This window comes from Paenibacillus sp. J22P169 (assembly GCF_059691995.1).
The window spans coordinates 692,055-749,725 of sequence record NZ_JCAUAO010000002.1; the positions used below are offsets into that span (position 1 = coordinate 692,055).

Annotated in this window: 36 protein-coding genes (2 of these 36 cut by a window edge); 30 read left to right on the plus strand and 6 right to left on the minus strand. The window is 44.7% G+C overall.

Features of this window, described 5'->3' with window-relative positions:
• From AC58QG_RS17205 to AC58QG_RS17230, 6 genes are all read left to right on the plus strand, one after another.
• On the plus strand, positions 1-292 hold the final stretch of the coding sequence (locus AC58QG_RS17205; RefSeq protein ID WP_497363336.1) for an extracellular solute-binding protein. It extends 1,382 nt beyond the left edge of the window; only the last 292 of its 1,674 coding nucleotides appear in the window; the start codon falls outside the window, past its left edge; the stop codon is at positions 290-292.
• 102 nt (positions 293-394) lie between these two features.
• Positions 395-3,958 (plus strand): polysaccharide lyase 8 family protein, encoded by a 3,564-nt coding sequence (locus AC58QG_RS17210; RefSeq protein WP_497363337.1) that lies wholly within the window; start codon positions 395-397, stop codon positions 3,956-3,958.
• Between the two features lie 495 nt (positions 3,959-4,453).
• Entirely contained in the window at positions 4,454-4,597 is a 144-nt protein-coding gene (locus AC58QG_RS17215) for a hypothetical protein (protein ID WP_497363338.1), read from the plus strand.
• Between the two features lie 17 nt (positions 4,598-4,614).
• Positions 4,615-7,041 carry an alpha-L-rhamnosidase-related protein gene (locus tag AC58QG_RS17220; RefSeq protein ID WP_497363339.1) on the plus strand — a complete coding sequence of 809 codons (2,427 nt, stop codon included), beginning with the start codon at positions 4,615-4,617 and terminating at the stop codon, positions 7,039-7,041.
• A 472-nt stretch (positions 7,042-7,513) separates the two neighbouring features.
• Entirely contained in the window at positions 7,514-9,727 is a 2,214-nt protein-coding gene (locus AC58QG_RS17225; RefSeq protein WP_497363340.1) for an AraC family transcriptional regulator, read from the plus strand.
• A gap of 121 nt (positions 9,728-9,848) precedes the next feature.
• The gene (locus tag AC58QG_RS17230) at positions 9,849-12,905 is read left to right on the plus strand and encodes a glycosyl hydrolase (RefSeq protein WP_497363341.1); all 3,057 of its coding nucleotides are present in this window, start codon (positions 9,849-9,851) and stop codon (positions 12,903-12,905) included.
• Positions 12,906-12,949: 44 nt separating this feature from the next.
• Here the strand turns inward: AC58QG_RS17230 and AC58QG_RS17235 are convergent, their stop codons facing one another.
• On the minus strand, positions 12,950-13,771 hold the full coding sequence (locus tag AC58QG_RS17235; RefSeq protein ID WP_497363342.1) for a helix-turn-helix domain-containing protein: 822 nt from the start codon (positions 13,769-13,771) through the stop codon (positions 12,950-12,952).
• Between the two features lie 121 nt (positions 13,772-13,892).
• Between AC58QG_RS17235 and AC58QG_RS17240 the strand changes: the two genes are divergently transcribed.
• Positions 13,893-15,920: a beta-galactosidase gene (locus AC58QG_RS17240; protein WP_497363343.1), complete on the plus strand. Its 2,028-nt coding sequence runs from the start codon at positions 13,893-13,895 to the stop codon at positions 15,918-15,920.
• Positions 15,921-15,991: 71 nt separating this feature from the next.
• Here the strand turns inward: AC58QG_RS17240 and AC58QG_RS17245 are convergent, their stop codons facing one another.
• From AC58QG_RS17245 to AC58QG_RS17255, 3 genes are all read right to left on the minus strand, one after another.
• On the minus strand, positions 15,992-17,545 hold the full coding sequence (locus AC58QG_RS17245) for an ABC transporter substrate-binding protein (protein WP_497363344.1): 1,554 nt from the start codon (positions 17,543-17,545) through the stop codon (positions 15,992-15,994).
• A gap of 66 nt (positions 17,546-17,611) precedes the next feature.
• On the minus strand, positions 17,612-18,493 hold the full coding sequence (locus tag AC58QG_RS17250; protein WP_497363345.1) for a carbohydrate ABC transporter permease: 882 nt from the start codon (positions 18,491-18,493) through the stop codon (positions 17,612-17,614).
• Positions 18,494-18,504: 11 nt separating this feature from the next.
• Positions 18,505-19,425 (minus strand): ABC transporter permease, encoded by a 921-nt coding sequence (locus tag AC58QG_RS17255; protein ID WP_497363346.1) that lies wholly within the window; start codon positions 19,423-19,425, stop codon positions 18,505-18,507.
• A gap of 218 nt (positions 19,426-19,643) precedes the next feature.
• Between AC58QG_RS17255 and AC58QG_RS17260 the strand changes: the two genes are divergently transcribed.
• The 9 genes from AC58QG_RS17260 (at position 19,644) to AC58QG_RS17300 (ending at position 35,512) form a co-directional block, all read left to right on the plus strand.
• Complete coding sequence (locus AC58QG_RS17260; RefSeq protein ID WP_497363347.1) at positions 19,644-21,899, plus strand: AraC family transcriptional regulator; 2,256 nt, start codon at positions 19,644-19,646, stop codon at positions 21,897-21,899.
• An 18-nt stretch (positions 21,900-21,917) separates the two neighbouring features.
• A complete protein-coding gene (locus tag AC58QG_RS17265) occupies positions 21,918-22,817 on the plus strand; it encodes an aldo/keto reductase (RefSeq protein ID WP_497363348.1) in 900 nt (299 codons plus the stop codon).
• 25 nt (positions 22,818-22,842) lie between these two features.
• Positions 22,843-24,774 carry a DUF8034 domain-containing protein gene (locus AC58QG_RS17270; protein ID WP_497363349.1) on the plus strand — a complete coding sequence of 644 codons (1,932 nt, stop codon included), beginning with the start codon at positions 22,843-22,845 and terminating at the stop codon, positions 24,772-24,774.
• 478 nt (positions 24,775-25,252) lie between these two features.
• Positions 25,253-27,451, plus strand: a complete 2,199-nt coding sequence (locus AC58QG_RS17275) for a helix-turn-helix domain-containing protein (RefSeq protein ID WP_497363350.1) — start codon at positions 25,253-25,255, stop codon at positions 27,449-27,451.
• A gap of 283 nt (positions 27,452-27,734) precedes the next feature.
• The gene (locus tag AC58QG_RS17280) at positions 27,735-28,613 is read left to right on the plus strand and encodes an ABC transporter permease (protein ID WP_497363351.1); all 879 of its coding nucleotides are present in this window, start codon (positions 27,735-27,737) and stop codon (positions 28,611-28,613) included.
• 20 nt (positions 28,614-28,633) lie between these two features.
• Positions 28,634-29,518, plus strand: coding sequence for a carbohydrate ABC transporter permease (locus tag AC58QG_RS17285; protein ID WP_497363352.1), 885 nt, complete (start codon positions 28,634-28,636; stop codon positions 29,516-29,518).
• A gap of 82 nt (positions 29,519-29,600) precedes the next feature.
• On the plus strand, positions 29,601-31,151 hold the full coding sequence (locus tag AC58QG_RS17290) for an ABC transporter substrate-binding protein (protein WP_497363353.1): 1,551 nt from the start codon (positions 29,601-29,603) through the stop codon (positions 31,149-31,151).
• Positions 31,152-31,240: 89 nt separating this feature from the next.
• A complete protein-coding gene (locus AC58QG_RS17295) occupies positions 31,241-33,979 on the plus strand; it encodes an alpha-mannosidase (protein ID WP_497363354.1) in 2,739 nt (912 codons plus the stop codon).
• Between the two features lie 105 nt (positions 33,980-34,084).
• Positions 34,085-35,512 carry a glycoside hydrolase family 130 protein gene (locus tag AC58QG_RS17300; RefSeq protein WP_497363355.1) on the plus strand — a complete coding sequence of 476 codons (1,428 nt, stop codon included), beginning with the start codon at positions 34,085-34,087 and terminating at the stop codon, positions 35,510-35,512.
• 475 nt (positions 35,513-35,987) lie between these two features.
• Here AC58QG_RS17300 and AC58QG_RS17305 read toward each other — a convergent pair whose 3' ends face one another.
• Positions 35,988-36,770: a phytanoyl-CoA dioxygenase family protein gene (locus AC58QG_RS17305; RefSeq protein ID WP_497363356.1), complete on the minus strand. Its 783-nt coding sequence runs from the start codon at positions 36,768-36,770 to the stop codon at positions 35,988-35,990.
• A 107-nt stretch (positions 36,771-36,877) separates the two neighbouring features.
• Between AC58QG_RS17305 and AC58QG_RS17310 the strand changes: the two genes are divergently transcribed.
• The 12 genes from AC58QG_RS17310 to AC58QG_RS17365 all read left to right on the plus strand — a co-directional run bounded on the left by AC58QG_RS17310 (position 36,878) and on the right by AC58QG_RS17365 (position 55,023).
• The gene (locus AC58QG_RS17310; RefSeq protein ID WP_497363357.1) at positions 36,878-37,783 is read left to right on the plus strand and encodes a helix-turn-helix domain-containing protein; all 906 of its coding nucleotides are present in this window, start codon (positions 36,878-36,880) and stop codon (positions 37,781-37,783) included.
• A 71-nt stretch (positions 37,784-37,854) separates the two neighbouring features.
• Entirely contained in the window at positions 37,855-38,469 is a 615-nt protein-coding gene (locus AC58QG_RS17315) for a PH domain-containing protein (RefSeq protein ID WP_497363358.1), read from the plus strand.
• Positions 38,470-38,663: 194 nt separating this feature from the next.
• Positions 38,664-40,934: a helix-turn-helix domain-containing protein gene (locus tag AC58QG_RS17320; protein WP_497363359.1), complete on the plus strand. Its 2,271-nt coding sequence runs from the start codon at positions 38,664-38,666 to the stop codon at positions 40,932-40,934.
• 159 nt (positions 40,935-41,093) lie between these two features.
• The gene (locus AC58QG_RS17325) at positions 41,094-42,035 is read left to right on the plus strand and encodes an ABC transporter permease (protein WP_497363360.1); all 942 of its coding nucleotides are present in this window, start codon (positions 41,094-41,096) and stop codon (positions 42,033-42,035) included.
• A gap of 9 nt (positions 42,036-42,044) precedes the next feature.
• On the plus strand, positions 42,045-42,914 hold the full coding sequence (locus AC58QG_RS17330; RefSeq protein WP_497363361.1) for a carbohydrate ABC transporter permease: 870 nt from the start codon (positions 42,045-42,047) through the stop codon (positions 42,912-42,914).
• A 101-nt stretch (positions 42,915-43,015) separates the two neighbouring features.
• The gene (locus AC58QG_RS17335; RefSeq protein ID WP_497363362.1) at positions 43,016-44,629 is read left to right on the plus strand and encodes an extracellular solute-binding protein; all 1,614 of its coding nucleotides are present in this window, start codon (positions 43,016-43,018) and stop codon (positions 44,627-44,629) included.
• 35 nt (positions 44,630-44,664) lie between these two features.
• Entirely contained in the window at positions 44,665-46,053 is a 1,389-nt protein-coding gene (locus AC58QG_RS17340; RefSeq protein ID WP_497363476.1) for an ADP-ribosylglycohydrolase family protein, read from the plus strand.
• A gap of 32 nt (positions 46,054-46,085) precedes the next feature.
• A complete protein-coding gene (locus AC58QG_RS17345) occupies positions 46,086-48,278 on the plus strand; it encodes a hypothetical protein (RefSeq protein WP_497363363.1) in 2,193 nt (730 codons plus the stop codon).
• A gap of 105 nt (positions 48,279-48,383) precedes the next feature.
• A complete protein-coding gene (locus AC58QG_RS17350) occupies positions 48,384-49,802 on the plus strand; it encodes a sulfatase family protein (protein ID WP_497363364.1) in 1,419 nt (472 codons plus the stop codon).
• Positions 49,803-49,823: 21 nt separating this feature from the next.
• Positions 49,824-51,572, plus strand: a complete 1,749-nt coding sequence (locus tag AC58QG_RS17355) for a sensor histidine kinase (RefSeq protein WP_497363365.1) — start codon at positions 49,824-49,826, stop codon at positions 51,570-51,572.
• A gap of 3 nt (positions 51,573-51,575) precedes the next feature.
• Positions 51,576-53,234, plus strand: a complete 1,659-nt coding sequence (locus AC58QG_RS17360; RefSeq protein ID WP_497363366.1) for a response regulator transcription factor — start codon at positions 51,576-51,578, stop codon at positions 53,232-53,234.
• Between the two features lie 127 nt (positions 53,235-53,361).
• Complete coding sequence (locus AC58QG_RS17365) at positions 53,362-55,023, plus strand: extracellular solute-binding protein (protein WP_497363367.1); 1,662 nt, start codon at positions 53,362-53,364, stop codon at positions 55,021-55,023.
• A 202-nt stretch (positions 55,024-55,225) separates the two neighbouring features.
• Here the strand turns inward: AC58QG_RS17365 and AC58QG_RS17370 are convergent, their stop codons facing one another.
• Positions 55,226-55,375, minus strand: coding sequence for a hypothetical protein (locus tag AC58QG_RS17370; protein WP_497363368.1), 150 nt, complete (start codon positions 55,373-55,375; stop codon positions 55,226-55,228).
• Between the two features lie 19 nt (positions 55,376-55,394).
• Here AC58QG_RS17370 and AC58QG_RS17375 point away from each other — a divergent pair, with 19 nt between their 5' ends.
• Complete coding sequence (locus AC58QG_RS17375) at positions 55,395-56,891, plus strand: extracellular solute-binding protein (RefSeq protein WP_497363369.1); 1,497 nt, start codon at positions 55,395-55,397, stop codon at positions 56,889-56,891.
• A gap of 84 nt (positions 56,892-56,975) precedes the next feature.
• Positions 56,976-57,671, plus strand: partial view of an ABC transporter permease gene (locus AC58QG_RS17380; RefSeq protein WP_497363370.1) — the 5' portion only. The gene runs 201 nt beyond the window's last position; only the first 696 of its 897 coding nucleotides appear in the window; it begins with the start codon at positions 56,976-56,978; its stop codon lies off the right edge, out of view.

A 57,671-nucleotide genomic window follows, 5' to 3' on the forward strand; every position in this document is an offset into this window, starting at 1 on the left:
GGCTTATATCACACCGGATCGTCCAACAACGTCTGAAATCGTACTTCCAGTTACATTGACGGATGATCTGACAGTCGTTAAAAACACGTTGAAGAATACACTAACGAATATTTATACAAAAGCAGTTGTTGGTGGAACAGGATATACGGTTGATCAAGCGATGAAAGATGCACAAGATGCTTGGGATAAAGGCGGCGGTAAGAAAGTCGATGACTTCTTAACAAAAGCCTATACGGATAACAAAAAAGACGTTATTTACACGAAAGATTACTACAAATTGTTGACGAAATAAGTAATATGGAATTCAAATAAGTAGTTCATCATGCGCTTCCTTCCTGCAGCAATTTTGTTCGGGAAGGAAGCATTTTTTTCCACAACAGAAAGGGGATTATTAATGATTAAATTTCGTTTATTGAAAGCGCTTTTATTGGTTCTGGCTTTAATTGTCAACCTAATTGCTCTGCCAATGAACCCTGCCTATGCGGCAGACGAGTATGACACATTGCGATCGAAAATTTATGATTTTACCACTGGAGGCCCTACGTACGATCCGGCTGATCCAGACATCAGCGGAAAGATCAGCAATATTACGACCCTTGCACAGACAAACTGGGATACGATGAATAAGAGTGCAGGAAGAACCTACCTGTGGAGCGACTTGGCAACGACTACGGAATCGGAGCATGTTTCAGGAAGCTACCAACGTATAGAAGCGATGACGCTAGCTTATGTGACAAGAGGCTCAACGCTTCAAAATAACGCGACTTTGCTGGCAGATATTAAAAGTGCCATGGATTGGATGTACACGAACCGATATAACACTAGCGTACCGTTTAGAGGCTATGACAATTGGTTTGACTGGCAAATCTCCTCACCACTCAGCATCAATAACATTACAACTTGGATTTATTCCAGTTTAACCTCGACGCAAATTAACAATTGGCATGCTGTCATCGATTATCAGGCGCTTACATGGGGAGCAGGCTTGACCGGAGCTAATCGCGTATGGGCTTGCAACATCAAAATTACGAGCGGGATTATCGTGAAGAATAGTGCCAAAATCATCGTGGGCAGAGACCAGCTTAGTTCAGTATTCGATTATGTGACTTCCGGTGAAGGTATGTATAGCGATGGTTCGTTTCTTCAACATACCGCACTCATTCCCTACAATGGCGGATATGGCGTAAGTTTAATTGATAATTTGACGAAAGTAATGTATATCGTAGCAGGTTCTACATGGGATATTACAGATCCAGATGTCGATAACATTTATCAATGGGTTTACAATGCCTTTGAACCGTTATTTTATAATACCTCTATGGTCGATATGGTTAGAGGACGTAACATTGCAAGAAAAGCCAGTGATGATTTGGGCTTAACGTCGATGGGTGCGCTTGGAGCTTCTGTGGCAAGGATGGCTTTGTCCGCTCCATCCGCCGACGATCGTGCAGCGTATAAATCGATGGTTAAAAAGTGGATGACGGATGCTACGTCTCCTACCAAGTATGCAGATTTGGTAATGATTAGCTCCATCGTGCAAGCAAAGCAAATCATGAGCGATCCATCTGTTAGCATGAGAGATGCGCTTGTGATGAACAAACAATATCCGAACATGGCTAGAGCGATCCACCATAGACCGGGATTCGCTTTTGGAATAAGTATGTCTTCCAGTCGAATCGGGAATTTTGAAATAGTTAACAACGAGAATTTGAAGGGCTGGCATACTGGGGACGGGATGAGCTATCTCTATGATTCTGATTTGACGCAGTATAAGGATAATTACTGGCCAACCGTAAACAGCTATCGCTTACCTGGCACGACAGTCAATCAGAACACGACAGCAGCAGCGAATGCTAAAAATCCGAACTCTTGGGTTGGAGGGACGGAAATATCGGGACAATACGGGATCACTGGTATGCAGTACACCGCCAATGGCTACAATCTCACAGCGAAGAAATCTTGGTTTATGTTTGATGACGAAATTGTGAGTCTGGGTGCAGGCATTACGTCTACAGACAACAAGGTTGTGGAATCCATTGTCGAAAATCGCAAGCTTAACAGCAGCGGCAGCAATGCGCTTACTGTAAATGGTACTGCAAAGTCAACCACGCTAGGTTGGACTGAAACCATGAATGGCGTGAACAAGGTTCACTTGGCCGGGAATGTGGCAGGTTCGGACGTCGGTTACTATTTCCCAACAGCAGCGACAATTAAGGGAGTGCGCGAGGCGCGAACAGACTCATGGTCAAGCGTTAATCAGTACTATACAGGCACGGAATACACGACGAACTATACACGCAACTTCTTGAATATGTGGTTCGATCACGGCACGAATCCGACAAATGCTGGGTACGCTTATGTGACGCTGCCAGGCAAGTCCAGCGGGGAGTTGGATACGTATGTCGCAAATCCGGACATCACGGTGGTTGAGAATTCTGCAGATGCACAGGCTGTGAAGGAGAATGCGCTGGGAATTCTAGGAATTAACTTTTGGAATGATGCATCAAAAACGGTGAGCGGCGTCACCAGCAACAAAAAAGCGTCCGTCATGGTACGTACAACCGAGAACGGAACGGAAGTTTCCGTATCCGACCCAACGTTTTCCAATACGGGTACCATACAACTTACGATTGCGCAAAATCTGGGACCGGTTGTGTATAAGGATTCACGGATCACAACGAGCACGAGCGGCGGTACGACTACCCTCACTATTAATGTGAACGGCACTGGTGGTAAAAGCATCAAGGCATATTTTGCAACGCCTACTGGCGTTCCGATTGCCGGCTATACAGTGAACGAAGATTTTGACGACATGACGCTTGGTGCACTGACAGGTCAAAACGGCTGGATTTTCAATAACGCAGGCATAGCTGAGAATACGGTTGTTGTTCAGAAGGACATTGGCTCTAACACGGACAAATCGCTGAAAGTAACGACAGCTTCTACCAGCGGAAGTGCAGAAGCTTATCGTCTGTTTAATGCCCCTCAAAACGGCTACATCACAGCGGAAGCGACCGTAACGGCCGATGACACGAATTGGAAGAACGCCCTCATCATTTCGGATAACAGCTTAACTTCCAATAACGTCGCCACGCAATTGGTTATGCAAAGTGGTAAAATTTGGGGCTATAACGGCAGCACCAAAACCGATGTGTTAACAGGAATCACTAGTGGCCAGCCGTATCGCTTGAAGGTCGTCATCAATGCGTCAACGAAAAAATACGACGTCTACGTCAACGATGTGCTGCTCGCCTCAGGCTGGAATTATCGATTCTCGGGCGTGACAACGCTCGACAAGGTTTCTACCTCCATCGCCGGCAACGCCAGCTCGATGAGCGTGGACGATGTGAAAGTTGCATATAAACCGCTTACTTTAACCAGCCTAATCGATGAGAACTTTAACGGCATGACGCTTGGCAATCTGAATGGGCAAGTCGGTTGGGTGTTCGATAACGGCGGCATCACGGGGAATACAGGAGTGGTACAGACGGTAAGCGGGTCTAACAAAGCCGTCAAATTAACAACAACGTCCACCTCTGGCAAAGCCGAAGCGTATCAGGGGTTTACCGCACCGGCAAACAGCACAGTCATCGCGGAAGCGACCGTGACCGCCGATGACAACAACTGGAAAAATGCGTTGATTCTCGCTGACAGCAGCCTCACCTCGAACAGTAGTGCTGTCCATCTCATTATGCAGAACGGCAGAATCTGGGGCTACAACGGTGGTACCCAAACGAACGTACAGACCTCGATCACAAACGGAGAACCCTACCGTCTAAAAGTGATTATCAACACATCGACGAAAAAGTTCGATGTCTACGTGAATGGCGAGCTGCGAGGCTCACAGTGGAACTATCGTTATTCCGGTTTGAGCAAGGTCGACAAGCTTAGCACATCAATCGGCGGCAACGCCAGCTCGATGAGCGTAGATGATGTCAAGGTGAGCTATAATCCATAAGGGTTTGGAATGAAACCAAATGAATGCAAAGAAGCCTGAGGATGCCTCAGGTTTTTTTGTTTACATGCCAGAATGTATAGGTATTACGTAGGGGGGAGCGAATAGATGGATTTTCTACAGTTAAATGTTAGAATTTTCCGATCAAACGCAGAACAGATGGATAACCTACAGTTAATTTTATACAATTTACTTGATCTGAACAAAAGCGGCAGTTTTAACTACATGTTTTCCAGTTATATTGATTATTCGAGGGGATATCTCGTAAATAGCTGTATATTTTCCAGTTCTGTCCGCGCGCGTAGTCCCCGTGTCCTTATTACAGGCTTCCATAATGAGCCCTCACCTTGCTTAAACTCCACAACCCATTTACCATCCGGAAAATCGGATAGTAAATGGGTTATGTTTTTCTCCATATGTTAATTCTGCAAAGAATTGTAGATTGCTGAGGCGTAGCAAAGTCGGTATGTTAATCGTGATCCAGGTTGACTCCCATCCATGCTGCGTGGAACAGATCCTTTTCTGATCGAAAATGTTACCATTGATCAAATTTATATGACGGGCAGCACGAAGTCGACAGCTATGTTGGAAGAGATGAATATCTGCAATATCGAACTATACGTTTTGAATGATATCCGATAATGAAGGAAGTGTCCTAATTGCGCGTACTGCTTACTGACTTACCCTATAGTGGACAAATTGAACAAAATCAATCCCAAAAACCGTGGGAACAGGCTACGGGGTGGCCATGCCGTTGGGTGACATGCAGCGAGGCTGGTAAACCTCCCTTTGTCATCGTTTATCGTTGCAAGTTCACTTTAAGTGAAGCTCTGCGTTTAAGGGTACACGTATCAGGCGACGAAAGATATGAGCTGTTTCTGGATCAAAAAAGAATAGGCCGAGGCAGTGAACGCGGAGATCGCTCCAATTGGTTTTATGAGACGTATGAGGTCGAGATTCCGGCAGGCGAACATCAGTGGATTGCGCGCTGCTGGGCGATTGGCAAGCATAAGCCGTGGGCGCAGGTCAGCGTGCAGCCAGGATTTCTGCTAAGCCCGGATGATGAAGCAATCGCACCTTTGATGGGCACCGGGGTGGCTCAGTGGGAAGCGAAGCCAATGCCGGGCTATCGGTTTATTCCAACGCACTCCGGCATAGGTACAGGCGCAAAGCTGGATATAGACGGTGCTTCTGTTGATTGGGATGCCCTGTCTGGGGGAGGCGACGGTTGGCTTCCGGTACAATCGAGTGAGAAAGTCTACCACAGGACGGATAATTATCATTTTACGTCGGTACAGCGACTTATGAGCCCTGCTACCTTGCCTGCGATGCAAGAGGTTCGTTTTACGCCGCAAGCGGTTCGCTTTGTTGAGCAAGTCGGTATCCTAGAATCAGAGGGGCAACCGATTGACGCAAGTCGCGATGCCCTAGATGAGCATGGCAGTTGGCATGATTTACTTACAGGACAACCGATGTACATGCCAGCGAATACTCGAAGACGCGTCATTATCGATTTAGGTAATTATTATTGTTTTTATCCTGAGCTTGTCGTATCGGGTGGGAAAGGTTCCGTCATTCGACTTCATTGGGAGGAATCCTTATATGATGATGCGCAAGGTGGACGCAAGACGAATCGGAACGAGATTGAGGGCAAATGGTTCAAGGGTATCGGCGAAACGTTTCGTCCGGATGGCGGATTTGGCCGAAGCTTCGATACGCTGTGGTGGCATGCGGGACGTTATGGCGAGCTGATCGTGGAAACGGAAAGCGAAGCGCTTTACTTTAATGAATTTAGACTGCTGGAAACGCGATATCCCTTGGAAATGGAAGGCTCAATTCATTCTAGTGAGGAACGCTTAAATCAAATCGTTACCCCGTCTTTCAGGACGCTGCAAATGTGTGCACATGAAACGTACATGGATTGCCCGTATTGGGAGCAGCTCATGTATGTGGGGGACACACGCATTCAGTCGCTTATTACCTATGTAAGCACGCTCGACGATCGATTACCGCGTAAAGCGCTGGACATGTTCCAAGCTTCCCGCAATAATCATCTTGGACTTGTAAACTGTGCTTATCCGGATCAAGGTGGAAAACATATTGCCTCCTTCTCCTTGTGGTGGGTAGCGATGGTTTATGATTATGCCTTATGGAGAGGCGACTCTGCATGGGTTCGTTCCACGATGAGCAGCGTCCGGGATGAGTTGGATCGGCTATTGCTCAACCGTTCATCGAATGGGGCGGTAAAGCTGCCGATTTCGTGGAACTTCATGGACTGGCAGACCGCGCCTTCTGAAGCATGGAGCTCTGGGACACCGCCGCATGGAGAGGATCGATTGAATGCAGCCTACAATCTGCAGATCATTCATACGTTGGAGCTGGTCGCCAAGCTTGAAGCCTACTTAGGTGAAACAGAGTTGGAATCACGAGCAAGACGGCTGGCAAAGGAACTGGGCAGCGCGGTCGAGCAGCTATTCTGGAATGAGGAGAGAGGGCTGTTTGCGGATGATACTGGTCATCATTATTATTCGGAGCATGCTCAGGTACTTTCCTTACTGTGCGAGTCGATTTCACCGAGGTGTAACAGTCGCCTTGTACCTGAAATGCTGAAGACTGATGACGATTTGATGCGCACAAGCGTGTATTTTGATCATTATACGTTCGATGTGTTAGCATCAGCCGGTTATGTTGAAACGCTGATGGACAGACTCGAGCCTTGGTTCGGCATGGAGGCGAGTGGTCTTAAGACGACGCCGGAAATATTCCTAGATTCGACGCGTTCGGACTGTCATGCTTGGGGGGCTCATCCGATCTACCATCTCTACACCAACTTGCTTGGCATTCGCCCGGCATCGATGGGGTTTGCTTCGGTCGTGATTCGTCCGCAGCTCGGATCATTAACGAGTCTGCAGGGTAAGCTCCCGCATCGGAAAGGATTTATTGAAGCGAAAGTGGCGTGTCAGGGCAGCCAATGGCACGTCGAAGTTGCACTGCCCAAAGGCTTGCCTGGCACTTTAATTTGGGATAACGAAAGCTACCCACTACATGAGGGGCAGAATGAGTTCAAATTTCCATTATTAAGCTGATGCGTAACTCTAAATGCCTTTGCAGCGTAGTTACTGCAAGGGCTTTTTGACATATTAGCGAGTTTGACTCGAGGGGTTCCCTAAGTCGAAAAAATCGACTTAGGGAAAGAGAAAGGAAGCCAAGGCGTAGCCTAGTCGAAAAAATCGACTTGGGGGAAGAGAAGGTAGCCTATGCGTTCCCTAAGTCGAAAAAATCGACTTAGGGAAAGAGAAAGGAAGCCCTGGCGTTCCCTAAGTCGAAAAAATCGACTTAGGGGAAGAGAAAGGAGTCCCTGGCGTTCTCTAAGTCGAAAAAATCGACTTAGAGGAAGGGAAAGGAAGCCAAGGCGTAGCGTAAGTCGAAAAAATCGACGTAGAAGTTTGAGAACCAACCTCATGTTAACTCCACGAAAGGATGTATATTGCCCGTTCACTCTTTCAAGGATAGAATGGTAAGATAAACACCCTTTTATGATGAAGGAGAGAGCCCAACTTGAGAAGAAATTGGTTCCGTCGCTTGCTACTTTCCTATGTTCCTGTTCTTATTCTTATCGTATGTTTATTCATATTTATCGGGGTCGTTCAACTCAATGACCTGTCCCGCAAAGAAGCATTGAAATCCAGTAGCGTGTATGTGCAAAATATCCAGAGCAGCATCGATATGTCGTTGAACTCTATTGAAATGATGATGCTGGAAACGATAACTCGGACTGTAAAAGTAACGTCTTTCGCTGGGATGCAAAGTGATCCTACTTTCTTTATTGACCTTTCCTATATGCTCCAAAGCTTAACAGCCACTAATCCGTGGATTGATTCTGCCTACTTATATCGGGTGGGTGATGGTACGGTCATTAGTGATAAAACAAAGCTCAATATCGAGCAATTTGCAGATAAGCCATTCATTGAAAGTCATATAAATCATCCTGAATTAGATAGATGGAGTCTGCCTCGCCCCTATCGGATGTTTAAAGATGGGATTTTGGAAGGTACAGTCATCTCCATTGCCAAAGGTATTCCTTTGCAAAGTAAAGGGATTGCCATGCTCGTTATTAATGTGAAAGTAGGCGGCATTCAAGAGTTTCTAAGCAAATACGGCACTTCTGTAGTGAATCAGATCGCGCTCTATGATAGTCAAGGACAGAAGATTTTCGAGCAAAAAGGCAAAGATCCGAAGGTTGATGATATTACAATCATATCCAACTATACAGGTTGGACCTATACGAGCTCGCTTAAGAAGCAAGAGCTGGGTAATATTTTCAACTATATGAAGAGCGGTTGGTTAATTGTTGGTTTCTTAGGTCTGCTGCTAGCTATTGGATGGATCGTGTATGTCACCCGTAAAAACTATAAGCCAATTGAGACGATCATGTCGCGTATCGAGAAATACAATCAGGTGCACAAAGAGCATCCAATACAAGGACCGACGGTCGATGAGCTTAGTTATATTGATTACACGTTAAGCAACATCATTGAAGTTAGTCAGGAGTATCAAAATCAAAGTCTCGTGAATCAGAAGTACCGACGTATCCAGCTATTCCACGAGATTATTGATGGAAGTCGACCGCTAGAGCAGGCAGATTGGAACAATGAGATGATGGATCTTGGCATGAAGCAATTGGGAAGTGCTGCTGTCAGCATCGTCGAAATTGATAAATATACCGAGTTTATTAGTCAGCATTCCCGTGAGGATCAAGGGCTTTTTAAATATATTTTGAAAAAAGTCGTGGAAGAATCGGCAGAAGCCTGTGGTCTGCGCATCTGGCAGGAATGGGTCACGAATCATCGGTTGTGTATCATTTTTCTGGAAGAGCAGCAAGAGATTCCACTGGAGTCGATGATGCTGACGCTAACGGATCAAGTCCGTCAATGGATGCAGAATAATTTGAAGCTGACCGTGACATTCGGTTTGGGCTGTACGGTACACGATGTTCAAACGATATCCCAGTCTTATGAATCGTCCTCAAGGGCGCTGGATTACAAGTCGGCGCTTGGCAGCAATCGGGTCATCGGCCACTGGGAAATTGAGCTATTGTCGCATGATGATCTTTACGTTTATCTCCAGTATGTACGGACGATTGCTCAAGCCTTTCGAGTCGGTAATGATGGGTGGCAGGAGCAGCTGCAGCTGCTGTTTGAGGGCTTGCGAAGACTAATGCTTCCTAAAGAAGAGATTAGCGGCATTCTCAGTTACATGAACTATTATTTCTATCGGGAAATGATGGAGCTGCCTCCTGAGTATCAAGAATTGTGGAATCGAGAATTCCGTACGCCGTGGGATGAGAATATGGAGACTCTCGAAACGCTGGATGAGCTGGAATCCTTTTATTTGGAAACCATTTCATCCTGTGCAAAGCAAATGGAAGCAATTCGTGTCAGCAAAGGCAATCACGGTGTAGTACAAAAGGTGCGGGATTATATCGATGCTAATTTCAGCGATCCGGATCTTTCGTTATCGAGTCTGAGCGAACAATTCAACATGAATTCGTCAAGTTTAAGCACAATATTTAAAGAGGATTTCGGTGAGAAGTTCGTCGTATACCTCTGCCAAATACGGATGGAGCGTGCGAAGGAACTGCTAAGAACGACTTCCCTGCCTATTCAAGAAATTTCGGAGCGAGTAGGGTACTTACATCAGATGTCTTTCATTCGGGCTTTCAAGAAAATGATTGGCACAACACCAGGGGATTATCGAAAGGTTCACCAATAGGATCGGCATACATGTTAATTGGGCAAAGAATTGTAGATTGATGAGAACCTCCGAAGTAGGTAAAGTGAGTGCAAAGTGACGCGGAGTTGCTTCTCACCTATAACTACTTACGGAGGTTTTTATGTCTAATATATGGGAGCAATTACTGCATCCACCTAATGAATATCGAACGATCCCTTTTTGGTCATGGAATGATAAATTGGAGACAACTGAATTAGAACGGCAAATTGAAGAGATGCACAAAGCGGGGATTGGCGGATTTTTTATGCATGCTAGAGGTGGACTTTTAACTCCTTACATGGGCGAGGAATGGATGGAGGCGATTCAGGCTTGCATTCAAAAAGGCAAAGAATTAGGCATGTCGCCATGGCTGTATGATGAAAACGGATGGCCAAGCGGATTTGCGGATGGCCAAGTGCCTGCCAAGGGATTAGCGTATCAGCAGAAAAAGCTTGTGATTGAGCATGCCCCTTTTCAAAGTCCGGCTGAGCGCACCATTGCTTTCTATGAGCAGACGGAGAGCGGGTATAAGTTGCTTGGGCAGGATGATGAAGGGAAGGCCCAGCTTCGCATCTACTATGAAGTGAATCCCTACTATATTGATACGTTAAGTACAATGGCGGTCCAAGCGTTCATTGACTCCACGTATGAAGCTTATTGGGAGCGCTTCGGGGAGCAATTCGGCGATGTGATTAAGGGATTTTTTACAGATGAACCGCAATTCGCACGCGGGCACTTGCCGTGGTCCTTTGAATTAGAAGCAGCTTTTCAATCCGCTAACGGGTATGCACTGAAAGAAGCGCTACCTGCTTTATTTTTACAAGTAGATGGCTATGCAAAAGCAAGATACGACTACTGGGCGTGTGTAACCGCCATGTTTACGAAGGCTTATGCCAAGCAAATCGGCGATTGGTGTGAGAATAAAGGCTGGTCATTCACGGGACACGTCGTTGATGAGCAAGCGCTAATGATTCAAGTAACGTCGGTCGGTGATCCAATGGCCTTCTACGAACATTTGCATATGCCAGGCTGCGATTGGCTCGGCCGATTTATTGGCGACGAGCCAATTGTTCCGAAGCAAGTCGGATCGGTGGCTCATCAGCTTGGGAAAAAGCAAACGATCACCGAAAGCTTCGGTTGTTCTGGCTGGGATATTAGCTTCGAAGATTTGAAGCGAATTGGTGAATGGCAGTTCGTCCATGGCATTACGATGATTTGCCAGCATCTGCAGAGCTATAGCTTGAAGGGCCTGCGGAAGCGGGATTATCCGCCTTCCCTGTTCGTCCAACAGCCTTGGTGGGAGGAGTATAAAAGCTTTAATGATTATTTCGCGAGATTGTCAATGCTGCTCTCAGAGGGGACAAGACAAGTCGAGGTGCTGCTCTTGCACCCGATTCGCAGTGCCTGGACCTTGCAGCGCGGGGAAGACCGCTCGGAAATTACAAGGTTCCACACCGCGTTCGCTCAGCTGTCCCGCTGGATGTGCCAAGCCTTTGTCGAGCATGATTACGGGAGTGAGAGTATCATCGAGGGGCATGGCCTCATAAAGGATGGTCAGTTCGTCATCGGCGAAGCGGCTTATCGAGTCGTTGTGCTGCCGCCGAGCGTTACGATTAACCGGACGACCCTTACGCTTTTAAAATCCTTCGTCGAACAAGGCGGGCATTTGATTGCTTGCGCACCCAACCCTCAGCTTGTTGATGGTGTGCCAGACAATGAACTTGCACATTTGCTCGCTCAAGCAAACAAGCCGGAATGGTCGTCAGAAGCCATCGTCGGTGCGATCACGAAGGTGAGTGCACCATCGATTCGGATGACGGATGAAAAGGGAGCTTCCATCGCTGCTGACACCGTCAACGTGCAGACGCTGGAACTCGATGGTTCACGCTTATACTATGTCGTGAATTCCGGACACGAACGATATGCTCGCGTTGAAATCGAGCTGCTTCAAAAAGGGCAAGTGAGCATGATTGACCTTGCGAGTGGAGAGGTTAGCTGCCTTGAACAGGAAGAAACGGCCGATGGCATCCGGATTCAGCTTCCGCTTCATCCAGGGCAATCCTATATGTTGAAGGTAGAACCGCTCATCGGAGGACAGCTTCCTAAGAGAAGCGCACAAGCCGGAATTTCGCGGGAGAGTCAGTATAAACCATTATGCACACTTAGCCCCAATTGGCACGTGGTGTCCACAACCCCAAACAGCCTAACCTTAGATACGTGCCGCTTACGCGTGGAGAATGGGGACTGGTCACAGCCACAGCCTGTCATTCTTTTACAAGAACAATTGCTGGCGCTAGGTCGACCTGTTCAAATTGAATTAGACTTTCCATTCCAGGTAGGCTGGGAAAGAGGCTTTGACCGTGAATTACATATTGTGATGGAAAGACCGGAGCTTTTCTCCATTGAAGTGAATGGTATGGCTGTCTCCTCAGTGAGCTGCGGCACGTGGCGAGATGTTGCTTTCCACAAAATCGACATTAGCGGCAAGGTTCACAACGGTGAGAACCACATTCGCTTGCGAACCCTGTTCGATAATTCACCCGAAATTTATCAAGCGATTGAAAATGCCAAGCATTTTGAATCAGAAGGCAATAAGTTAACATTTGATATGGAAATCGAGAGTATCTACCTGTTGGGTCAATTTGGTGTGGCATCCACTTCCACCTATGTCTATGGGGAACGCAATGCCGTTCAAACGGAGGGGCCATTTGTTCTCGCGGAGCTGCCTTCTGTTGTATATACAGGTGATTTGGCTCAGCAAGGCCTTCCCTTCTTCGCAGGTACACTTCGTTTACAGCAACAAGTTGTGTTGGATTGGAAAGAAGGGGCAAGCGCAACGTGGAGTTTTGGAGAAGCACCCCATGCCGCCGTCAGCAAGTTGTGGATCAATGGCCACGAGGTTCGAGCATTTCTATGGGAGCCGTATGAGGCAGACATCAGCGAATGGTTGGTCAATGGGGAAAATACGATCGAGCTGGAGCTTACGAATAGCTGCCGGAATTTGCTTGGACCACATCATCATATCCATGGTGAGATTTACAAAGTCGGTCCTTCCAGCTTTACGAATACGCCAGGATGGACGGACAAAGGGATTCCGCAGGGAGTATCGATGTATGTCGACCGCTATACATTTGTACGTTTCGGCCTAAGGATGCTGCCTAGCATTGTAACCGAATAATTATTGGGGTGAGCGAAGCTCACCCTTTTTTGCTATAGCTGCGCCTAATTCATCTCTCTAAACCGCTCCGGCGTAAACCCGATTTGCTTGCGGAAGCTGGCAATAAAATGGCTGGCATCACGGAAGCCTACTTGCGCAGCAATCTCCTTAATCGCTTGTGCTCTGTCGCTGAGCAGCATCTCTTTAGACTTTCGAAGTCGCATCATAATAAGGTACGCGTAAGGTGAAAGGCCGAAAGCATGCTGAAACAAGGTATTCATATGTCTTGGTGTGACCCCAAGCACAGCAGCCATTTGTTCAATGCCGGTATCGGGATTGGCGTAGTGCGCTTCTAGCCATTCTGTTAAAGGTTGTAATTGGAGCATCTGATTGCCGATCGAGGTGCGGTTATTGATTTGGGCGTGCTTTTTAAGTTGGATCAAGAAGTGATACATATCTGCGGAAGCATCGTAGCCAGAGTAATCGGCCCTAGTCTCCAGGCTATGGATAATATCGCCAAGCGCATATCTAAAGGGACCTTCGGCATCCCAACGGAAAACGGCGGACTCCAGCATGTCCAATGTGCTTAAGATGGTATGCACACAGTTGCCTCCGAATGTGACATATTGGGTGCACCAAGTATCGGTAACGGCGTAATAAGCATGCGGAACACCAGGGAGTAAAAGCACACCTGTGCCTTTCGGTAAACGAACTTTTCGGTTGTCCATTTCAAACTCCCCTTCGCCCTCATAGGTTTGCAGCCAATGATAGTAAGGGAACCCTTGATTCCTATTCAGTCTCTCCTGATCTTCATGATGACCAATGCTATCGATAAATAAGGGATACGGCTGCGCAGAGGTAGGGGTTAATAAAAATCGCGTGTGCATATCGATTCATCCTGTTCCATTTTCTTATATAGGGATGCAAATATATTATATTTTAACATGAATATAAATCCAATATAATGTATTTATTCTTATATGAAATCTAATTGAAGAGGTGCGAAGCGTGATACATACGAAGCTGCCAAAGATCTGGTACGGCGGGGATTATAACCCTGAGCAATGGGATAAAGAGGTTATGAATGAGGATTTGCGGATGTTCAAACTTGCCGGTATTGATGTGGCGACAATCAATGTTTTTTCGTGGGCGCTTTCACAACCGAATGAAGATACGTACGATTTTACTTGGCTGGATGAGACCATTGATCGTCTCCATGCCGGTGGGGTTTATATATGTTTAGCCACGAGTACAGGGGCTCACCCTGCTTGGATGGCAAGGAAATATCCAGATGTGTGTCGCGTGGACTTCGAAGGACGCAAACATAAATTTGGCAAGAGACATAATTCTTGTCCCAATAGTCCAACTTATCGTACTTATTCGGAGCGAATCGCAGAGAAATTAGCTGAACGTTACAAGGATCATGAGGCTGTGCTCATTTGGCACGTATCCAATGAATATGGCGGGTATTGCTACTGTGACAACTGCGCCGACGCATTTCGCACATGGCTGCAAGCACGTTATACCACATTGGATGAGTTAAACAAAGCATGGTATACAGGGTTCTGGGGTCATACATTTTACGATTGGGATGAAATTGTTCCACCTAATGCACTTTCGGAGGAAGAGCCTGGCGATCGTTCTTTCTTTCAATCGACTTCCCTAGATTATCGCAGATTTATGTCCGATAGCTTACTAGACTGCTACAAATTGGAGTATAACGCGATTAGACGTCATTGCCCGGATACCCCAATTACAACGAATTTAATGGGGCTTTACAAGCCTTTAGACTATTTCAAATGGGCGCCATTCTTGGATGTCATTTCATGGGACAATTATCCGGCGTTGGATACGCCGATCAGTCTGACTTCCATGACGCATGATCTTATGCGTGGGCTAAAAGACGGTCAGCCATTCATGCTGATGGAGCAAACACCAAGTCAACAAAACTGGCAGAAGTATAACTCGCTGAAACGACCAGGTGTCATGAAGCTCTGGAGCTATCAAGCGATTGCGCATGGCGCGGACACGGTGTTATTTTTCCAACTTCGTCGATCTGCTGGCGCTTGTGAGAAATTCCATGGCGCAGTCATTGAGCACGTTGGACATGAACATACCCGTGTATTCCGAGAGTGCGCAGAGCTAGGACATGAGCTGGAGCGACTTTCAGATAAAGTGCTGGATGCAAGAGTGAAAGCCCGTGTCGCCATCGTGTTCGATTGGGAAAATCGCTGGGCAGTTGGACTCTCAAGCGGCCCGACAATCGACCTTGATTATGTAAAAGAAGTACACAATTATTATGACGCGCTGTTCCAACAAAACATTCAAGTTGATCTCATCGGCACCCATATGGATCTCTCGGGGTATGATATTGTCATTGCACCGGTGTTATATATGGTAAAAGATGGATATGCCAAGCGCGTAGAAGATTTCGTTCATGCCGGCGGCACCTTCCTTACTACCTTCTTCAGCGGTATTGTCAATGAGTCTGATCGCGTAACTCTTGGCGGTTATCCAGGTGAATTGCGGAATGTTCTCGGGATTTGGGCCGAAGAAATCGATGCGCTGTTCCCAGATCAGAGCAACCAAATCCAGTTGACGGAGCAATGGGGAGGGCTTGAAGGCAGCTACCAATGCGGCATTCTATGTGATTTAATCCATGCGGAAGGCGCAGAAGTGAAAGCTGTGTATGGCAAGGATTTTTATCAAGGCATGCCAGCGTTGACGGTTAATCAATACGGAGCGGGCCAAGCTTGGTATGTAGCTTCGAGTCCAGAGCCAGCATTTTTACAAGGCTTGCTAGGTAATTTGTGCCAAGATAAAGGCATTACAGCGCCAATTTCACCTGTACCTGGGGTTGAGGTTTCAATTAGAACTAGCAGTAATGATGATTCATTCGTGTTTATTTTGAATCATAATGATCAAGCTACTTCTGTCTCGTTAGGCGACCTGAAAGGAACGGATTTAATTTCAGGGGGATTGATAGCTCAGGAAGTTACATTAGCTCCTAAGCAAGTTCTTATTATTGAGAAGTAAGTATAGTCAGTAAATTCAAATAGAGCATCTTGGTGGTAAGTGACCCAAGATGCTCTATTTGCGCTGAACGGTTACTTCGTAGCTTTCCAAGCATCAATTTGCTTTTGCATTTCAGCAATGATCTTATCGGATCCAGCAGTTTTAAGTTTCGCTACAAATTCGTTGTACTTCTCTTCTGTTGTTACACCTAAATCAATCGCTCTCGCATACTCGTCAAACACTGCGCTAGTTTTTCCGATTTCAGCTTTAACGGGTTCAGCATCAAAGGAGAATCCTAACAACTTGGAAGGGACGGCTGAAGCATTTACTTTTTTCGTATCTTCCCAGACTGTTTTAGGCATCCCTTTTTCAACATTTGCTAGATAATTGGAAGCGAACATCCAGGGTACATTCGGGTTATAACCCTTTTGGCCATCTCCTGGAATCATGAAGCCATCCGCATCGATTTTGAAGTGCTTATCTTTTACACCGAAGTTCAAGAGATTGTAGAGATCCTTATCTGTGTTCAAAAGCTCAAGCAGCATCATGGCTCTTTCTGGGTTCTTAGAATTTCTGTTGATAGCATGCATAGTAGCGATGATTCCGCCTGTTGTTAGATGTGCGGTTCCGGCAGGCACTTCAACATAAGGTTCTCCACCTAAAGAGCTGCTAAGGTTTTCACCACCAGGCTTGAAGGCTCCTCCGATGTTTAATACCCATTTACCCGCTTTGCCATCCGTCCAATCATCCGTTTTCTTGGAAATCCGCTCTTTGGAGTTCAAATAACCTTTTGCATTCCAATCTCTCATCGTAGCTGCGAACTTTTTCACTTGAGCGGTTTCGAACTGATTGACGACTTTAAGATTGGCATCTGAATATTCTACAGCACCAGGGACGTTGATACCTGCGATGGTTTCAAAGGTGAAAGCATCCGTGAATTGCACCATACCTGAAATAAATGATTTCTGTGGATTGTCTTTAATGACACTTTGAATGAATGGCTCTAATAGGTTTAAAGAGTCAGCATTAATTTTTCCGCTGATGGCATTGAGATCAAGCTTATATTTATCGGCGAGTGCTTTCGGGATCATGACAGATGGTGTTCTGGCAGAAATTTGTTCATTTACAAATCCGTAAATTTTTCCTTTTACTTTTGTTGCATCCCAGAATGTCTTCGGTACTGAAGCGAATGATTTCGGGGCATATTTTGCGAGTAAGTCATCAAGAGGTAGAAATGCCCCTTTGGCTACGTTTTGCGTATAATTGTTAATCCAGTTTGCTGTAAATGCTAGATCATAGGGCTCACCTGAAGCAATAACGACTTGCATTTTCTGATCATACTCACCAAAACCTATTGGTTTAAAATCGACCGTAGCATTGATCTTTGATTTCAAAACTTTATTCACTTCAGCAAAAACTTGGTCCTGTTCAGCTTGCGGAAAATTGCCTGGGAAATACCATGTTAGTTTAACCTCGGGAAGGGCAGCGGGTGTAGTTGCAGTTGCAGCAGTAGTCCCGGCTGGTGTCACCGATGGGCTTGCAGATGGTGTGGGGCTGCTTCCACATGCAGTTACCAGCATGCTGGATATGAGAAGGATCGAGCTAACGGTCATGCCTGCTTTTCCTAATCTGAATCCTTTTAACATGTCTTAAATCCTCCCTTTTCGTAAAGCTTCGTTATATCTTAAAATGGACTTGGATCCATGTTTAAGCTACCCTTTGACTGCGCCTACCGTGAGGCCCTTTACAAAGTACTTTTGGAAAAACGGAAATACAACAAGCATAGGACCAGCAGCTAAGATAGCCATAGCCATACGGGCTGATTCGGAGGGGAGAACTGTGTTCTTGACCCCCGGAGGAATTTGATTGGTTGAATTTGTAAGGAATTGAATGTTGTTCATCATTCTATATAGCATGAATTGTAAGGGAACTAAACTTTCTTTCTCGATATATAGTAAGCTTAGCCACCAGTCATTCCAATAGTGTAGCAGCATGAATAGCGCTACTGTGGCAAGACCTGGTTTGGAAAGCGGGAGTATAATCCGAATGAAAATACGCAGCTCACTAGCGCCGTCGATCATGCAGGATTCGATAAGGCTATGGGGGATCTTTTGCATGAACGAACGTAAAATTAAGATGAACCAGGGAATGGCTAAGTAAGGAAGAATTAATACCCAGACCGTATTTTTTAAATGCAGATAGTTCGACATTAAAATATAAGTAGGAACTAAACCGCCATTGAACAGCATCGTGAAAAATACATAAAAGCTTAGTGAATTTTTGAACTTGTAATCTTCTCGTGACAACACGTAGGAGATACCTGCCATCACCATTATCGAAATAAATGTACCGAAGAAGCTGACAAATAAGGAGATTTTAAAAGCATTCAACAGTTGTTTTGGTTGATAGAGAATATATTGATAAGCTGTTATATCAAAGATTTTGGGGATCAAGCGATAGCCATTCTTGATGATGTCAACTTCACTGCTTAGTGAAACTGAGATAATGGAAATCAGAGGGATAATACAGCAGAGACCAAATAGTACGAATAACAGGTTGATCAGGATTTGTGGTAAAATTTTCTTAAGTAACAACAGCTCACCTCCTAGAATAGTTTGTTTTCGTCATTTACTTTTCTAACGACATAATTACTTAATAAGACGATGACGAATCCCATTGTGGATTGGAACAGACCTACAGCGGAAGACATTCCGATATCACCGGAAACCTTGAGCATGCGGTATACATACGTATCAATAACTTGCGTAACGGGAAATAACTGACCAATCTCTCGAGGTATGAAGAAGAATAATCCGAAATCAGAGTAAAATATTTTCCCAATGGAAAGCAACGTCATGATCGTGATTAAGGGCATAAGCAAAGGAATTGTGATGTTACGAATCATTTGGTATTTGGATGCGCCATCAATGGCTGCAGCTTCAAAATACTCTTGTGATATCCCTAAAATACCAGCGTAAAAAATGATACTGACATAGCCAATGCCTTTCCAGATATTAATGAGTGTTAAAAGGAAAGGCCAAACCCATGTATGGGTGTAAAAATCAAAGCTGCCAAGTCCTGTTTTCTCCATCCAAGATGTAATAACACCGTAGGGCCCAATAAATGAATAGGTCATGTAAGCTACAATGATCCAAGAGAAGAAGTAAGGGAAGAAAAAGATAGTTTGATACGTTTTTAATAACGTTCGGCTTATGACTTCATTTAAGAGAATAGCGAACACAACAGAAAGGAAAGTACCAACGGCAATAAACACGATATTGTAAGCCAGTGTATTTCGCACAACAAGCCATGCATCATTAGATGTAAAGAAGAATTTAAAATTGTCAAACCCGACCCAAGGACTGTGGAAGATGCCATCTATATAATTGATGTTCTTAAAAGCAATAAAGATGCCACCCATGGGAAGATAGGAAAAGACGAAGATGATAAGGATTGCTGGAAGCGCTAACAAAGTGAGATGGAAATTCTTTTTAAAATGGCGAGAAGGTACAATTTTTTTGCTCATGTAGGATGAACTCCTTTGACCAGATTCGATACCCTAATCATAACATTGACATGAAAAAGTACAATTTCTTATATGATTTATGAGTACGATTTGGAGCAAATGAGTAGTTCTCAATTCATGTTTTTGTTCTAAAAATGGGCAATTTATTCCGTCATACGTTTTGGATGGATTCGTTTTAATTTGATTTGTGTTACTCTTTGGGTAGAGGAGTTGTTGAAATGCTCAAGACATTTATTCTAAAAAATCCGTTTCAGCTTTTCCTAACGATTCTTTTACCCTTCTTATTAAGCACATTGGTGCTGCTTTTTGTACAATCTTCCTTCTTAAGCCGGAACTTCGAGAATTTCGCTCTGGATATGGTCTATAATCAACAAAAAACAGACCTCCAAAATACGAGTAGAAATGTAAGCGTTATCGCTCAATCGGCCAAGTCCGTCTCAACCACAGCTTTTTTCGATGATACCATTAAAGATCTCCTATATTCGGATGTTCCTTCTGAAGGTTTTGCTAAATATCAGCTCAAATTGGAAGCGTATAAAAATATATATCCCTTTCTTAAATCCATTTATATTTATAATGGCAAAAGAATGCATGCGATTCCAAGCACTGGTTTTATTTATGATCGTTCCACCTTTATGGATAAAGGGATATTTCCTATTCTAGATGACATTGAGCATCATAAATCGCATAGCATGGTGCTGAGGCGAATTCCTAACGTCCTATATGGGATAGCCTCTGACGAGAAAGAAATTTATGTGTATTCGTATCTCTTCTTTGACTCTCAAGTCTCCAGCGGAAAAGTAAGTGAAGCCATCATTCTTAATATTTCGGAAGAAGCGGTTAGTAAAAGTATTAACTCTTCGGATCATAAAAATGAAAATCGTATTTTTATCGTTAATCGGGATGGGCAGCTGATGTCCAAAGATCATAAACATCCATTGCTTAGTGACCTTAATGGAGATGACTATATTAAAATCATTAATAGCTCGAGGGAGCCAAGTGGAACCTTGCACATGGATGTCGAGGGAGTAGATTCATTTATTACATACGCAGCCACAGATGCTTTTGATTGGAAATTAATTAGCATTACACCGTACCAAGACATTGTTCAAGATGTACAGAAAATGAGGAAAAAAACATATCTCCTTGTTCTTTGTTTCATTATTGGAAGCATCTTATTATCCTTTTATTTTTCCAGAAGGCTGTACGCTCCGATCCTTTTGGTTATTCAAAACTTTAAGGTTTTGGAGTCAGAGAAGCGAAATGAATTCTACTATAGAAAACAAAACTTTTTACGGAAAATGGTACTCTCTGGCGATATCATCTCTGGGGATACCCTGCATTCCCGATTTCATACCTATAAAGTAGATCTCGAACCTTCAGATTCCTATTTGATTCTATTAGTGAAAATTGATCGCTTTGCTGAATTATGTGCGAAGTATAATCTAGGTGATCGAAACTTACTGAAATTCGGGATGGTTAATATTATTTCGGAACTAGTTTCAAAGGCTTATAAACATGAATGTATCGAGATCGAGGAAGATCAAATTCTAGTACTGATCCAATACAGATCAGATGCTTTATACCCTTCAGAGAACGAATTGCTCGTCTCCATTGCGAAAGAGATTCAACAGAACACACAACAGTTTTTACATATTGGGACTTCAATTACCTTTGGTGAAGTATTTGAGACTTTATATCCGCTCAACTTTCAATATTTAAAAACACTTGACCTATCTTATTACAGATTGATCTTGGGTCACCAGTGTATCATCTTTCATGAGAAGATAAAGTATGTGACAGAAGACTTCAAATATCCGCAGGAGCTTGAGAAAGAACTGACAGATACGTTAATTCAAGGGCAGTTCATGGAGGCTAAACATGCCTTATCTAACATGATTGGAAGTGCTTCTAAGTATAGTTTTACAATTCTTAATTCAGTACTCATTCGTATGCTGTTGTCCATTCGTTACGCGATTGAAGTGGTAGAAGCGAATCAATCGATTAAAGTTAATTTCAATTTCAACACCTATCTGGCTAATCTTCAAAAGATGGAAACGTTAGAAGACATTCAAGCTGATTTTTATCATTTGTTTGAGAATCTGTCCATGGAGTTGGAATCCAAGAAAGATAATAAATACATCAAGTTGCTTGAAGACGTGAATCAAATTATACAAAAGGATTTTGCAAATCTAGCTTTATCCTTGGATACCATCGCGGAAAAAGTGAATTTATCACCCTCCTATCTAGGGAAATTGTATAAAAAACACCGACTCATCTCTGTTACCGATTATATGAATAACGTACGACTTGCTTATGCAAGTGATCAGATTGCTTCAACCGAAGAGACCATCAATGACATTATGGAAAAGTCAGGGTTCACAAGTCGCAGTCATTTTTTCACACTATTTAAGAAAGCTTATGGCGTGACACCTAATCAGTATAGAAGTAATGCCAAAAGTCAAATAAGTTGAGAGGAAGAGGCGAGGAAGATGGAGTATACCAATTTCGGGAGTACAGGGCTAAGGGTGTCTGCATTAGGTTTGGGCGGCGCTCCACTTGCCGGTGATTTTGGTGAAACGGATGAAGCTGAAGTGCAAGCTCTCATTCATGAAGCGCTTGATTCAGGGATCAATTTTATTGATACAGCTCCTAAATATGGAAGCGGGGAATCCGAGCGTCGTATCGGTAAAGCGCTTAAAGGACGTCGAGATCAAGTTATTGTTGCGTCCAAAGCGACGCGGTTTGACATGAGCTATGATTATGACACGACACTCCGTTCTGTGGAAGATAGCTTACAGAGGCTGCAAATGGATTACATTGATATTTTACAAATTCACGATGTGGAAACGCAGTCCTATGATCTAATTACGAATGAGACAATCCCCGCATTGGAGAAGTTAAGGCAGGACGGTAAGATCCGTTATCTGGGTGTGTCGACAAGGAACTTACCTTTACTTATGAGCTATATGCTGACGGATCGGTTTGATTTGATTCAATTTTACGCGCGGTACATGCTTATCGATCATACGGCTAAAGATGAAGTTATTCCGCTGGCGAAAAGGAAAAATATGGGCGTTATCAACGGAAGTGTCCTTGGGCTTGGCATGCTTGCGGATGCTCCGGCACATTTCCTAGAAGAGGATGTTCGTTTAAAATCCCTTGATCGGATTGCGAAGTTAGCGTTCTTGCGAAAGACGGCGCCGTTTGGACTTATCGAGCCTGCGATGAGATTTAGCTTAAGCAATCCGGATATTCATGTAACATTAACGGGGATATCTTCGCGGAGCACACTTCGTACAAATCTGTCTTTCTGTGATGGAAAAGGGTTAGAGGCCGAAGCGCAGCAACAGATATTTGACTTATTTCAAGGGCAGCCGTTGTTTGAATAAGTGAGTACGAAAGGGGAAGCGTGAAATGACAGCATCTCATCATGATAAATCAATGCCATTTGTCCGTGCATCTGGACGTGTGACTCCGCCGCAGTGGGCGATGCAGGAGCAGCTTCTTTTTGAAACTTTGAATCGTGCAGCTAAGGAATTCGTGGCAAGATATACGCATCCGGACGGTACGCTCATTTGGTTTGAGCATTGGCCAGGAATGGACGGATCCGATGACCCTTATGAAGGCTTTATGAATTTGGCACTCTTGTATGTACTTGGAGGAAGCAGTGAGCTGCATGAAATATCCCGTAAAATATGGGATGGTATTACTTGGCAGTGGACCGAGTACGGGCAAATCCACCGAGAATTTGATGCTTATTATGACTGGATGCATCATGGTGAGGGGTACTTGTATCTCTATTTCTTAGGTTTGGCAGGGCCATCAACACTCAAGGATCGCCAACGTGCGAAGAATTTTGCGGCGATGTATACAGGAGATGATCCGGAAGCTCTAAACTATGATAAACAATTGAAACTGATTCGATCTCCATTGAATGGCAGCAAAGGCCCTCGGTTCGAAGTGTCTAAAGAGGATTGGAGTACGCACCGCGGTATCTTGGATGATTACTTAGCTCCCTATGAAGATATTCCAGGCGTGGACTTCCAAAGTCTCAAATGCCAATGGAGCGATGATGAGGTCTATCAACATCTGATTACGATGATGAATGAGCGAATGAATCGCGGTGATGTGCCGCTAAATTTGAATGCGACTGGGTTAATTACCCATGCATTTCTGCATACCGGGGACGAGAGCTTGAAGAGCTGGGTGATTGACTATGTGAATGCCTGGGAAGACCGAGCTCGGTTGAATGGCGGGATTATTCCGGACAATGTTGGGCTGAATGGAGATATCGGGGAATACAATGAGGGGAAATGGTGGGGAGGCTACTATGGTTGGAGATGGCCTCATGGGTTTATGACGATTATTGAACCAATTACGAACGCTTGCATGAATAGGGTCTTGCTCACGGGTGACTTCAATGGGCTACAGTTGGCCAGGGAACAACTGGACCAAAACTGGGAGCTCCGCATAGAACAGGATGGCAAATGGGTTGTACCTTACAAGTATTTTGACAGCGGTTGGTCCGATTATCGTGAGGCAACGCCTCAGTATCCGGTCTACCTGTGGTCCATGTCCATGGCGGATGAGGATTTGGAGCGAATTGAACGCATCCCGAAAGATCATGATTGGAATGAGGTTATTGTTCCGGGTTTCTCCGGCAAAGACCCCAAAACGGGTAGAGGGACGAAGCACTATATCGGCAATACGCAGCCGTGGTATCAATATATTCGCGGTCTTTTGCCAAGTTATCCCGAGAGAGTATTAGAAGCGAATTACACGATGATTGGTAATCAACTAGCCAAAATGCGTTCACCAGAAGGTGACCCCTACAGTTGGACAGAGCATTTCAACGAAGGCATATACTCCGCCATACACATCTGGCAGGAAATGTGTCCGTTATATTTTGAAGGCCTTGTACAGCTAACGCTAGGCGGACCTATGCACATCTCTCATGGGGGGTTGCAGCATGGGCGCGTTCGATATTTTGATGCTGGAGAGAAGAGACCGGGATTGCCAACTGGCATATCTGCCCTGGTGGAGAAGCTTGCGCAGGATTCAGTGACCGTACAGTTGGTTAATACGAACCCTTTTGATGACAGGGAGCTCATTATTCAGGCTGGTGTTTTTGGCGAACATCGATTTGTGATTGCGGAGATTATGAATGAAGATGATGAAGTGACAGGAACGGTGGAGGTGAATGGGAAGTGGTTGTTTGTTTCACTGCCAGCTGGAACAGGAATTACATTACGCATCTCGATGGATCGCTACGTAAATAGCCCAACTTATGATTTGCCATGGCCGAATCCTAGTAACCCATCAGGTATCGTAGGGCGAGAAGAATAAGAAAAAACGGACAACAGATACACGTGTTGTCCGTTTTTTCGCGATTGAAATAAATGTTGTAAACGAACATTTACTGCTATAAAATAACATTAGTGGGAGCGGGGTTATCCGTAAAATGTCAGTACAACCGAGACTTAACCAGATGTTTAGCAAGCAGGGCAAGTGCTTTGATGTTGCGATTGCTTGGAGAAAATGGCATTTAACTGGGTATAAGCATTAAGGCTGTAGAACGCAGTATTACGGATCAATTTCCTAATCAGGAGTTAGAAGACGCCTTCAAGGAAGAAGCAGTGAACATTGTGACAAGCATCTAAATCATATGATCATCTAAGAAAAGCCGTCAACTTTGCTGGAGCAAGAGTTAACGGCTTATTCATTTTTACTACGATTTTTGTGTGAAAGAATGGTAAATGAGAGATGGACGGAATATTTTATGAAGATGAGAGAGAAAATTTTTAAAGATCTAAGGCGGGGTGTCATGTTCATTCAAACTAGGTTTCCTGTCAAGTCCATGTTTGCCAAGTTTTTCTTTGCATATCTTCTCCTGTTAACGCTTGCAATAGCAGGTATTTCAATTTGGTTGTTTCATATCTTTTCTAACAGTGCTATTCGCCAAATCAATGAGCTCTCAGAACGGACACTGATGCAAGGCCAGAATTCTACCGAGTATTTGATGAACCAAGCCATGCAAGTTTCCGCACAGCTCTCCTTCGAATATCCGATCATCCAGCAAATGAATACGGCAGAGAGTGATCCCATTGTAGAAAATAATTCCTTGAAAAAGCTGAACGACATCATTTTCATTAATGAAAGTATTTATTCGATTGGTATCTACAATGGGAATAATGCCTCATTCTTGACAAGCGACTACCCGAATATCGATAACGAAGCGATCGCATTGTTGAATAATTCTGACCCCAATACGAAAATCCGGCTTGTACCCCGAAAATTAAAACTGATTGCTAGCAAGAATCAAGAAGAAAATGTGTATTCCATTTTTTATTACAATCGAGATAAAACTACCCATGCCATTCTCAACGCGCTAATCGTAAATGTGAAAGAGGAAGCGGTTCGTAATGGCATTAACCCAGATGAAAGACTAGATCAGGGTAACATTCTGATCGTTGATTCAGACGGCAAGGTGATTTCGGATCCGACTGGCGGCGAATTTTTGAAGGACTACTCTACAATAGGCTCAATTCAAAAGATGCTGACCGAGTCGGGTAGTAACAGTTTCGTTGACACTAGCTCAAGTGGTGAGAAAGTGTTGGTAACACATAGTTTCTCTCAGAAATTGGGTTGGCATTTTCTCCATGTTGTACCGTATCAAGCAGCTGTCACCAGTATAAGCAAACTTAGAAATACGGTAATTTGGATAAGTTTGATCTTATTCGCTTTAAGTGGGATAGCCGCATTGTTTGTGAGTGGGAAGCTTTCATCGCCATTACGTGGACTTGTTGAAGCTTTAGAGCTAATGAAAGAGAAATCAAAGGACAATCTGAAGGTCGATTATTTAAAAGAGATCCTCTACGGCGTGAAAGAGCCTCAGGCTCCCAGCGAACTCGAATTTTCAATGAGAATTAATTTGCTTGAGGGTACGAGCATCCTGATCCTTCGAATTGATGAGGTTTTTAATGCGACAACATTAGAAGTTGAAGAGCTTACGGAAGATATTCACAAACAAATGAGACTAAGCTTACTGAGTTTGGTATACGAGTTTATGTACCCACACTATGCCTATGAATCCCTTGAAATCAATAAAGATGTTGTACTGTTGATCAATAATGACAACGCTTTCAACAATAAACAACTTCTAGCGGGTATCTTTTCAAGGCTGCAAAAACAGTTCAAACAATCTATGAACGTCTCCGTCACAGCAGCATGGGGGACATTCGTGAATGATTCTGTGAATTATCATGCCTCTTATCAAGAAGCGTTAGAAGCAGCGGATTATCGAATTGTGTACGGATTAGGGAGCATTCTATCGTATGAAACGGTCATGGCAAATTTCAAGCATGAGTTTGAGTATCCGCAGCAGCAGTTAAAAACGCTTTTGGATGCCATTAAGTTAGGCAAAGAGGAATTAATTGGTGGAGCACTGAATGAGATTTTCAATGCTTTTAATGAATGTCAATTCGAATTGATAAAGCTATCGGTCAATCATCTCTTGCTTACGGTGTTTATTACGACGGAGCTTTCGATCCATGATGTAAAAGATGACCTTCTAACAAACTTTAACAATGCAGTTAGCAAGCTGAGGAAATTGGAGACGTTAGAACAGATGAAGCTTTGGTTTGCTCAATATATTCTGCATGACATGCAACGAATTAAGGAGAAAAGAAAACACCTCAATTCTGACCTCTTAGAGCGAATTCGTGGTTTCGTTGAAGCCAGCTACGCCAATACGGAGCTGTCCGTGGAGTTAGTTGCGAATCGTTTTGACTATAATCCGATGTATTTTGGGAGGCTCTTCAAGGAATTATTCAACCAATCCTTCTCAGAATACATCACGGAATTGAGATTAAATAAGTCAAAGATCTATTTGGAACAAGATCAAATCGCCATCAAAGAAGTGGGCATTAAAGTCGGCTTTAACAACCCGTCCTATTTCGTCACGTTATTTAAAAAACATACCGGCATGTCTCCGAGCGAATATCGAAATAAACTGAAAATCTGAAAGCTATGTGTACTGGAACTTTCAAGGCCACGTCCTTTGTCATCAAGGAGTGGTCTTTTCATTGACACAAGTATGATTTTGCAACCCTGGTATGCAATTTATCGGCATAGAAGTATGCAAATATAAACCATGTATATTCTTTTAACTTCAACATTGGCTCAAAAGCTTATAGACTAACGGTGTAAACAGCCAAGCAACAAGAGGCCGGAGAAAGGTGGAGAACTAAATCAGAAAAAGAAAATTCATCGCAATTGAATTTCTACTCGATATTTCAAAAAACAAAGTGTTATATCTTTTTATGTTGCCTGGGTTGTTGTACTTCATCTTGTTTGCTTATCTACCTATGGCCGGCATCATCGTTGCATTTAAGGATTACAAAGTAAATTTGGGCATCATGGGCAGTAAATGGGTAGGGTTTGATAATTTTAAATTCCTATTCAGCAGTGATAAAGTACTTCGAGTTACATGGAATACGGTATTTTTGAACTCGTTGTTTATCTTTTTTCAACAAGCAATCGCCATAGTCACAGCGCTATTTCTCAATGAAGTCAGTTCCAAGTTGTTCAAAAAGGTGACGCAGTCCTTTATCTTTTTACCATATTTCATCTCATGGATCGTCGTCAGCGTTTTTGCCTACAACTTGTTTGCTTCGGAAGGTGGTCTGCTCAATAGTATTCTTGCATATCTCCATATTCCTGAGGTAGCTTGGGGTCAGCGCGCGGATTTATGGCCGGGAATTCTCGTTTTATTTTCAGTATGGAAGTATGCAGGATTTCTGACTGTGATCTACATTGCCGCGATAACTGGCGTGAATACGGAGTATTTTGAATCCGCAGCATTGGATGGCGCTACGAAATTACAACAGATTCGGTATATTACGCTGCCTGTTATATCACCGACCATAACGATCATGGTGCTGTTGTCAGTTGGGAGGATCTTCTATGGAGATTTCGGGATGATCTATGCACTCGTAGGTGATAATGCGAGTCTGTATGCGACAACGGATGTCATTGATACGTTCGTCTATCGATCGTTACGTACCATTGGCGATGCAGGCATGTCATCAGCGGCGGGGCTATATCAGTCTGTAGTAGGATTTATCCTAGTTCTAGGATTCAATGCATTAGTCAAAAAGTACAGAAGCGAAGGCTCATTATTCTAACTACGTTTAGGAGATTAGGCATGAAAAATAACTATGTGCAGGATAAAATTGTGACGTATTCCGCTTATACGTTTCTATCATTGCTTGCCTTGCTCTGCGTCATTCCTTTCTTCATCATGTTCTCAGGCTCCATAACGGATGAGAAATATTTGCAATTGCATGGTTACAGCATTCTTCCTCATGTATTTTCCTTAAAGGCATACGCCTACATTTTCTCGGGAAACTCATCGATAGGGAAGGCGTATTGGGTGACTATTTTTGTAACTGTAATTGGTACCGCTTTCAGTATGATTATAACGGGATTGCTTGCGTATTCACTGTCCAGAAAAGAATTGAAATTTCGGAACAGCTTATCGTTCATTGTCTTCTTTACGATTCTGTTCAACGGGGGGCTGGTGCCATGGTATATCGTTACGACGAAATATTTGCATCTTGGCGATACGATTTGGGGTCTCATTTTGCCCTACACAGTGAACGCATGGAACATGTTTCTGCTGAGGAACTTTTTCTCGACGATTGACGATGCCATGTTGGAATCAGCAAGAATAGACGGTGCTAATGAAGTCAACATTTTGTTTAAAATCGTATTCCCGCTTGCCTTGCCTGGCGTTATGACGGTCGGATTGTTCTATGCGCTGCAATATTGGAATGATTGGTGGCTTCCACTCCTGTTAATTAATGATCAGAAACTGTATCCCGTACAGTACTTGCTGCGTATGGTCTTATCCAGTATGCAGTATATCTCATCTGGAGGTGTGGGCAGTACGTATGCAGCTTCAGCTGTACCCGCAGAATCGATCAAAATGGCGATTACGATTGTGACAATCGGGCCGATCATCTTTGTTTACCCCTTTGTGCAAAAGTATTTTATCAAGGGTTTAACGGTTGGCGGCGTAAAAGGTTAGTTCGGAGATTCGATATATGCGGTTAATGACCGTTTATATATAATTTGACCCCGATACAATAATAAATGGGAGGTTACAAACCATGTCAGGACAAAAGACGAAAGGTTCCAAGATATTGGTTTCCACGATGATGATTACCACGATGGCCACACTTGCAGCCTGTTCTTCCAACTCATCTGAATCTACTCCTGCACCAGCTACACCTGCCGCCAGCACGGTAGCGAAAGCGACCGATGCGCCTGTCGCAACAGCAAAGCCAATTGATCCAGTTACCTTAAACATTGTATTTCCTGGAGATCCGCAGCCTGATCAAGCGACTGTCAATGCAGCGATCGAGAAAGCAGTCAAAGATGAGCTGAATGTTAAGCTCAATTATACGTACGTGCCATGGGGCGATTATGCAACGAAAGTCAAAGTGATGACTTCGACAGGTGAAAATGTTGATATTCTCTGGACACATCCGGAGCTGCTTGCGCAACTGATTAGCTCCAATTCCGTCGCAGCTCTTGACGATGCCATCGCTAAGGTAGGTAAGGATCTAAAAGCAAATATTCCAGATTACTACTGGCCTGTCGTTCAAGTGAAGGGTAAAACTTATGGTGTTCCAGCCGCCCAGATCGGTACGGCTGCCGGTTATGCTACTTTCACGGTCAGAAAAGATTTAAGAGAGAAATACGCGCTGCCAGAAATCAAAACTTTGGATGATATGTTAGCCTTCTACGCAGCAGTGAAGAAAAACAATCCTGAAATCATACCGCTTAGCCAAGGCAACACTTCTTTTGATTTAAATTTCAAAGAAGAATTTGTTCGCGGATTGCCGAGCGGTGTTGGCATCGATATGAACACCATGAAGGCTGAAAATATGCTGGAAACGCCTGCTTACAAAAAAGGTCTGGATTTCCACAGGGAACTGTTCAACAAGGGGTATATTTCGAAGGATGTTCTATCCATCAAGGATTTCCGGGCAGCATTTGCCGCAGGTAAAGCCGCCTCCGTTATTGGAGATCTGCCGGAGTACAATATCAATGCTAGGACGGTATCTGCTATTCCAGGTGCACAAGTCGAATTCGTTAGAATTCAGATCACGCCTAAGGTTTTCCAAGAGGTAACAACCTGGAACTACCAAAGTATTGCTGCAGGAAGCAAAAATATTGAGCGAGCGGTGGCATTCCTTAACTGGTTCCAAAAGAATCAGCAGAACTATGACCTCTTAACTTTGGGTGTTGAGGGCAAACATTATGTCATCAAAGACGGTGCTGTGAACTTCCCTGCTGGTGTTGATCCTGCTAAACCTCCTTACTTGCCGTTTGAGTGGATCTGGCAAAACCCTAAATATATGAAGTCCAAAGGCACGGATGTGAAGGGGTTCTTTGAAGCTTATAAAGACTATGATAAGGACGTAACGTTGAGATTCCCTGCGATGGGCTTCCTCTTCGATACGAGCCCGATTAAAACAGAGGTAGCTTCCCTTGATAGCGTAAATGCTGAATATGGAACGGTCTTAAAAAGCGGTACAGCTGATGTAGATAAAGTGTTACCGCAATTCAAAGAAAAAATGAAACAGGCCGGCATTGATAAAGCGATAGCTGAAGTTCAGAAACAGCTGGATGCGTTTATGGCTAGTAAAAAATAGGCTTGGCACGACAAAGAATCAGCGGACAATCCGAGATACTGATGTCGATGGATTGTCCGTCTTTATTCTTGTAAAGGAGATCGAGTGATATGCCTCAAAAAATAGAAAAGGTCTATGTGATTTCTCACACCCATTGGGATCGCGAATGGTATCAGGATTTTCAGGGCTATCGTACAAGGCTCGTGTATTTGATCGACGAGCTCATTGAGAAGATGGAGGCGGATGCGGCATATCGCCATTTTATGATGGATGGTCAGACGATTGTCTTGGACGATTATGTAGACATAAGACCAGAGAATCGAGAGAGGCTTCTCAAGCTTATTCAGGACGGTCGAATTAGCATAGGTCCTTGGTATGTCATGCCGGATGAATTTCTTGTCAGTGGAGAGTCGTTGATACGAAATCTGTTAATTGGACACCGCCGATCACGTTCTTTCGGCGCCCGGCCGATGAAATCTGGGTATATCACCGATATTTTTGGTCACAATAGTCAGTTTCCACAAATCTTGCAAGGCTTCGGGATTAATAACGCTGTATTATTCCGTGGATTTTATGGCGATGCAGACGCGTCGGAAATGTGGTGGGAAGGTGCGGATGGCAGCCGAGTCTTGGGGCTTAAACTTGATGAGGATCGGTCTTACGGGGACTTTTACTTTTTTATCCGGTGGCCGTTTGCGGATCGGGAATTTCAGTATGATCGCGAGGAGTTGATTGCGCGGGCAAAAGGGATGTTGGACTACAAATCCAAACGAGCTACAACCTCTATCATAGCTGGGTTTGACGGGGTTGATCATATCGAGATTGAACCCCAGCTCCCATGGATACTGGAAACACTGAATGATGCTAATTTGGATGCCAAGTTTGAACATTGCTCCTTAGAAGAATATGTGAGTGCTTTACGTAAGGAAATTGGTGAACTCCGAATTTATAAAGGCGAGCAAAGATCACCTGGGTATAACGGCGTCAATAATTGGGTGCTTGCTAATGTGCTTTCTTCGCGGATTCATTTGAAAATGAATAATCAGGCTTGTGAAGTGCTCCTTGAGAAATGGGCCGAGCCGTGGGGCGTATTCACATCACTGCAAGGGCGATCGTATCCCAAAAGTTTTCTAGCGAAAGCTTGGGAGTACTTGATTCAGAATCATCCGCATGATTCCATATGCGGTTGTTCGATCGATCAAGTCCATCGCGATATGATGTATCGCTTTGATCAGAGCAGACTGATCGCCGAAGGAATGGTTAGAGAGCAGCTTCTTTTTATATCCAATCATCACGGGTTATCTGATATCGACGGAGATCAAATATTGACGGTATTTAACGCTTCTCAAAGCCCAATCGATGGCGTCATTGAAGTCGAGTTCGCCATGCCCGCCATGTCAGACGCAGTTGCGACGATGTTTCACTTGGGCGGCACTTCATTCCGTCTATATAACCATGAAGGAAATGAGATCCCCTATCAGCTGCTGGAGTTGCGCAAAAATAGTACGCGCATGTGGAGGCCGTATCGGGATATTCCTTATGCGGAGCAAGTGGATCGGTGCCGTATTGCCTTCCAAGCCTACGTTCCTTCTTATGGATATGCAGTCTACGTCACTCGAAAGACGCAGTTAACCAACCCTGGTCCTGGTGACTACCATGCGCCAACTTTAACGGCTCCTGTACGTTTACTTGGATCCATGGGGATGACCTCCAATTCGTGGGGAAATGGGCGATTGCAAGTGGCAGTCCGTCCGAACGGCACCATTGATGTAACGGATGTTCAGACAGGACGGTGTTATTCTGGTTTGCTGCTCATTGAGGATGAGGCAGATATTGGTGAGGGCTGGAATCATGTGAGCCCAGTAACGAACGAAGTCTATACATCCTACGGTTCGAGCGCACAGATATCGGTTGTCTATGATGGACCGCTGCAGACACGCATTCGAATTCGCACTTCGATAAGCATCCCCCATGCCATTCATCCTCAGGAAACGAGAAGAAGTGAAGATGTAGTCGTCATTGAGGTCACGACCTTTTTGGAATTACGGAAGAATGATCCGATTCTACGATGCCGAACTGTGGTTAACAATCGTGCGCGTGATCACCGACTACGGCTGTTGTTTCCTTCGGGGCTGCAAACCGAGCATTTTCACACGAGTACACCGTTTGATTATGTGAAGAGAAACATTCAACCACCGGACTATACGGGCTATATGGAAAAGGCGCGAGACGTGGTTCCACATCAAGGTATTCTTACTATCGATGATGGCAAATGTGGTTTAGCTATCTACAGCAAAGGGTTATATGAAGCAGCAGTACGCAATGATGGACCGAGAACGGTTGCTCTGACGTTATTTCGCAGCACAGGCAAAGAAGTGCTCTCAGATGGCGGGGATGGTGGTCAGCTACTCACCGAGCTTGAATTTCATTACGCGATTAGTCCATATACCGTAAACGAGTCACATACAAGCCGCATTTGGCTTGAACATCAGCAATTCGTGGCGGGAATTCGTTCTGTCGATAGAAAACTAGGGAAAGTTGTGTATGAATCGTTGCAGCGGCGCGAATCTGATTTATCACTTAGCCATTCATTTCTACAAGTAAGTCCAGCTGAGCTTCTCGTAAGTGCTATTAAGGCTTCCGAGGATCGGAACGATAGCTATGTGATCCGTCTCTTCAACATCTCGGACGAATATGTGGAGGGATCCATCAAATTCGATCGAAAAGTAGTTGCCGCTCATTACGTTAATTTGGATGAAGAATTGCAAACTCAGGCGCCTTTCACTGAGGATGTCATAGTTATTGCAGCGAAGGCGAAGCAAATTATTAGCATCCAGATTTCATTTTAAATAAAGACGGGTAGTCTCGTTGCAGGATGCGCATGTACGGCGAGATGTCGGTAGGAAGGGAGGGCATCAACTCGATACTCCATTTAATAAAAGGAGAGTGATTCTATGAAGGTTCGGTTTCGGTTCGGAAGGTCAGTAACGATCATGCTGCTCATAATCGCACTACTATTCGGAGTAAGTTCCGCATCCTTCGCCACAAACAGTAGTTATACAGCTTCTGTCAGCACGATGTTCAATGCGAACGAAGCGTTCGCGAAACTGGATAAAACAAATAACAACATGGGTGCTAGCTTTGATATGCATTATATATCTACCGTTACGATCAGCGGAACAATATGGGCTTATTACATCAAACTTAATGGGTCTGGAAAAATGGGAGTCGGATTAGCCAAATCTACGAATGGCACGAGCTGGACAGATCATGGTCTTGTGCTGGATGTAGGCTCTTCCGGACAATGGGACGATAACATGGCCAGCTTCCCTGGCATCTGGTACGACAGTGGAACCTTCTACTTGGTATATGAAGGAACGGGTAACGGATCGGCCGGCGATATAGGACTCGCCACTTCTACGAACGGAACTAGTTTTACGCGGCAGGGGCGCATACTTACGCACAACACTTCTGGCTGGGAGTCAGCGAATGTTGGAACGCCAAGTCTTTATAAGGTAGGATCAACCTGGTATCTGTTCTATCACGGATACGACTGGACGGACTGCCGCGTCGGTGTTGCGACAGGAACCTCGTTAACCAGCTTGAGTAGGAACGCTGCCAATCCGATTATTAACACATCCAGCAGTGGTTGGGATTCTGGTACTGTTGGTAAACGGGACATCATTTATGAAAACGGATACTACTATATGGTATATGAAGGCAGTACAGATGCGCCATTTGGCTCGGCCAAATGGTCTAGCGGCTTGGCGCGTTCCTCGGATTTGATCAGCTGGAGCAAGTATTCGCAAAATCCAATTTTGCCGCAAACTCAAAATTATTACGGCAATGACGGTCCAGCTTTTATCACAGTCAGCGGGGTACCTTATATTTATTACCGTGGCGTTGTACCTGGAGGAGGCTCATCAGACAATCATACGAGACGTGCTCGTATCGCGAATGAATTGAACGGCGGGATTACGAATTCTTGGGAAGCTGAAAGTCTGGGGCATGTCATTGGCAGAGCGGATGCGGATGGTTGGTCTGCCGACACGGGCTTGGATTCGCCAAACTACATCCAATACGGACCTTACACGACAGTTACGAATGTTGGCGAAAATACGGCAGTTTGGAAATTGATGGTCGACAACAACAATGCGGATAATTTAGACATTGTCACTTTGGAAGTCGTCGATGCAAGTGACGGAGGGGCAGTCCTCGCTTCCAGAACGATAACAAGGCAGCAGTTTACTTCAACCTGGCATTACGAATTTTTCACGGTACCTTTCTATCTGGATTCTTGGCGGTCCGGTCATCAACTTGAATATCGCACATTATGGTACCAGACATCTTATGTAAGAGAAGATAAGGTTGGGGTTAACTGACTTACGTCTTTCGATTAGAATGAGACTGTGACTGTGAAGAGACCGTTGCCTGCGTTCAATTGCGGCGGTCCTTTTTGTATTTTTTTGTATTTGATCAAGTTTAATTGACTTGCAGTTATCAAAGTTGCTACAGAGCACGCATTTTCGGGAAAAAAGACTAAACATAGATAAATTAGTGCAAAAGTGCATCCTTTAGGACCGAAAATCGCCAAAATGAGGAGTGCCGACAGAAATAGTTGCACGTTTGCGAGCAGTTCAAATAGAGAGTTTGATTCGATAAAAAAAATTGCACTTTTGGATTTTTGCATGACTCACAGCTATATTCACGACACGACGAATAAGGTGATTTTGAGGAATGGGTCGCACTTCCATTTTGCCAAAGAACAGTTTCTTTTTGTTTTACGAAAATGAAAAGAGGGTGCCCTAGTCATTTTCATGGCTTGGGACACCCTCTAAAAGTTTACTCCTCTAAGCATTAAGCTTCTTTGATAATGTGGAAATTTGGCTTCACTTTCTTGAAGTTAGGATTTTCCCCACTGACCATCAACCCCATGCCCCAATCAAAGTGATCTTGATTAATTGGGAAATCACTTGCCTCCCGATATTGAAACAACACATTTCTTCTCGTTCTTGTGCTTTTATTAGAGGAAGATCCGTGGATGGTTAAATAATTAAAGAATAAGACATCGCCTGCTTCCGCTTCACAAGGTGTCCCCATATGAATCGGATATTCTTTGTGATTCAGATAATAGGTGCCGATATGGGGGAGGCTTCCCGAATTATGAGAGCCTGGAATGACACGCAGACAGCCATTCTCTTCATCCGCGCGATCCAAATGGACACTTGCCGCGAGCATCGTATGCTTCTCATGCGGGAAATACGGATAATCCTGATGCATCGGGAAAGCAGCACCGTTTTCAGGCGGCTTTACGAGCATTTTCGAATGATGAAGCTGAACGTTAGGCCCGATGATTTGTCTAAGAACAGCTACCATATTAGGGTGAATGACGGCTCTCATGAATGCGGAATCGTGGTAATGTACATCATGAAAGCCTTTAAGAACAAGCTTCTTCAGTTCTTCAGCAGGCAGATAGTCGCCTTGCCAAGTTGCATTACTATCTGCTTTCGCATGCGCTGCGCGCACAATAATCTTCTCTACAGCTTCTCTCATTTCAGCAACTTCGGATTCATTGAAGACCCCTTTGACAAGTAAGTAGCCATTTTCTTTGTAAAAATCGACATCTTTGGATAGTATCATTGTACCATGCCTCCATTTTGTGGTTGCTGTTCATACCGCTTTCTATCTATAATTATAGGAGATTAAGCTATAGTAATCTTTTTCAACAGAGGACATACTTTTGCACAATGAGGACATTATTTCTGAAAGGTGATGCCATGTATCTGCACAAGGAGACGTTCTCGATGCTAAATGAAGCCGTTAACGTTATTCAGGGATCAGAAGCCTGCTTTAAAGTTCATTATTGGGGTGTGAATCCCTGTTTGTTTGAGAATCAGCCGCATAAGCATTCCTTTTTCGAAATCTGTTACATATTGGATGGTGTTGGGGAGTATACAGAAGAGGATACGGTCTATCCACTACGTGCAGGTACTCTTTTTTGCTCTAAGCCTGGCATCACCCACCAGATTCGTACGGAAAAAGGGTTACATATTTTATATATTGCTTTCGAGCTAGATGAGACCTTAAGTGAATATAGGATGCAAGAAGCTTTCAATGAGCTTGCACTCCACGGTGATGTCATTGTATACGATGCTGAAGATCAACCGACGGCGCAATTATGGCGGTCACTTCTCATTCGAGAAGGGCATGGAAGTCTTCCTTTTGCCGCTGTTCAGTCCGTGGCCTACGCCTTGCTAGTTTCGTTTCCAGCTATATTCGGAACGCTGACCAAGTCGCCTGTCATTCGTCATAAAAGTACACATGTCTTGATGCGGCGAGCCAAGCTTTATATTCGTGACAATCTCTCCCAAGCACTCCAACTCAAGGATGTTGCCAACTATTTGAGTGTATCGGAGCGTCATCTATCGCGTCTATTCTCGGAGGGAATCCATGAGAGCTTCACTAATTTCATCCGGAGTGAACGCATTCGACAAGCAGCCCATCTCTTGCTGAGCAGTGATTTGGCTATTAAGGAAATTGCAGAGATGACTGGATTTTCTTCGGTGCATTATTTTACACGTACGTTCCTATTGGAGAAAAAGGTGCCCCCAGGTCGATTCCGCCAAAAAGAGAAGCGTTATGATGGAGAATAATCTACTACTTATGTGATTTCTACCAATAAAGTATAATAGGGGTTAATCTACAAAATGAGAGGATGATTCCAGTGTTCAAAAAGTTTGCAGCAGATGCATTAGGCTTAAGCGATATCGGTAAAGTGATTAGTCCAGCGGATTTCGATAAGGTCGATTCTGATGATTATGTGATGCATGAGGATGGCGAGAAAATCTTCTTCATCATCAAGTCTAAGAAAGATGAATATTGCTTTACCAATCTTGCCCTTATACATTTGGACGGAGATAGTGCAATTAGCTCTAAGCGAGTGCTGAAGCGTTATAGCTACCATACACATGCCATATCCGAAGTGTATATGGAAACGGCAGGAACGATCGATCTAGACGTTGAGATCAAGTTCATTATCGGTCATACGAACTTCTCTATTGATGTGGATAAGAAACAAATTGAACAGATCAAAGACTTGTACAAAGCATTGATTAAAATTTCGGAGACGGTAGCACATAACGCGGAGTTATTCGAGTACGCCAAGCAAAGCGTAGCTGTTGCGAAGGAAGCAACAGGCCGAATCTCAACACAAACGACTTCTCCAGTCACCCAATTCGATGCGATTAACGAATCCACCTACAATTGGTTGAAAGGTAAGCACACGGAGTTAAAGGTCAAGGATTTCGGTGCCATCTTCGAACGTTATATCAATAACTAAAATAAATGAAAGAAGCCTTGCTGCTGCAAGGCTTTTTTGTTTGCTGTAGACTGCAAAAAGTAGATAAAAACGAGATCAGTCAAAAAAATGGTTATTTTTTTAACTTGATAATCTAAAAAAATGCATATAAAATCCTTAGGTAAGCGTTATCAAACCGTGTGTACATAACAAATATGGATGACTGGAGGAATGACATGAGAGCAGGGAAATATTATTTTAAGCTGCTTCTGGTCATTTTTATCGTAGCGTTACTCTATGCATCCGTGACTTCAGGGGTTTATTACTACAATCAGAATGAATTTGCTGACAAACGTATTGATGCGCAGCAACGTGTGCTGATCGAGCAGGTTCGCGACAAAATTGACGGCATGCTGCTATCTTCCCTAAACAGTATCAATCGATTAAAAAGTAATGATAAGATCGTAGATTACAGCCGAGGGAATGGCACAAATCCTTACTTCAATACCTTAGCCTTAGGGGAATTGAGGACGAATAATGATGCTTATGCGAACATTGGCTTTCGCATTGATATGACGATGAAAAATTCAGGGACGGTCATTACGCCAGACTATACGATTGATACCGATAGATATCTTCAAGAGCAAGGCTTGAATAAAGAGCAAATTTCGCAGAAGCTCTTTGGTCCAGCATCCGAGAGCAGGCCGACCTCCATCTATGAATTAGAAAGCTCAGCCTCGCAATCGGTGAAATTAGCTGTAAAGGCTAAGCTGCCGAGCGCTCAAGACGTTTATTTTTTCGTAACCTTCAAGGCGGATGCGTTCATACCGGCATTAGGTCAGTTGACTAATGAAGCGATCTCTATTTTGTATAAGGATCAAATGATGTTTTTCTACACAGGCGATAAAGATTTAAAGGAGCAAAGCGTATTCTTACATAAGCAATTATTATCTTATAATGCGGGCAAACAGTTCGTCCAAGTCGAGATGCAGCCCGAAGCGGATCAGACCTTTTATTTGTTGTCCAGCAAAGTATTGAAAGATTGGAATTATAGCTACATTATTAATAAATCAGCAGCAGCGCGGGTGAGCAACGGTGTGCTTCGCAATTCGCTCATCATTGGATTACTCTGTCTGATCGCTGGAGTCATCATAGCCGCTGTGCTTGCAAGAAACGCGTATAAGCCCGTCCGGACGTTAGTTCATTATCATGAGGCAGCCGGCAATCGGAGAAAAGTACATGGAAAGGAAGATGAGTTTTCCTTCCTTAGATCAGTGACAGATACGTTTCAAAGTACAAACAAAGAGCTTACGGAGATTATTAGACATCAAAAAGGTTCCTTACAATCTAAATATTTAAGAGATTTGCTGATTGGCAAGGTTTCCTATGCCGCTATTGGCGAAGAGCTGTCGAAACAGGAACTGCAGGTCATTGAGCTGCCTTGTTCAGTCGCCGTATTTGAAATGACAGACATTAAATCGCTGGACACGATGGAGAGAGAAAGTGTTCTGGCACTTAAATCGCAATTTATAGCGAAGGCAGAGGAAGATTTTCGAGATGCTGGAAACGGCTTTGTCGTAGATTTAGACTTTCATCGTCTTGCGATTCTCGTGTGTGGAAAAACGGTAGATGACATGACCAAGTTCTGTAATCAATACATCCAAGAGATGGATCGTAATTATCCTTTAAAATGGAAAGCCGTCGTAGGTCGTACCGTAAATGAGTATGCGGATATCGAAAGATCATATAGAGATTGCTTGTATTTGCTAGAGCTAGGCTTTGAATTTACGCGAAAATCTGTTATCTCCGAGGAAGATCGATCTGCCTCCTTTGCCAACCATTTGTATTACCCGCTGGAGGCGGAACGTGAGCTCATTCAGGCGATTATGACAGGTGATGAGCAGGAATCCGAAAGCTTGATTAATCAACTGATCGCCCGGAATTGTGACTCTGAGGATGCAAGAAGCGGGAATATTAGCAGCTTAACTTTTGCTTTCATAACCACGATTAATCGGATGTGCTTGCAGCTGCAAATACAGTCTTCAGACATCTTTGGACAAGAGTGGCAGGTTCGCTTGCTTCAAAACCAGGAGCATGTGGATGGGTATCGACAATCCATGATGGATTTGGTCCGAGAGCTGCTGAATAAAGTAGAAGTTAAAAATGCAGAGTTGGATCATGTATTGACGGATAAAATGGTTGCTTATATTCGTGATCATTATGACAAAGATATTGGATTAACGGATATAAGCGAATATCTGCAGCTATCCTCGAGTTACGTCAGCGTCATATTCAAACAGTATACGGGTGAAAATTTCAAAGATTATTTAAATATGTATCGGGTCAAAAGGGCGAAGGAATTGTTAGAGCGAGATGATGTCAAGATTCAGGATTTGGCATTGCTCGTCGGATGCAACAACGCGAATACGTTTATCCGAATTTTTAAGAAATACGAAGGGATTTCACCAGGCCAATACATGAAAAAACGAGATGCAGATGCGGGCTAGCCCACATCTGCATCTCGTTTTTTTTGGATATATAGGCGATATATCCTGATATATTGCGGTTCTACAAGATCGTGATCATCACAAATATTAATGATTTACGGTGAACCCATTCAACCTTTATAACTGAGCTAAGAACCAAACGATGAGCACATATCCAGTATGCAGAAGGAAGTGAATGAATTGATTGGCAGAAATGTAAACGGTATCACGAGTAGAGTGAGAAGGGATTACGCCTTATATCTATTATTGGCCCCATTCGTATTGTGGTACTTCCTGTTCCAATATAAGCCTATGTACGGGTTGATTGTGGCCTTCCAGGAGTACAACTTATTTAAGGGAATTAAGGGAAGCCCATTCGTAGGCTTTGCAAATTTTGAGGTCTTTTTCAAAAGTCCCTATTTTCTACGAAACATTTCGAACACAGCTTTGATTAGTCTGTATAGCCTGATCTTTGCATTTCCAGCTCCTATTCTATTAGCTCTTCTCCTTAATGAGGTGAGAAAGCTTTGGTTTACCAAAATTATTCAGACGATGACGTACATGCCGCATTTCATTTCCATTGTCATTGTCGCAGGGCTCGTAACTAACTTTTTGGCTCCAACGAATGGTTTCGTCAATATTCTGATTGAGAAGCTGGGCGGAGACAAAATTTACTTTCTAACTATACCGGAGTATTTCCGAACGATCTTTATCTCGATGGGGATCTGGAAGGAAGTCGGCTTTGGTGCCATCATCTACATCGCCGCTTTATCAGGGGTTAATCCGGAGTTATACGAAGCAGCAACTATGGATGGGGCGAACAAGCTGAAACGGATGTGGCATATTTCCATTCCTGGCATTTTACCTACGATTGTCATTATGCTGTTGCTCCGAATTAGTAACTTTCTTGAAGTTGGACATGAGGCCATCATTTTGTTATATCAGCCTTCAACCTATGCAACGGCAGACGTGCTAAGCACATATACCTATCGTTCGGGACTAGTCCAAGGCAAATATGATTTGGCCACTGCTGTGGGGCTCTTTAACAACACAGTAGGTCTAGTTCTGGTTTTCCTAAGCAATAAAATTAGTAAAAAATTAACCGGCAACGGACTGTGGTAGGTGACTAACATGAGACTATCCAGAGGAGAAAAGATTTTCTCCGTCATAAACTATTTGTTTCTTTCATTACTGGCATTATCCGCGATTTATCCTTTCATTTATGTATTCTCCGCCTCCATAAGTAAGGCACAGTATGTCTTAAGAGGCGATGTCATTTTACTGCCTAAAGGGATTACCTGGGAGTCCTATAGGACGGTGTTGGCAGAGAAGGGGCTCTGGATTGCTTATGCCAACACGATCTTCTATACGGTAGCAGGTACGCTTGTTAATCTGCTCTTTACAACGATGGGGGCCTATCCTCTGTCCAAAAAACGATTAATAGGCAGAACAGCCATCGGTTTCTTCATTGCTTTTACGATGATGTTTAGCGCAGGGATGATTCCCACCTATTTGAACCTTAAGGATTTGGGCCTGCTGAATAGCCGAACAGGATTTTTGCTCGCTTTTGCGATTTCCACGATGAATGTCATCATTCTTAGAACGTTCCTGCAGGCCATACCTGAGGAAATGGAAGAGTCGGCGAAGGTAGACGGGGCCAGCGACTGGCGAATTCTCTGGAGCATTTATCTCCCGCTTTCTAAGCCGGCGTTGGCAACAATTGGCCTATTCTACGCAGTTGGGCATTGGAACTCTTATTTCTGGGCGATGGTGCTGCTAAAGGCTGAATCGAAAATGCCTTTACAGGTTTTGCTGAAGAAGCTAGTCGTGCAAATGGAAGTATCTGACGAAATCAAGAACTTGAGCGATTTAAGTGTCACGGCGCAAGAAACGGTCATCTATGCCACGATTATTGTGGCGACGCTGCCGATTCTGATTGTCTATCCATTCGTTCAGAAGTTTTTTGTAAAAGGTGTCATGATTGGCTCTTTGAAGGGCTAGTTCAATTCTTGGTCATAGGACCGGGATTGTTAACTTATGGAATTACGTCACATGACGTTTTTCTTATATATAATAAACATATAATGGGAGGTTTAAGATCAATGAAGAATAAAAAATCACGCATGAACAAAGGGATCTCGTTGGTACTAACTATGGGACTTGCAGCAGGATTAGTTGGCTGCAGCACGAGCAGCAACAGCAGTGAGTCACCTGCAGCAAGCAAGGCGCCTGCAGCGCCAGAGCCTAAGAAATTAGCCGGCAGCCTGGTGAGTGAGAAGCCTCTTGATCTTACAATACATATGCATTATGGCGATCGCTTCGCGTTTGATAACAACTGGGCGGTGTTCAAGAAGGCTGCCGAATTAACGAATGTGAACTTGAAAGGCACAGGACCAAGCAGCGGCTCCAAAAGTGGCGAAATGTTCAACCTGATGATCGCATCCAATGAAGTTCCCGATATCGTTCACGGTTTCCGTGAAACCATGAAAACATATGGCCCGCAAGGTGCATTGATGGACTTAACCGATTTGATTAATAAAAACGCTCCGAACCTTAAGAAGTTTATGGATAAAGACCCTGACTACGCAAGATATGCGAAAGCTGCTGACGGTAAAATGTATTTCATTCCTTACGTCTATGATGGAAGCGGTGTAAGCAAAGGCTGGCTCATCCGCAAGGATTGGCTGACGAAGCTAAATCTTCAGGTTCCTAAGACATATCAGGACTATTACAACGTGTTGAAAGCGTTTAAAGAAAAGGATCCGAACGGCAATGGAAAAGCAGATGAAGTTCCATACTTCAGCAGAGATACGAGCGGTATCTATGATCTGCTTGTGTTCTTTGACGCTACCTACGGTGGAGATCTAACGCTGCAATGGGCTGAGTCTGGAGGCAAGCTTACTTATGGACCTACGCAGCCGCAATTTAAGAACGCAATGGTCAATATTGCCAAATGGTATAAAGAGGGACTTATTGACATTGAAATCTTTACTAGAGGGGCAAAAGCCAGAGACGTCCTATTGGGTGAGAACAAAGGCGGATCAACGCATGACTTCTTCCCTAGTACATTGAATTTCAATCGTTCATTAGCTACGCAAGTTCCAGGCTTTGAATTAGCCGTCATTGCACCTCCTCAAAACGTAAATGGCAAGCATGTCGAGTCAACATGGCAGCAAAAATTCGGTAATCATGGCATGGGCATTGGCGCGAAAAATAAATACCCAGTAGAATCGATTAAATACTTGGACTTCTGGTTCTCGGAAGAGGGCAGCCGCTTGGCTAATTTCGGGGTTGAAGGACAAACGTACACGAAGGAAAACGGTCAAATTAAAATGATGCCTGAGATTATGAAAGGTACGCCTTTGGAAAATATGTATAAGTTCGGTGCACAGCATGAATTCGGTTATGTTCAATCGCTTGAGTTCACTAAACTTGTGTCTACACCAGATTCCATCGTAGCTGTCGAAGACTACTCCAAAAACCAGTATATGAAGAAACCATTCCCAATCTTAAATTATACGGCAGATGAGAAGAAGAAATTTGATCAGTTGTCCGTGGCGATTAATACCTATGTGAGAGAAATGGTTCAGAAGTGGATTATGGGTGCGGAAGATGTCGAGAAGAGCTATGACGGTTTCATGAAGAAGCTGAAAGATATGGGAGTAGATGAATTCACTGAGGTGCAGCAATCGGCTTACAGCCGCTATATGAAATAAGGGATTTTAGGAAATGGTCAAAGTAGGTGATTATATTGGCTGGCTGGATGCAGTTGAGAGATTTGGCAAGAGAAGAAATTCGGCAGAAGCGAGAAGAAGGCTGTGACGTAAAGGAATTTGAAGCACGATGGGCGGCTTCAAAAGAATGGACGGAAATTGAGTTAACGGAATTTTACCAAGCCCTAACTCATCTAAGCCCTCAATCGGAATTCCCTTTCAACGAGCCGAATGCTTTAGAAGAAATCAGGCAGCTGCGACCGGAAAGTCCGCTTAGAAGCAACCCGTCCTTTACGGATGAAGAATGGAGGGATAAGTTCCATGGCGCATGGCTAGGTCGGTGTTCCGGCTGTGCGCTGGGGCTGCCTTTCGAAACGGCTCCGTTCATGAAAGGGGATGTCTGGCATCCAGGTTGGAAATACGTCGAGCTCTGGTTTAAGGGAGCTGATGCATGGCCCATAACGAATTATGCGCCAATGCACTCGAAGGTAGAAGAGAATTGGGAGATCACGCTCCGTCCGTCGAATGTGCATTCGACACGAGAGCAGATTCAGTTCATGTCCACGGATGATGATATTCGTTATACCGTGCTAGGCTTGGTTCTGTTGGAACAATATGGCTTGGATTTCAACACATGGGATGTGGGCAAGCTATGGCACCAAATATTGCCTTATCAGTCGGTATGCACGGCCGAAACCCAAGCTTATGTGAATTTCGCCCAGGTGACACATCACCTGGGTGCTACACAGCCAGAGGATTGGCAGGATAAGCTGAATTGGGTGAGGCATCATCAGAACCCATATCGCGAATGGATCGGAGCTCAGATTCGTGCAGATGGATTGGCTTACGGCGCTGCCGGGAATCCGGAATTGGCCGCAGAATTGGCCTGGAGAGATGCTTCATTCTCCCATGTGAAGAACGGGGTTTATGGCGAGATGTTCGTTGCTGCAATGATAGCAGCGGCCTTCGTTGAAACGGATATGGAAAGAGTCGTTGAGATTGGCTTGAGTGAAATTCCGCAAACTTGCCGACTAGCCAATGATATTCGCAAGGCCATCCAGATTGCCAAAAGCACGTCGGATCAATTGAAGATGATTGAGCGAATTTGGCATGCGTTCAACCATTATCATGAGGTTCACACCAACAATAATGCTGCACTTGTGACAGCTGCACTCCTTCATGGGGATGGTGATTTTACCAAGGCCATCACAACTGCAGTACTTGGAGGCTGGGATACCGATTGCAATGGCGCAACCGTGGGCTCGATAATGGGCGCTTTCCTTGGCGCGCAAAAAATCCCCTCCCAGTGGACACTGCCCTTGAACGATACACTGTATTCGAATCTCCCAGGCTTCCATCCAATTGCGATATCCGAATGTGCTGAGCGGAGCTTTCGTGTGTTTAAGAAAATGAGATTAGAACCGTAAGTATCTTTTCCAATATGGAGGAGGAACGAGCCTTGAAGAAAATGATATCAGCTCTGCTTTTAGTGATAACGATGCTTGCCTGCGCAAGTATCGTCCATGCGGAAGTCAATCAAACTTTTAGCGGTTGGACGGAAATCAGTGCGAGTGCAGACAGCATGATTGTGTATGTAAGCAGCTCTGAAGGCGATGATACACAGGATGGGCTTTCCACTACCACACCGGTGAAAACGCTTGCTAAAGCAGCCTCAATCGTTCGTGATGGGTATCCGGATCATTTGCTTTTAAAAAGAGGAGATGTATGGACCGACGAAACGTTAGGCCGCTTTAAATCGGGCAGAAGTGCAAGTGAACCTCTCGTACTTTCCTATTACGGTGACGCTGGTGAAAGGCCGAAATTGAAGGTTAGCACTCATTTTATCGACCATAATGGTCAGGTGCGCTCCAATTTGGCCATCATTGGGCTTCATATTGTAGCTTATAAGATGGATCCCGCTGATCCTGCGTTCAATGGTACCTCCATGGCAAGCTTGCGATTCGTGGGCGGCGGGGACAATATCTTGGTTGAAGATTGTAAATTGTCGTTTACGGATATTATTGTCCAGAACTTTTCAACCTTTAAATACCAGAATTTTAAACTAAGAAGATCGATCGTGACAGATGTCTGGGCACCGAATACGTCAACCAGCAATGCGGTTAGACCATCAGGGATCTATGCTACGAGTGTAGACGGACTTCTTTTGGAAGAGAATTTATTCGATCACAACGGTTGGAATGAAGCTGTACCTGGTGCTGGAGCCAACCAATATAATCACAATATGTATATCCAGACTAGCAACGTTGGTAATCATGTGATTGTGCGAGGAAATGTGATTGCGCGTGCTTCCAGTCATGGCATTCATGGTCGTCCAGGCGGCTTATACGAGGATAACCTGATTGTCGAGAATTCCATCGGTTTGCAGATGGGCTATAGTGGTACGCCATTGGCAGCCGGAACGTTCGCACATGCCAAGAATAACGTCATTTTGGCAGGAAAAAGGATGGATCCAACCAACAGCACCGCACCAAGAACTGCGGCTGTTTGGGGGCTATGGCTGGATGATCTGGGGAGCGGAACGGTCACACTAGAGGGCAACATTGTTGCTAATCGAAAAGAACTAGGCTCCTACGTCGGCATTCGGAATTACGCTGGAATCAATTATGAGGGGAATATCCAGTATAACTGGGGCGGCGGCATCGGGGATATGGCTAATCCCACTTGGGACGACCCGACGCGATCTGTTGATTCCTACCATGGCACACTAGGCAAAACAGCAACTTTGGAAGCCTTTTTAACAGAAGCCAGAAATCGTGGGCTACAAGAATGGCCGCTTGAATACACAGCCTATCAGGTCAATGCTTACATTCGAGCTGGATTTAAAGATACGAAAGCGCCTACAGCAACAGTGACATACAGCACGGTTGAACCTGGGGCAGAGGAAGTGACAGCAACGATAACACCAAGCGAAGCTGTGACTATCACGAATAATGAGGGGTCAAGCAGTTACAGATTCCTTTATAACGACACCTTCACCTTTGAATTTGTGGATGCGTCAGGAAATCGCGGTATAGCAACTGCGACAGTGGCGAATATCACCTCCCAAAGTAAAGGTAAGCCTGGCAAGCCAGTTTTAAGCGATGACAATGGACATGATACAGGACTTCTAGATGGTCAATATCAAGTGAAAATGAATATGTATTACGGAAATAACGGCAGAATTTATAAGCTTTACGAGAATGACGTCTTAATTGATACCGTTATTCTGAAGGATGATTCACCGAATGCGCAATCCGTTACGACTTCCGTATATGGCAAGAAGAACGGCAGCTATCGTTACTACGCGGAGCTAACGAATGCATTCGGCACGACAAGAAGCGATACGCGAGAGATTAAAGTAACGAATGCTGACCCTGGGAAAGCGGTGCTTTCTTCTGACAATTGGGATGGGGATGGGAGCTACAAGGTTAGCATGAATATGTGGTGGGGGACGAACGGCTCGACCTATAACCTCTACGAGAATGGCGTGCTCGTTCATACACAGACGTTGACTCAGCAAACACCTGCCGCCCAATCATCCGTAGTTCAATTATCGAATCGAGGCGTTGGTACATATGCGTATCGCGCAGAGCTCGTTAATGAGGCAGGAGCATCATCAAGTGATGTATTCATTGTTAAAGTAACGAAGTAAGCACAGTTCTTTTGCTTGGGATATCAAGACAAAGAACCGCGCATTGCGCGGTTCTTTGGTTTAACGCAAGAAGGGAACAACACTTGAATAGGAGTGAAATGTAGAATGACTGACAAGCAGCCTAATATCCTCCTTATTATGGTAGACCAACAACGGTATGACTGCTTGGGATACAGTCGTGACTACCCTGTGCACACCCCTCATCTGGATAAATTGGCTGAACAGGGCATGTGGTTCACACACGCATTTACCCCTATTCCCTTATGCAGCCCTGCTCGCCAGTCGTTCCTGGCAGGAAGGCGAGCTGAATCGCTGGGCACATTATGGAATTATAATTTAGGACCACAGATCCCAGATCTGAGTCCCGATGTCTACGTTTGGCCACGCGATTTGCTTGAGAATGGGTATCGCAACGGATATATAGGCAAGTGGCATGTAAGTCAGAACCACGATCCGCGGGCATTTGGGTATGACACCTACATTGGGGAAGAGATGTATAATCAATTCCGAAAAGACAAGTATCCGGACCAGCCGCTGCTGCATACATTCCCGAGCTATGTCGATACTGTTCCAATTGAGGACTCGAGAACACATTGGCTTGCGGAGCAGACGATTCGAGTGATGAAGACCTATCAACAGCAGGCAGGGCCGTGGCATATTCGGTTTGATCTCACAGACCCTCATCCTCCCTATGTACCTAACCAAGCTTTTGCGGACCAATATGTACCTGCTGATATTCCTGTTTGGCGAAGCTTCTCTGAAACGTTTGAAGGGAAGCCTTATATACAGAGGCAGCAGCTTGTAACTTGGGAGCTGGAGCAGTACACATGGGAGGATTGGGCACCCATAGTGGCGCATTATTATGCTCATATCACCCAAACAGATGACGCGATCGGTAAACTCCTGGCAGCTCTTGAAGAAAGTGGGGAATTAGATAATACCCTTGTCATCTACACGACGGATCACGGCGATATGTGCGGTAGTCATAGGATGTTCGACAAGCATTGTGTGATGTACGACGATATCGTCCGAGTGCCGATGATTGTGCGTTGGCCAGGTGTTGTGCAAGCTGAGAGTTTCTGCGATGCGATGGTTTGCAATTTACTTGATCTCGTACCCACGCTGCTTGAAGCGGCAGGTGTGGCATTGCCGAACGTTAAGCTGCATGGTCGCTCGCTCCTTCCTCTTTTGCAGGGGATGACGCCAGAAGATTGGCCGGAGCAGGTTGTCTCGACATATAATGGCCAGCAGTTTGGACTCTATATTCAGCGGATGCTAAGGACGAAAGAATGGAAATATATTTGGAATCCAACTGACGTCGATGAGCTATATGATCTGCAGAATGACCCAGATGAGCTTCGTAACATGATTGACGATGCCAGTTTAACAACGATGTTAAGTGAATTTAGAGCGAGATTATACGAGCTGCTGCTAAGGGATGAGGATCGAACAGTCAAGAACATGTGGGTATACAATCAGCTCATCAAAGGTCGAAAGCTCCCACTTCCAAGAATTTCAGAATAAACGACAAGGGGACTTCAAGACATGATGAAGGTTCGGAAGCCCAACTTAACCCTGTATAGTAAGCTAGTTTTATCTATCATATTGATCGTTGCGCCGCTCTACCTTGTCAATTTGAAAATGAACGAATCAGGATCGGACACTGTACGTGAGGAAATCGCCAAATCGACATCGAACCGTGTTCATTTTTATCTGGAGCTGTTGGAGCTTGAATTTAGCAAAATTATGACGCTCAGCAAGGAATACTTGCAGGATGAAGATGTTTTGAAGCTTAGCGTCGCGTCGAAGGTCATGGAAGATTTCGAGCGGACGCGGACGCTATTAAGGGTACAGAAGCAGATGATGCTGTTACAAGCATCAAGCAGCTATGTCAGCGATGCGAGCATTTATTTCTCCGACATGGATCGGGCGATTTCTTCTGACCAATCCGTCATTCAGATCAATCGAGATAAATTTCAGGCGTTGTCGGTGCCATCCAAGCGACAATCGCCATTTACGCTATGGAATGACCGACTATTTATTAATTTTCCTTATCCGGAATACGCGATTCCTGTACAGCAGCCATCGTTTCTGCTAAGCATCGAGTTGAACCAGAAGAAGCTGATGAGCGTACTTTCACAGTTCACGGATGTGCCAGGCGGCGGTGCGATATGGGTGGATAATGATGGGAAATGGAGCATGTCCAGTAGTAAAAATGTCGAGTTGGATGAACAGATGGAACATTGGTTTGCGAATAAGCGTTTCGCTGAGGAACGACCGGGAATCGATACAGAGTCTCTACAAATTGGAGAAATCCGTTATTTCGTAGCGTATGAGAAATCGAAGACTTTGGGGTCTACACTCTTGATGTATTTACCAGAGACGAGCGTGCTTGGGCCTCTGCAGAAGTATCGCACATGGTTTTGGGTTCAATCCGCAGTATCGCTTGTCTCGATTGTCTTCTTCTCCTATATGATTTACCGCCTGATCCATCGACCGCTCAAGACGCTGGTTAAGGCATTTCGAACTGTAGAGCAGGGTAATCTCAATCAGGAAGTCAAATACCGGTTCAAGGATGAATTCTCCTATTTATTTATCCAGTTTAATGGCATGGTTAAACATTTGAGGATCCTCATCCATGAAGTGTATGAGCAGAAATACCGTGCGCAGCATGCCGAGTTCAGACAGCTTCAGGCGCAGATCAATCCACACTTCTTATATAACAGCTTCTTTACGCTCTCTAATATGGCACAGAATGAAGAGTATGATAACGTGGCTCTATTTACACGCTATTTGGGCGAATATTTTAAGTTTATTACACGCGATGGCTCGAGGGATGTAACGTTGGAGGCCGAGCTGCGTTTTGCACGTGCCTTTACGGATATCCAGGCATTCCGGTTCTCTCGCCGCATCCGGGTAGATTTCGATCCAACCCCGGATGCGTTCGAATTGATCTATGTGCCGAGACTTATCATTCAACCGTTGATCGAGAATGCCTATAATCATGGTTTGGACAACAAAGTGAAGGATGGTATCATCCGAATTTTGTGTGGTCAGCAAGAAGACTTCTTGTATATCCGTGTTGAGGATAATGGTGATGAGCTTTCTGACGAGATTCTCGCGGAGCTTAGGCGTCGAATGAAGGTTGAATCAGAATCGATTGAAACAACGGGACTTGTCAATGTTCATCGGCGAATTCGTATTCAGTTCGGAGAGGGAGCTGGTCTGGTGCTTTCTCGGAGCGAGCTAGGCGGTCTTCGCGTTGAGATCCGAATTCCGATGGAGGGGCGATAACGTATGTATCGATTGTTGATCGTAGATGACGAGCCGATTCTTGTCGACGGCATGTATCGGCTTCTAAGCGAGATCGAAGATTTCGAGCTTGAGCTGCTTCGCGCTTATACGGGCGCAGAGGCGTTGGAGTGGCTGAACCGGATGCGTGTCGATGTGGTTATGACCGATATTCGCATGCCGGGTATTAACGGACTGGAGCTGCATCGGCGGATTATAGAGCGATGGCCTGACTGCAGGGTCATCTTTCTAACCGGCTATAATGACTTCGAGTATGCACAGGAAGCTCTGCGAAATGGCAGCGTCGATTATATGCTCAAGACAGAGCCTCCGGAAGAAATTAGAGCATGCGTTCATCGTGTGGTCGCCACTTTGGCTGATTACCGTGCCAATCAGCAGTTCGTGATCAAGGCGCAAGAGCAATATCGGCGAGCAATCCCCGCCTTGCAACGGGAATATTTGCTCGGGCTATGCGAGGGTGCTTATTCAACCTACAACAGAGGGCAGGATGCATTAGACGAGCTGGTTATTGGCTTGCGTGCAAGTGAGCCTGTCATGCTCGTAACCGGCAGAGTTGATCGCTGGAAGGAAGATATGCTCCCATCCGATAAAGCACTGTTGATGTACGCAATTCATAATGTGGCGGAAGAGTTTCTCGCTTCCTGCAACCTATATGCGGTTGAGCTGGACCGCAGTCGCTTTGTATGGCTGATCCAGTCCAAGCTGGCTGCAGAGGCGGGAGAATTCCCTGGTGAAGAGGCGCAGAGCAGATACATTCAGTTCGTGCACGGCACCTTGGAGTTAATTCAATCGACATGTAAGCAGCTGCTCCAATTACCAATATCGCTGGCTGCCTCTTTAACTCTGCAGCCTTGGAGCAGCTTGCATCTCGGCTGCGAGCGACTGTGGATGCGACTAAACCGTGGGCTGGGTCTTGGCGAGGAAACGCTGGTCATTGATGACTCGAATTCGTTTGTTGGCAAATCGGATTCGTTCGAGCTGCAGAAACAGGAAATTCGGGTTCTGGTGAAACGCATGGCTGGAACTGAGCTATTGTTCGAACATGGAGAACCTGGGGAGTGGGTTCGGCTGATGCAGGATCTGATGCACTTGTTCGGACCTTTCTACGCGGACACGCAGTTTTTCATGGAAGTGTACTATGCTGTCGTTTCGCAGCTCTTATCACAGCTGAATAAATGGGGCGGCGAAGGCCAAACGGAGTTGGAGCTCAGCAAACTGACCAGCTTCGAACTTCATCCGGGGCGCCAAGATGCTTTCCGCCATTTGGTTACAACTGCTTTAAGCATGCTGGATGTTCAAAAATGCGAGAAGGATGTGCAGTCACATCAGGTTGTGGAGCATTTGAACCGTTACATCGAGGAGCATCTGGATCAAGATTTATCGCTGACAGCACTGTCGGAAGTTGTGTATCTCAATCCTTATTACTTATCCCGTCTGTACAAACAGATTGCCGGCTGTAGCTTGACTGATTATATTATTGGCGTGCGCCTGAGTAAAGCCAAGGTATTGATTGCGCATTCCAATCTGAAGATTCATGAGATTACAAAGCAAATCGGATTTGAGTCGCCGGCGTATTTTGCCCGCGTTTTCAAGAAAAGATTGGGGCACACTCCGCAGGAGTATCGAGATATGCTCAAGAATTGAGGCATTAGGCAATCTTATGCAAATAGTGCAAGTAATGTGCAATTATTCGTATATCAAGCAAAATATGGCCTCCTTATAATGGGGATGTAAACGCTTTATTTTCTTTCAAAAAAAGGGAGGCCACCTAATGAAACCAATGAAATCTGCTAGTTCGCTTATTGCACTTAGTGCCATGTTAGTTGTATCTGCTTGCAGTTCGTCACCTACACCTTCTTCCAGCGACGTGCCTAAATCTAGCTCGTCACCAGTACCGGTGTCTGGACCATTGGAGAAGTATACAACTCCAATCGAAGTGTCTACAGTCAGAGTTGTAGATGCGACTGTCAAATTCGCAAACGGCGATACCATTGAGAATAATGTGTGGGCCAAAGCCTTTCAGGATGATCTTGGAATTAAAGTGAAATATAACTGGATTGCCACCAATAATGATGACGCGACGCAGAAATTGAATGTCATGATCGCCTCAGGCGATCTTCCTGACTTCTTTGGGGTAACGCCGATTCAGCTGAAGCAGTTGGTTGACGCTGGCATGGTGGAGGATCTAACGGATCTTTATGCGAAGTATGCGACACCTCTGACCAAGAAGTTTTTGGATGGAGAAGGTCCTGAACAGCTGAATTCGGCTAAGTTCAACGGGAAGTTGATGGCGATTCCAAGTGGAGGCTCCTCCATCGACGGTGCTCCTCTCCTATGGGTTCGTACAGATTGGCTGAAGAAGCTGAATCTGACTGAACCGAAAACGATGCAGGATGTCTATAAAATTGCAGAAGCCTTCACGAAGCAGGATCCGGATGGAAACGGCAAGAACGATACATTTGGTCTAGGTATTAATAAAGGAATTGGTGCAAGCGGTATTATGGGGCTATCTGGCTACTTTAGTGGCTTCCAAGCCTTTATGGGGAATTGGGTGAAGGATGCCTCCGGGAATTTGGTTTATGGGTCGGTACAACCGGAGATGAAGCCGGCGCTGCTCAAGCTGCAGGAGATGTACAAAGCAGGCTTCCTCGATAAAGAATTCGGCGTGAAAGATGGGAACAAAACAGGCGAGGATGCGGTCGCAGGCAGGATCGGACTCTATTATGGCTCGATGTGGAATCCGATTAGTCCGCTGCAGAAGGGGAAAGATCTGGATCCTAAGATGGAATGGCAGGCGTATCCGATCGTTTCTGTAGATTCGAAGCAAGCTAGACCTCCTGTTGTGAATCCGACCTCCTCTTACTATGTCATAAAGAAGGGGGCCAAAAATCCAGAAGCCCTTCTGAAAATGATCAATTTGTATGCGGAGAAGGGCTGGGGCGAAAAGCAGGAATACAGCAAGTATGTTGCCTCCAGTGATGGGATCGAATTATTTAAATATGCGGCGTTCCGAATCGTGAACCCTAATAAAAATATGGAAAATCATTTAGCTGTTGTCTCCAGCCTCAAATCAGGAAGTACGACCAAATTTAATGCTGAGCAGCAGATCACCATCGACAAGATCAAGGCGTTTAAGAATGGCAATAACAAAGAGTGGAATCAAGACCGCGTATTTGGCGAGAGTGGTTCGTTTGCCGTTCTTAATCACTATCAGAAGCAAAGCTTGCCGCTTATGAATCAATTCTTTGGTGCGGCTACGAAGACGATGGGCGAGAAGAAAGCAACGCTCGACAAAATGGAAATAGAAACGTTTACGAAGATTATTATGGGTGACCCGATTGAAACTTTCGATAAGTTTGTTGAAGACTGGAAGAAGTTGGGTGGAACAGACATGACGAAAGAAGTTAATGATTGGGCAAAGCTGGTCAAATAAACATACAGCTCCCTTCATAAACTTGTGCAATTAATGCAAGAAAAGTGTAATTATTAGTATATAAAGCAAATAATGGCTTCCTTATAATGAAATTGTAACCAACGTTACAGGAAGCAGCATGTCTCTAGTTGCGAGTCCATATGGAGCGGTTGTTGCTGATAACGGGGAATACAAACATCATTTGTCTATCAAAAAGTGGAGGCTAACCAATGAAACCTACGAAATCTGCAATTACTTTTCTTGCTTTAAGTGCCATGCTTGCTACTTCGGCTTGCAGCTCTTCATCTACACCGTCTTCAAGTCCAGTGCCTGCCGCAAGCCCATCTTCACAAGCTTCTGGACCTCTGGACAAGTATCCAACTCCCATAGAAGTGACGACGGTCAGAACCGTAGACGCGAGCTTCAAATTTGCAGGCAGTGATACGATTGAGAGTAATGTGTGGGTACGAGCTTATTTAGATGAGCTGGGAATCAAGGTGAAAAATAACTGGATTGCTACCACGAATGATGATGCGACACAGAAATTGAATGTCATGATCGCTTCAGGAGATCTTCCTGACATTATTCCGGTAAATGCCATTCAGCTGAAGCAGCTCGTCGATGCTGGCATGGTGGCTGATCTTACGGATATTTATGCGAAGTATGTGACACCGCTCACTAAGAAGTTCATGGAAGGAGAAGGACCGGAGCAGCTCAATTCAGCCAAATTCAACGGGAAGCTGATGGCGATTCCGAGTACGGGTTCTTCGATAGACGGTGCTTCACTCCTCTGGGTCCGTACAGACTGGCTGAAGAAGCTGAATTTGCCAGAGCCGAAAACGATGCAGGATGTGTATAAAATAGCGGAAGCCTTTACGAAACAGGATCCGGATGGAAATGGAAAAAACGATACGTTCGGACTGGGTATCAATAAAGGGATCGGCGCAGGCGGCATTATGGGTCTGGCCGGCTACTTCAGCGGCTTCCAAGCTTTTATGGGTAATTGGGTGAAGGATGCATCCGGCAATCTAGTGTATGGTTCCGTTCAACCGGAGATGAAGCCAGCGCTGCTCAAACTGCAGGAGATGTACAAAGCTGGTTTCATGGATAAAGAGTTCGGCGTGAAGGACGGGAACAAAGCGGGCGAGGATGCAGTTGCAGGTAAGATCGGACTGTATTACGGTTCCATGTGGAATCCGATTAGTCCGCTGCAGAAGGGAAAAGATCTGGATCCTAAGATGGACTGGCAAGCGTTTCCGATCGTTTCTGTGGATTCGAAGCCAGCTAGACCTCCGGTAGGGAATCCGGTTTCCTCTTACTATGCGGTGAAGAAGGGCGCCAAAAATCCGGAAGCCCTCATGAAGATGATCAATTTGTATACCGAGAAGGGCTGGGGCGAAAAACAAGACTATCTTAACTTTATTGCCTCCAAGGATGGGCTCGAATTATTCAAGTATGCTGCGTTCAGAGCCGCGAACCCTAATAAAAATATGGATTATCACCTCGCGCTTGCAGCTTATCTGAAGTCAGGAGATACATCCAAATTAACTGTAGAGCAGCAGACAGCCGTTGATAAGATCAATGCATTTAAGAAAGGCGATAACAAAGAATGGAATCATGCTCGGGTATTTGGTGAGAATAGTTCGTTCTCAGTTCTTAATCAATACCAGAAGCAAGGATTGCCGCTGATGAATCAATTCTTTGGCGCAGCAACGAAAACGATGGGGGAGAAGAAAGCCACCCTCGATAAAATGGAGATTGAGTCGTTTACGAAGATTATTATGGGCGATCCGATCGAAACTTTCGATAAGTTTGTTGACGACTGGAAGAAGCTTGGCGGGACAGAGATGACCAAAGAAGTCAATGACTGGGCAAAAGGCGCCAAATAACTATGCACGGCAACAGGAAGAGCTGCGGCCAAAGGCGTATGTCCTTCTGCAGCTCTATCTGTATTCCAATGGGAAGGTGATGTCATGATTCTTAAGAAATGGCGGAGCGAGCTGCCTCTTCATCTTATGCTTCTCCCTGCACTAGTCATCCTGATCGTCTTTAGTTACTGGCCAATGGTCGGAATTGTCATCGCCTTCCAGAAATTTATGCCGGCGAGAGGCATGTTTGGCTCGGAATGGGTGGGATTCAAAAATTTCCTCTACGTGTACAATTTACCGGATACGTTAAGTATCGTATACAATACCATCTTTATTGCTGTCATGAAGATTATTGCTGGGCTTATCGCTCCGATTACCGTTGCGTTATTGCTGAATGAGATGGCTGGAGAGAAAATCAAACGCAGCGTTCAAACACTCATCTATTTGCCTCACTTCTTATCTTGGGTCATTCTAGGCGGTGTTCTGATTGATGTGCTTTCCTTGAAAGGTATTGTCAATCAAATCGGCGGCGTGTTCGGATTCGAACCGACTTACTTTCTAGGTAATAACAACTGGTTTCCTTATGTATTAGTCACAACGGACACATGGAAAGACTTCGGCTTTGGGACAATTGTGTATTTGGCAGCTTTGACGGGAATTAATCCGGCCCTCTACGAGGCGGCAGTTATGGACGGGGCGAATCGTTGGAAGCAGACGCTTCATATTACGTTGCCAGGCATGATGCCGGTAGTTGTGCTGATGACGCTCCTTAGCCTGGGGAACGTGCTGAATGCTGGATTC

Bases quoted from the DNA above. Each gene is read 5' to 3' on its own strand.
- AC58QG_RS17210 (WP_497363337.1), top strand. From the start codon at position 395: ATGATTAAATTTCGTTTATTGAAAGCGCTTTTATTGGTTCTGGCTTTA.
- AC58QG_RS17215 (WP_497363338.1), top strand. From the start codon at position 4,454: ATGCTGCGTGGAACAGATCCTTTTCTGATCGAAAATGTTACCATTGAT.
- AC58QG_RS17230 (WP_497363341.1), top strand. From the start codon at position 9,849: ATGTCTAATATATGGGAGCAATTACTGCATCCACCTAATGAATATCGA.
- AC58QG_RS17235 (WP_497363342.1), bottom strand. From the start codon at position 13,771: ATGCACACGCGATTTTTATTAACCCCTACCTCTGCGCAGCCGTATCCC.
- AC58QG_RS17245 (WP_497363344.1), bottom strand. From the start codon at position 17,545: ATGTTAAAAGGATTCAGATTAGGAAAAGCAGGCATGACCGTTAGCTCG.
- AC58QG_RS17255 (WP_497363346.1), bottom strand. From the start codon at position 19,425: ATGAGCAAAAAAATTGTACCTTCTCGCCATTTTAAAAAGAATTTCCAT.
- AC58QG_RS17260 (WP_497363347.1), top strand. From the start codon at position 19,644: ATGCTCAAGACATTTATTCTAAAAAATCCGTTTCAGCTTTTCCTAACG.
- AC58QG_RS17265 (WP_497363348.1), top strand. From the start codon at position 21,918: ATGGAGTATACCAATTTCGGGAGTACAGGGCTAAGGGTGTCTGCATTA.
- AC58QG_RS17270 (WP_497363349.1), top strand. From the start codon at position 22,843: ATGACAGCATCTCATCATGATAAATCAATGCCATTTGTCCGTGCATCT.
- AC58QG_RS17275 (WP_497363350.1), top strand. From the start codon at position 25,253: ATGTTCATTCAAACTAGGTTTCCTGTCAAGTCCATGTTTGCCAAGTTT.
- AC58QG_RS17285 (WP_497363352.1), top strand. From the start codon at position 28,634: ATGAAAAATAACTATGTGCAGGATAAAATTGTGACGTATTCCGCTTAT.
- AC58QG_RS17290 (WP_497363353.1), top strand. From the start codon at position 29,601: ATGTCAGGACAAAAGACGAAAGGTTCCAAGATATTGGTTTCCACGATG.
- AC58QG_RS17295 (WP_497363354.1), top strand. From the start codon at position 31,241: ATGCCTCAAAAAATAGAAAAGGTCTATGTGATTTCTCACACCCATTGG.
- AC58QG_RS17300 (WP_497363355.1), top strand. From the start codon at position 34,085: ATGAAGGTTCGGTTTCGGTTCGGAAGGTCAGTAACGATCATGCTGCTC.
- AC58QG_RS17305 (WP_497363356.1), bottom strand. From the start codon at position 36,770: ATGATACTATCCAAAGATGTCGATTTTTACAAAGAAAATGGCTACTTA.
- AC58QG_RS17310 (WP_497363357.1), top strand. From the start codon at position 36,878: ATGAGGACATTATTTCTGAAAGGTGATGCCATGTATCTGCACAAGGAG.
- AC58QG_RS17320 (WP_497363359.1), top strand. From the start codon at position 38,664: ATGAGAGCAGGGAAATATTATTTTAAGCTGCTTCTGGTCATTTTTATC.
- AC58QG_RS17325 (WP_497363360.1), top strand. From the start codon at position 41,094: ATGCAGAAGGAAGTGAATGAATTGATTGGCAGAAATGTAAACGGTATC.
- AC58QG_RS17330 (WP_497363361.1), top strand. From the start codon at position 42,045: ATGAGACTATCCAGAGGAGAAAAGATTTTCTCCGTCATAAACTATTTG.
- AC58QG_RS17335 (WP_497363362.1), top strand. From the start codon at position 43,016: ATGAAGAATAAAAAATCACGCATGAACAAAGGGATCTCGTTGGTACTA.
- AC58QG_RS17350 (WP_497363364.1), top strand. From the start codon at position 48,384: ATGACTGACAAGCAGCCTAATATCCTCCTTATTATGGTAGACCAACAA.
- AC58QG_RS17355 (WP_497363365.1), top strand. From the start codon at position 49,824: ATGATGAAGGTTCGGAAGCCCAACTTAACCCTGTATAGTAAGCTAGTT.
- AC58QG_RS17360 (WP_497363366.1), top strand. From the start codon at position 51,576: ATGTATCGATTGTTGATCGTAGATGACGAGCCGATTCTTGTCGACGGC.
- AC58QG_RS17365 (WP_497363367.1), top strand. From the start codon at position 53,362: ATGAAACCAATGAAATCTGCTAGTTCGCTTATTGCACTTAGTGCCATG.